The 54,664-nt window shown below is 70.7% G+C and carries 65 protein-coding genes (1 of these 65 only partly in view); 31 read left to right on the forward strand and 34 right to left on the reverse strand.

The features are described from left to right. Positions 1-101: 101 nt before the first annotated feature. Positions 102-662, forward strand: coding sequence for a hypothetical protein (locus tag Actob_RS23520; protein WP_284913956.1), 561 nt, complete (start codon positions 102-104; stop codon positions 660-662). 69 nt (positions 663-731) lie between these two features. On the opposite strand, the gene Actob_RS23525 is transcribed toward Actob_RS23520, so the two are convergent. Genes Actob_RS23525 through Actob_RS23535 form a run of 3 tightly spaced genes read right to left on the reverse strand, consistent with a single transcriptional unit; the run spans position 732 to position 3,309 of the window. After that, entirely contained in the window at positions 732-1,910 is a 1,179-nt protein-coding gene (locus tag Actob_RS23525; RefSeq protein ID WP_284913957.1) for an NAD(P)/FAD-dependent oxidoreductase, read from the reverse strand. Then, positions 1,907-2,110, reverse strand: a complete 204-nt coding sequence (locus tag Actob_RS23530; protein ID WP_284913958.1) for a ferredoxin — start codon at positions 2,108-2,110, stop codon at positions 1,907-1,909. The genes Actob_RS23525 and Actob_RS23530 overlap by 4 nt, the downstream gene beginning before the upstream one ends. Beyond that, positions 2,104-3,309, reverse strand: a complete 1,206-nt coding sequence (locus tag Actob_RS23535) for a cytochrome P450 (RefSeq protein WP_284913959.1) — start codon at positions 3,307-3,309, stop codon at positions 2,104-2,106. The genes Actob_RS23530 and Actob_RS23535 overlap by 7 nt, the downstream gene beginning before the upstream one ends. A 137-nt stretch (positions 3,310-3,446) precedes the next feature. On the opposite strand from Actob_RS23535, the gene Actob_RS23540 reads away from it, so the two are divergent. After that, positions 3,447-3,929 (forward strand): DivIVA domain-containing protein, encoded by a 483-nt coding sequence (locus tag Actob_RS23540; RefSeq protein ID WP_284913960.1) that lies wholly within the window; start codon positions 3,447-3,449, stop codon positions 3,927-3,929. Between the two features lie 28 nt (positions 3,930-3,957). Here Actob_RS23540 and Actob_RS23545 read toward each other — a convergent pair whose 3' ends face one another. Then, positions 3,958-4,341: a DUF6582 domain-containing protein gene (locus tag Actob_RS23545; RefSeq protein WP_284913961.1), complete on the reverse strand. Its 384-nt coding sequence runs from the start codon at positions 4,339-4,341 to the stop codon at positions 3,958-3,960. Between the two features lie 103 nt (positions 4,342-4,444). Here Actob_RS23545 and Actob_RS23550 point away from each other — a divergent pair, with 103 nt between their 5' ends. The 4 genes from Actob_RS23550 (at position 4,445) to Actob_RS23565 (ending at position 7,199) form a co-directional block, all read left to right on the forward strand. After that, complete coding sequence (locus Actob_RS23550) at positions 4,445-5,626, forward strand: putative acyl-CoA thioester hydrolase (RefSeq protein ID WP_284913962.1); 1,182 nt, start codon at positions 4,445-4,447, stop codon at positions 5,624-5,626. A gap of 170 nt (positions 5,627-5,796) precedes the next feature. Next, on the forward strand, positions 5,797-5,976 hold the full coding sequence (locus tag Actob_RS23555) for a CopG family transcriptional regulator (protein ID WP_284913963.1): 180 nt from the start codon (positions 5,797-5,799) through the stop codon (positions 5,974-5,976). A 1-nt stretch (position 5,977) separates the two neighbouring features. Further along, on the forward strand, positions 5,978-6,322 hold the full coding sequence (locus Actob_RS23560; protein ID WP_284913964.1) for a VOC family protein: 345 nt from the start codon (positions 5,978-5,980) through the stop codon (positions 6,320-6,322). Positions 6,323-6,341: 19 nt separating this feature from the next. Next, the gene (locus Actob_RS23565; protein ID WP_284913965.1) at positions 6,342-7,199 is read left to right on the forward strand and encodes a class I SAM-dependent methyltransferase; all 858 of its coding nucleotides are present in this window, start codon (positions 6,342-6,344) and stop codon (positions 7,197-7,199) included. A 278-nt stretch (positions 7,200-7,477) separates the two neighbouring features. Here the strand turns inward: Actob_RS23565 and Actob_RS23570 are convergent, their stop codons facing one another. Next, entirely contained in the window at positions 7,478-7,960 is a 483-nt protein-coding gene (locus Actob_RS23570) for a hypothetical protein (protein ID WP_284913966.1), read from the reverse strand. 398 nt (positions 7,961-8,358) lie between these two features. On the opposite strand from Actob_RS23570, the gene Actob_RS23575 reads away from it, so the two are divergent. Then, positions 8,359-8,871, forward strand: coding sequence for a YcxB family protein (locus Actob_RS23575; RefSeq protein ID WP_284913967.1), 513 nt, complete (start codon positions 8,359-8,361; stop codon positions 8,869-8,871). Between the two features lie 98 nt (positions 8,872-8,969). On the opposite strand, the gene Actob_RS23580 is transcribed toward Actob_RS23575, so the two are convergent. The 8 genes from Actob_RS23580 to Actob_RS23615 form a co-directional block, all read right to left on the reverse strand. Continuing rightward, positions 8,970-9,413, reverse strand: a complete 444-nt coding sequence (locus Actob_RS23580; RefSeq protein WP_284913968.1) for a hypothetical protein — start codon at positions 9,411-9,413, stop codon at positions 8,970-8,972. Positions 9,414-9,507: 94 nt separating this feature from the next. Further along, entirely contained in the window at positions 9,508-9,918 is a 411-nt protein-coding gene (locus tag Actob_RS23585; RefSeq protein ID WP_284913969.1) for an HflX-like GTP-binding protein, read from the reverse strand. A 209-nt stretch (positions 9,919-10,127) separates the two neighbouring features. Beyond that, positions 10,128-10,754 carry a hypothetical protein gene (locus Actob_RS23590; protein ID WP_284913970.1) on the reverse strand — a complete coding sequence of 209 codons (627 nt, stop codon included), beginning with the start codon at positions 10,752-10,754 and terminating at the stop codon, positions 10,128-10,130. Positions 10,755-11,242: 488 nt separating this feature from the next. Beyond that, positions 11,243-12,388, reverse strand: a complete 1,146-nt coding sequence (chrA, locus tag Actob_RS23595; RefSeq protein WP_284913971.1) for a chromate efflux transporter — start codon at positions 12,386-12,388, stop codon at positions 11,243-11,245. Continuing rightward, positions 12,389-12,772, reverse strand: a complete 384-nt coding sequence (locus tag Actob_RS23600) for a VOC family protein (RefSeq protein WP_284913972.1) — start codon at positions 12,770-12,772, stop codon at positions 12,389-12,391. It lies immediately after the preceding gene. After that, positions 12,769-13,488 carry an arsenate reductase/protein-tyrosine-phosphatase family protein gene (locus Actob_RS23605; RefSeq protein ID WP_284913973.1) on the reverse strand — a complete coding sequence of 240 codons (720 nt, stop codon included), beginning with the start codon at positions 13,486-13,488 and terminating at the stop codon, positions 12,769-12,771. Before Actob_RS23605 ends, Actob_RS23600 begins: the two co-directional genes overlap by 4 nt. Before the next feature lie 51 nt (positions 13,489-13,539). Next, positions 13,540-13,878 (reverse strand): YnfA family protein, encoded by a 339-nt coding sequence (locus Actob_RS23610; RefSeq protein ID WP_284913974.1) that lies wholly within the window; start codon positions 13,876-13,878, stop codon positions 13,540-13,542. 53 nt (positions 13,879-13,931) lie between these two features. Beyond that, complete coding sequence (locus Actob_RS23615) at positions 13,932-14,123, reverse strand: hypothetical protein (RefSeq protein WP_284913975.1); 192 nt, start codon at positions 14,121-14,123, stop codon at positions 13,932-13,934. A gap of 515 nt (positions 14,124-14,638) precedes the next feature. On the opposite strand from Actob_RS23615, the gene Actob_RS23620 reads away from it, so the two are divergent. Beyond that, on the forward strand, positions 14,639-14,938 hold the full coding sequence (locus Actob_RS23620) for a hypothetical protein (RefSeq protein WP_284913976.1): 300 nt from the start codon (positions 14,639-14,641) through the stop codon (positions 14,936-14,938). On the opposite strand, the gene Actob_RS23625 is transcribed toward Actob_RS23620, so the two are convergent. The 3 genes from Actob_RS23625 to Actob_RS23635 all read right to left on the reverse strand — a co-directional run bounded on the left by Actob_RS23625 (position 14,895) and on the right by Actob_RS23635 (position 18,146). Further along, positions 14,895-15,554 carry an alpha/beta fold hydrolase gene (locus tag Actob_RS23625; RefSeq protein WP_284913977.1) on the reverse strand — a complete coding sequence of 220 codons (660 nt, stop codon included), beginning with the start codon at positions 15,552-15,554 and terminating at the stop codon, positions 14,895-14,897. The two genes, Actob_RS23620 and Actob_RS23625, sit on opposite strands and share 44 nt — an antisense overlap. Positions 15,555-15,606: 52 nt before the next feature. Next, a complete protein-coding gene (locus Actob_RS23630) occupies positions 15,607-16,929 on the reverse strand; it encodes a lipase family protein (RefSeq protein ID WP_284913978.1) in 1,323 nt (440 codons plus the stop codon). Between the two features lie 167 nt (positions 16,930-17,096). Beyond that, a complete protein-coding gene (locus Actob_RS23635; RefSeq protein ID WP_284913979.1) occupies positions 17,097-18,146 on the reverse strand; it encodes an ROK family transcriptional regulator in 1,050 nt (349 codons plus the stop codon). A gap of 46 nt (positions 18,147-18,192) precedes the next feature. On the opposite strand from Actob_RS23635, the gene Actob_RS23640 reads away from it, so the two are divergent. Together Actob_RS23640 and Actob_RS23645 are read left to right on the forward strand one after the other, a co-directional pair. Next, positions 18,193-19,398 (forward strand): MFS transporter, encoded by a 1,206-nt coding sequence (locus Actob_RS23640; RefSeq protein WP_284913980.1) that lies wholly within the window; start codon positions 18,193-18,195, stop codon positions 19,396-19,398. Positions 19,399-19,609: 211 nt separating this feature from the next. Beyond that, positions 19,610-20,128: a DUF4396 domain-containing protein gene (locus Actob_RS23645; RefSeq protein WP_284913981.1), complete on the forward strand. Its 519-nt coding sequence runs from the start codon at positions 19,610-19,612 to the stop codon at positions 20,126-20,128. A 200-nt stretch (positions 20,129-20,328) separates the two neighbouring features. On the opposite strand, the gene Actob_RS23650 is transcribed toward Actob_RS23645, so the two are convergent. Next, entirely contained in the window at positions 20,329-20,862 is a 534-nt protein-coding gene (locus tag Actob_RS23650; RefSeq protein ID WP_284913982.1) for a GNAT family N-acetyltransferase, read from the reverse strand. A gap of 151 nt (positions 20,863-21,013) precedes the next feature. Then, complete coding sequence (locus Actob_RS23655) at positions 21,014-21,265, reverse strand: hypothetical protein (protein ID WP_284913983.1); 252 nt, start codon at positions 21,263-21,265, stop codon at positions 21,014-21,016. Positions 21,266-21,343: 78 nt separating this feature from the next. Here Actob_RS23655 and Actob_RS23660 point away from each other — a divergent pair, with 78 nt between their 5' ends. Next, positions 21,344-21,715, forward strand: coding sequence for an MmyB family transcriptional regulator (locus tag Actob_RS23660; protein ID WP_284913984.1), 372 nt, complete (start codon positions 21,344-21,346; stop codon positions 21,713-21,715). Positions 21,716-21,722: 7 nt separating this feature from the next. On the opposite strand, the gene Actob_RS23665 is transcribed toward Actob_RS23660, so the two are convergent. Next, complete coding sequence (locus tag Actob_RS23665) at positions 21,723-22,493, reverse strand: IclR family transcriptional regulator (RefSeq protein ID WP_284913985.1); 771 nt, start codon at positions 22,491-22,493, stop codon at positions 21,723-21,725. Between the two features lie 77 nt (positions 22,494-22,570). Between Actob_RS23665 and hutH the strand changes: the two genes are divergently transcribed. From hutH to hutI, 5 genes are read left to right on the forward strand one after another with little or no spacing between them, the layout of a single operon-like run. Further along, on the forward strand, positions 22,571-24,127 hold the full coding sequence (hutH, locus tag Actob_RS23670; protein WP_284913986.1) for a histidine ammonia-lyase: 1,557 nt from the start codon (positions 22,571-22,573) through the stop codon (positions 24,125-24,127). A gap of 12 nt (positions 24,128-24,139) precedes the next feature. Then, on the forward strand, positions 24,140-25,810 hold the full coding sequence (hutU, locus tag Actob_RS23675; protein ID WP_284913987.1) for a urocanate hydratase: 1,671 nt from the start codon (positions 24,140-24,142) through the stop codon (positions 25,808-25,810). Then, positions 25,807-27,021: an allantoate amidohydrolase gene (locus Actob_RS23680; RefSeq protein WP_284913988.1), complete on the forward strand. Its 1,215-nt coding sequence runs from the start codon at positions 25,807-25,809 to the stop codon at positions 27,019-27,021. The genes hutU and Actob_RS23680 overlap by 4 nt, the downstream gene beginning before the upstream one ends. Beyond that, positions 27,018-28,244 carry a formimidoylglutamate deiminase gene (locus tag Actob_RS23685; protein ID WP_284913989.1) on the forward strand — a complete coding sequence of 409 codons (1,227 nt, stop codon included), beginning with the start codon at positions 27,018-27,020 and terminating at the stop codon, positions 28,242-28,244. The genes Actob_RS23680 and Actob_RS23685 overlap by 4 nt, the downstream gene beginning before the upstream one ends. After that, positions 28,241-29,392: an imidazolonepropionase gene (gene hutI / locus Actob_RS23690; protein ID WP_284913990.1), complete on the forward strand. Its 1,152-nt coding sequence runs from the start codon at positions 28,241-28,243 to the stop codon at positions 29,390-29,392. Before Actob_RS23685 ends, hutI begins: the two co-directional genes overlap by 4 nt. A gap of 10 nt (positions 29,393-29,402) precedes the next feature. Here the strand turns inward: hutI and Actob_RS23695 are convergent, their stop codons facing one another. Next, the gene (locus tag Actob_RS23695) at positions 29,403-29,945 is read right to left on the reverse strand and encodes a GNAT family N-acetyltransferase (protein ID WP_284913991.1); all 543 of its coding nucleotides are present in this window, start codon (positions 29,943-29,945) and stop codon (positions 29,403-29,405) included. Between the two features lie 165 nt (positions 29,946-30,110). Continuing rightward, complete coding sequence (locus Actob_RS23700) at positions 30,111-31,538, reverse strand: amidase (RefSeq protein ID WP_284913992.1); 1,428 nt, start codon at positions 31,536-31,538, stop codon at positions 30,111-30,113. Between the two features lie 85 nt (positions 31,539-31,623). Here Actob_RS23700 and Actob_RS23705 point away from each other — a divergent pair, with 85 nt between their 5' ends. After that, a complete protein-coding gene (locus Actob_RS23705) occupies positions 31,624-32,184 on the forward strand; it encodes a TetR/AcrR family transcriptional regulator (protein ID WP_284913993.1) in 561 nt (186 codons plus the stop codon). Here the strand turns inward: Actob_RS23705 and Actob_RS23710 are convergent. The 3 genes from Actob_RS23710 to Actob_RS23720 all read right to left on the reverse strand — a co-directional run bounded on the left by Actob_RS23710 (position 32,174) and on the right by Actob_RS23720 (position 34,142). Then, positions 32,174-32,941 carry an alpha/beta hydrolase family protein gene (locus tag Actob_RS23710; RefSeq protein WP_284913994.1) on the reverse strand — a complete coding sequence of 256 codons (768 nt, stop codon included), beginning with the start codon at positions 32,939-32,941 and terminating at the stop codon, positions 32,174-32,176. The genes Actob_RS23705 and Actob_RS23710 overlap by 11 nt on opposite strands. Before the next feature lie 83 nt (positions 32,942-33,024). Further along, a complete protein-coding gene (locus Actob_RS23715; protein WP_284913995.1) occupies positions 33,025-33,456 on the reverse strand; it encodes an iron chaperone in 432 nt (143 codons plus the stop codon). Between the two features lie 185 nt (positions 33,457-33,641). Beyond that, a complete protein-coding gene (locus Actob_RS23720; RefSeq protein ID WP_284913996.1) occupies positions 33,642-34,142 on the reverse strand; it encodes a hypothetical protein in 501 nt (166 codons plus the stop codon). A gap of 193 nt (positions 34,143-34,335) precedes the next feature. On the opposite strand from Actob_RS23720, the gene Actob_RS23725 reads away from it, so the two are divergent. Continuing rightward, the gene (locus Actob_RS23725; RefSeq protein WP_284913997.1) at positions 34,336-35,079 is read left to right on the forward strand and encodes a cutinase family protein; all 744 of its coding nucleotides are present in this window, start codon (positions 34,336-34,338) and stop codon (positions 35,077-35,079) included. Positions 35,080-35,085: 6 nt separating this feature from the next. Here the strand turns inward: Actob_RS23725 and Actob_RS23730 are convergent, their stop codons facing one another. Next, on the reverse strand, positions 35,086-35,835 hold the full coding sequence (locus Actob_RS23730; RefSeq protein ID WP_284913998.1) for a helix-turn-helix domain-containing protein: 750 nt from the start codon (positions 35,833-35,835) through the stop codon (positions 35,086-35,088). Between the two features lie 58 nt (positions 35,836-35,893). On the opposite strand from Actob_RS23730, the gene Actob_RS23735 reads away from it, so the two are divergent. The 8 genes from Actob_RS23735 to Actob_RS23770 all read left to right on the forward strand — a co-directional run bounded on the left by Actob_RS23735 (position 35,894) and on the right by Actob_RS23770 (position 41,096). Beyond that, positions 35,894-36,286, forward strand: a complete 393-nt coding sequence (locus tag Actob_RS23735; protein ID WP_284913999.1) for a nuclear transport factor 2 family protein — start codon at positions 35,894-35,896, stop codon at positions 36,284-36,286. A gap of 450 nt (positions 36,287-36,736) precedes the next feature. Further along, complete coding sequence (locus tag Actob_RS23740) at positions 36,737-37,120, forward strand: hypothetical protein (protein WP_284914000.1); 384 nt, start codon at positions 36,737-36,739, stop codon at positions 37,118-37,120. Further along, positions 37,117-37,566 carry a MerR family transcriptional regulator gene (locus tag Actob_RS23745; protein WP_284914001.1) on the forward strand — a complete coding sequence of 150 codons (450 nt, stop codon included), beginning with the start codon at positions 37,117-37,119 and terminating at the stop codon, positions 37,564-37,566. The genes Actob_RS23740 and Actob_RS23745 overlap by 4 nt, the downstream gene beginning before the upstream one ends. A gap of 564 nt (positions 37,567-38,130) precedes the next feature. Beyond that, positions 38,131-38,778 carry a hypothetical protein gene (locus tag Actob_RS23750; RefSeq protein ID WP_284914002.1) on the forward strand — a complete coding sequence of 216 codons (648 nt, stop codon included), beginning with the start codon at positions 38,131-38,133 and terminating at the stop codon, positions 38,776-38,778. A gap of 265 nt (positions 38,779-39,043) precedes the next feature. Beyond that, positions 39,044-39,355, forward strand: a complete 312-nt coding sequence (locus Actob_RS44095; RefSeq protein WP_407653715.1) for a transposase family protein — start codon at positions 39,044-39,046, stop codon at positions 39,353-39,355. After that, the gene (locus Actob_RS23760; RefSeq protein WP_407653386.1) at positions 39,352-39,600 is read left to right on the forward strand and encodes a transposase; all 249 of its coding nucleotides are present in this window, start codon (positions 39,352-39,354) and stop codon (positions 39,598-39,600) included. Before Actob_RS44095 ends, Actob_RS23760 begins: the two co-directional genes overlap by 4 nt. A 64-nt stretch (positions 39,601-39,664) precedes the next feature. Continuing rightward, entirely contained in the window at positions 39,665-40,138 is a 474-nt protein-coding gene (locus Actob_RS23765) for a hypothetical protein (protein WP_284914003.1), read from the forward strand. A gap of 364 nt (positions 40,139-40,502) precedes the next feature. Further along, positions 40,503-41,096: a hypothetical protein gene (locus tag Actob_RS23770; protein WP_284914004.1), complete on the forward strand. Its 594-nt coding sequence runs from the start codon at positions 40,503-40,505 to the stop codon at positions 41,094-41,096. Positions 41,097-41,289: 193 nt separating this feature from the next. On the opposite strand, the gene Actob_RS23775 is transcribed toward Actob_RS23770, so the two are convergent. Then, complete coding sequence (locus tag Actob_RS23775) at positions 41,290-41,796, reverse strand: VOC family protein (RefSeq protein ID WP_284914005.1); 507 nt, start codon at positions 41,794-41,796, stop codon at positions 41,290-41,292. 575 nt (positions 41,797-42,371) lie between these two features. Here Actob_RS23775 and Actob_RS23780 point away from each other — a divergent pair. Beyond that, positions 42,372-42,722 (forward strand): hypothetical protein, encoded by a 351-nt coding sequence (locus Actob_RS23780; protein ID WP_284914006.1) that lies wholly within the window; start codon positions 42,372-42,374, stop codon positions 42,720-42,722. Positions 42,723-42,921: 199 nt separating this feature from the next. Here the strand turns inward: Actob_RS23780 and Actob_RS23785 are convergent, their stop codons facing one another. Further along, positions 42,922-44,127: an MFS transporter gene (locus tag Actob_RS23785; protein ID WP_284914007.1), complete on the reverse strand. Its 1,206-nt coding sequence runs from the start codon at positions 44,125-44,127 to the stop codon at positions 42,922-42,924. A 362-nt stretch (positions 44,128-44,489) separates the two neighbouring features. Between Actob_RS23785 and Actob_RS23790 the strand changes: the two genes are divergently transcribed. After that, positions 44,490-45,011: an AAA family ATPase gene (locus tag Actob_RS23790; protein WP_284914008.1), complete on the forward strand. Its 522-nt coding sequence runs from the start codon at positions 44,490-44,492 to the stop codon at positions 45,009-45,011. A 156-nt stretch (positions 45,012-45,167) separates the two neighbouring features. Here Actob_RS23790 and Actob_RS23795 read toward each other — a convergent pair whose 3' ends face one another. The 3 genes from Actob_RS23795 to Actob_RS23805 are packed head-to-tail and all read right to left on the reverse strand — an operon-like array spanning position 45,168 to position 48,072. Next, positions 45,168-46,457: an ABC transporter permease gene (locus tag Actob_RS23795; protein ID WP_284914009.1), complete on the reverse strand. Its 1,290-nt coding sequence runs from the start codon at positions 46,455-46,457 to the stop codon at positions 45,168-45,170. Continuing rightward, positions 46,454-47,143 (reverse strand): ABC transporter ATP-binding protein, encoded by a 690-nt coding sequence (locus Actob_RS23800; RefSeq protein ID WP_284914010.1) that lies wholly within the window; start codon positions 47,141-47,143, stop codon positions 46,454-46,456. The genes Actob_RS23795 and Actob_RS23800 overlap by 4 nt, the downstream gene beginning before the upstream one ends. Continuing rightward, positions 47,140-48,072 carry an efflux RND transporter periplasmic adaptor subunit gene (locus Actob_RS23805; protein ID WP_284914011.1) on the reverse strand — a complete coding sequence of 311 codons (933 nt, stop codon included), beginning with the start codon at positions 48,070-48,072 and terminating at the stop codon, positions 47,140-47,142. Before Actob_RS23805 ends, Actob_RS23800 begins: the two co-directional genes overlap by 4 nt. A 187-nt stretch (positions 48,073-48,259) precedes the next feature. On the opposite strand from Actob_RS23805, the gene Actob_RS23810 reads away from it, so the two are divergent. Together Actob_RS23810 and Actob_RS23815 are read left to right on the forward strand one after the other, a co-directional pair. Beyond that, positions 48,260-49,114 (forward strand): ATP-grasp domain-containing protein, encoded by an 855-nt coding sequence (locus tag Actob_RS23810; RefSeq protein WP_284922377.1) that lies wholly within the window; start codon positions 48,260-48,262, stop codon positions 49,112-49,114. After that, positions 49,111-49,812 carry a hypothetical protein gene (locus Actob_RS23815; RefSeq protein ID WP_284914012.1) on the forward strand — a complete coding sequence of 234 codons (702 nt, stop codon included), beginning with the start codon at positions 49,111-49,113 and terminating at the stop codon, positions 49,810-49,812. The genes Actob_RS23810 and Actob_RS23815 overlap by 4 nt, the downstream gene beginning before the upstream one ends. Before the next feature lie 321 nt (positions 49,813-50,133). On the opposite strand, the gene Actob_RS23820 is transcribed toward Actob_RS23815, so the two are convergent. Next, positions 50,134-50,472, reverse strand: a complete 339-nt coding sequence (locus tag Actob_RS23820) for a hypothetical protein (protein WP_284914013.1) — start codon at positions 50,470-50,472, stop codon at positions 50,134-50,136. A 973-nt stretch (positions 50,473-51,445) separates the two neighbouring features. On the opposite strand from Actob_RS23820, the gene Actob_RS23825 reads away from it, so the two are divergent. After that, positions 51,446-52,342: a permease-like cell division protein FtsX gene (locus Actob_RS23825; RefSeq protein ID WP_284914014.1), complete on the forward strand. Its 897-nt coding sequence runs from the start codon at positions 51,446-51,448 to the stop codon at positions 52,340-52,342. 187 nt (positions 52,343-52,529) lie between these two features. On the opposite strand, the gene Actob_RS23830 is transcribed toward Actob_RS23825, so the two are convergent. The 3 genes from Actob_RS23830 to Actob_RS23840 all read right to left on the reverse strand — a co-directional run. Continuing rightward, entirely contained in the window at positions 52,530-53,039 is a 510-nt protein-coding gene (locus Actob_RS23830; protein ID WP_284914015.1) for a nuclear transport factor 2 family protein, read from the reverse strand. A 221-nt stretch (positions 53,040-53,260) separates the two neighbouring features. After that, positions 53,261-54,070 (reverse strand): SDR family NAD(P)-dependent oxidoreductase, encoded by an 810-nt coding sequence (locus Actob_RS23835; protein ID WP_284914016.1) that lies wholly within the window; start codon positions 54,068-54,070, stop codon positions 53,261-53,263. Positions 54,071-54,089: 19 nt separating this feature from the next. Beyond that, positions 54,090-54,664, reverse strand: partial view of a hypothetical protein gene (locus Actob_RS23840; protein WP_284914017.1) — the 3' portion only. The gene runs 433 nt beyond the window's last position; 575 of the gene's 1,008 nt are visible here — the last part of the coding sequence; its start codon lies off the right edge, out of view; the stop codon is at positions 54,090-54,092.

The raw sequence follows: 54,664 nt of genomic DNA on the forward strand, positions 1-54,664 counted from the left end.
GGAGGCGCTGCGGGGACGCCGTGAAGCGGCAGATGCGCTGCTGCGGGTACCGCCAGAAGGGGTGGGGGCGATGTTTGCCGGCTGCTGCGACAGTGGCAGCGATGAACAGCTATGCCATGGTCACCGCGGACGCCGGCGAAACCTACATGTACTCGATGCTCGCGATCTGGGTCTTTCTCATGCCGTTCGTGATGATCGGACTCGGCGCGCTGAGCGGAGGCGGCCGGTCGGTGCGGACGCGGGTCCTCGGCGTCGTCGTCTCGCTCCTGGTGACGACCTGGTTCGTTGTCTCCTGGGTGGTCTCCACGTGGCACGGCCTCGACGACGCGTACTTCCGGTCGGACGTGGTCGGGGGTTCGCTCTGCGGGCTGACCTGGCTGCTGGTCCCGTGGCTGGTCACCCTGCTGATCACCGGTTGGCGCCGGCGGCGGGCGCGTCGTCCGGCCCGCGTGCCGGACGACGAGATCATGACCGTGCCGGACGACGGACCTGCCGTGCCCGACGACACGACAGGCGTGCCCGACGACGGACCTGCCGTGCCGGACGACGCGACAGGCGTGCCGGGCGAGCCGGGCGAGCCGGACGACGGGCCAGAGGCGCCGGACCACGGACCGAGCGACCCGGCTCACCGGCCGAACGAGCCCGGCCGCGAGCTGCTCTGAGCGATCCGGACCGACCGGGAGTGCCGCCTGCGCGATCGTCCAGAAGAGCCGGAACACCACCGCGGAGCTTCACGTCGTGGCCAGCAACTCCTGGCGGTAGGGCCGGATCGCTTTCGGTGGCATGTTCACCGCGAGGGCGCCGACCAGCCGCTCACCCCGGCGGAACGTGGCCAGGAACCGGCGCTCGGCAAGCGACCCCTCGGCCATCTCCACCGAGTCGTGCAGGCGCAGGTGACCGTACGCGTGGATCTTCAAGTCGTACTGGTCGGACCAGAAGTACGGGATCGGGGCGAACGGCGTGCCCGGCCCGGGGCCGAGCAGGTTGCGGGCGGCGGCCACACCCTGCTCCCCCGCGTTGGTACGGTGCTCGACGCGCAGGTCGACGCCGAACAGCGGATGGTGCCACCGGGCCACGTCACCGGCCGCGTAGATGTCCGGTGCCGCCGCGCAGTACTCGTCACAGACCACGCCGTCGGACACGGTCAGCCCGCTGCCGGCCAGCCAGTCGGTGTTCGGCAGGGAGCCGATCGCGACCAGCACCTCGTCGCCCTCGACCAGGGTGCCGTCGGCCAGCAGCACGCCGCCGTCCGACACGGAACTGACGGCCACCCCGGTGCGCAGGTCGACCCCGTTGTCGAGGTGCGCCTGGGCGAGGAACCCGCCGACGACCGGACCGACCGCGTGCGCCAGCGGCACCGGCGCGGGCTCCAGCAGCACCACCTCGCAGCCGAGCCGGCGAGCCACGGCGGCGCACTCGGCCCCGAGGAAGCCCGCGCCGACCACGATCAGGCGCAGGCCGGGACGCAGCCGTTTGCGCAGCGCGAGGGCGTCATCGACGGTACGCATGACGTGCCCGCCCACCCCGGGCAGCGAGCGCGGCCGAACCCCGGTGGCGATGATCAGGGCGTCGAACGGCACCTCGCCGCCGTCCTCCAGCACCACCCGGTGATCACCGAGCGCTGTCGCCCGCACCCCCAGGCGCAGGTCCAGGCCGAGCGACTGCACGTGCTCGGCCGACCGCAGGAACAGGCGGGACGGCTCCCACTCCGCGGCGAGGATCTGCTTGGAGAGCGGCGGACGATCGTACGGGAGATGGGCCTCCTCGCCGATCACCGTGAGCGTGCCGGCGAACCCGGACCGGCGCAGGGTCTCGGCGGCCGACAGCCCGGCGGCCGAGAAGCCGACGATGGCGATCCGGGTGCGGTCCCGGTCGGCCGAAGCGCCGCCGGACGGAGCGGTCCGGCTCACTTCTCGATCAGCTGCAGGGCCGCCGCCGGGCAGATCGCCACGGCGTCGCGGACCGCGTCCAGGTGCTCCGGCGCGGGAACGGGCGCCAAGATGATCGCTACTCCGTCCTCGTCGCGCTGGTCGAAGACCTCGGGCGCGGTCATCACGCACTGACCCGCGGCGATGCACTTCGGCTCATCGAGTTCGATCTCAATTACCATGTCACCGGAACTTTCTCGAGGCCGCCGACGATCAGGCCGGCTCGGCGCCGCAGCTCGTCGGCGGGGACGGCCAGGTCGAGGGTGGGCAGGCGGTCGAGCAGGACCGCGAGGGTGACCTGGAGTTCGGTGCGGGCCAGGGCCTGGCCGAGGCAGGAGTGCGGGCCGGCGCCGAAGGCGAGGTGCGGGTTCGGGTGGCGGTCGAGGCGCATCCGGTCGGCGTCCGGGTAGGCGCTCTCGTCCCGGTTGCCGGCGGCCATGCTGACCACCACAGTGGTCCCGGCCTTGATCGGGCAGCCGGCCACCTCGATGTCCTCGGAGATGTAGCGCGGCAGGCCGAAGCCCGGGTTGGCGTCGAAACGCAGCGACTCCTCGACCGCGGAGTTGATCAGGCTGCGGTCGTCGACCAGGCGCTGCCAGCGGTTCGGCCGGTCGGCGAGCAGCATCGCGACCATCTTGCCGATCATGTTGGCGGTGGTCTCGTGCCCGGCCACCAGCAGCCCCTGGGCCGTGATGATCAGCTCGGCCTCGGTCATCCGGCCGTCCTGGCTGTCGACCACCGCGGCCAGCTCGCTGAGCAGGTCGTCGCCGGGGTGGGCCCGTTTCTCCGCGACGTGCTGGGCCATGAACTCCTGGAACTCCCGCGCGGCGGTGGCCAGCTGGGCCTGATCGAATCTGGTCAGGTTGAGCATGGCGTCGGACCAGTGCGAGAACCGGTCCCGGTGGCTCGGGTCGACGCCGAGCAGCTCGCAGATCACCTGGACCGGGAGCGGGAAGCCGAGCGTGGACTGGAGGTCGCCGGGCTGCCCACCGGCGATCAGCTCGTCGATCTGCCGGTTCGCGATCTCCTCGATGCGTGGCCGCATGGCGGTGACCCGCTTCACGGTGAACGATTTGTTCATCATCCGGCGCCAGCGTGGGTGGTCCGGGCTGGAGGTCATCGCCGAGTTCTCCCCGCCGAACACGCCGCCGTCGTCGGCAGCCGAGATCTTGGCGGCGTCCGGTTTGTTCAGGGCGTGGTTGAAACGCGGGTCGGCGAGCATGTCGCGCACGTCGGAATAGCGGGTGAGCAGCAGCGCTTCGTCGCCGCTGACCATCGTGACCCGGGCGACGGGGCAGTCCCGGCGCAATCGCGCCCACTCGGGAGCGGGTTCGAGGGCGGCGGGCTGCGCGAACGGGTAGGTGGGAACCGTTTCCGTCATGGGTCCTCCGTGGTGTCCGGCCACGGCCGACCGTAGGTCAAGCGGGTGATTCAAACAAGGCCGGAAAACCGGTCCACCACATTCACCAGGGACAATTGTCTTCCACTCGCGGGCGGCCTGCCCTACAGTTTTCGATCATGAAACCGGACTTCACCGTGGTGCTCCGCGGGTACGACCGCGCCGAGGTCGACGAGGCGATCGCGCGGGCGGAGCAGGCGATCGACTCGGGCAGCGAGTTCGCCCGGGCGGCGGCGCGCGACGCCCTCGCCGCGGCCCGGTTCACCGTCGTGCTGCGCGGCTACGACCGCGTCCAGGTCGACCAGCACGTGGGCCGGCTCCAGCAGATCCTGGACGCCGGCCCCGGCCCGGAGCCGGCCCGCCCGGCGGACCTGGCCGACACCTCGTTCGCGGTGGCGCTGCGCGGGTACGACCGCGGCCAGGTCGACAGGGTGCTCGCGCAGGCGCGGCACGCCCTCGACTCCGGCGACGGGTCCGCCCGCGCCGCGGCCCGGGACGCCCTGGCCGGCACCTCCTTCACGGTGGTGCTCCGCGGTTACGACCGGGCCGAGGTCGACCAGGCGATCGACCGGGCGCGGCGGGCGCTCAGCCAGCCCTCCTGAGCGTCCGCGCGGCACCGCGTGACAGGCGTCAGCCGTCCAGCGCGCGGATCAGCTCCGCCTTGGTCATCGTCGAGCGACCGGCGACGCCACGGTCGCGGGCCTCGGCGTACAGCTGAGCCTTCGACTTGTCCGTCCCGGACGACTTCCGGCCGGCCGACGGTTTGCCCAGCTCCCGCCAGCTCCGCTCGGTCATCTCCACGCCGAACTCGCGGGCGGCCTTCTGGATCCGCCGGAACGCCTCGTCGCGCTCCTTGTCGGTGACGTCGCGCACCTGGTCGAATCGGGCGATCGCGTTGCGTACGTGCCTGGCGTCGTTGAGCGGTTCCTTGCGCAGCCGGGGAAAGGCGAACGCGCTGTCCGGCATCGCCTCGCGGTCGGCCGCGTCCAACGGGGAGTTCTTCTTGGCAGCCATGGACTCCACGTACCCCGAACCGGGAGGGTCACACGAGACATCGACCCGCTTCGACAGTATGGTGCTTCAGGAAAGCGCATTCCCGCTGAGGAGGCCGCCACCGATGAAGACCGTGCTGTTGCTGCTGGCGACACTGCTGGCCGCTCCGGGCAGCCCCGCCCGGCCGATCCTGTCCGATGCCGAGGCCGCTCCGTTCACCGAGGCCGGCTATTTCCGGTACGCCGGGGCGTACGAGAATCCGGTCGTCGATCCGTGGCAACCGCAACCGATCCGCACACCGCGGCATCCGGATTTCCGGGTCGGCGGCAGCCACGGCTTCGCCGACGTGCAACAGGCGGTGAACGCGGCCTATCGCCGGGGCGGCACCCGGCGGCTGACCATCGCGGTCCGGCCCGGCACCTACACCGGGACGGTTTTCATTCCGGCCGGCACACCACCGCTGACCATCGCCGGTGAGGGCCGGGCGGACCGGGTGCGACTCGCGTTCACGCTGGACGCCACCAGCACCCCGGCGCAATGGGCGCGGCAGGTCAACGCGACGGGCCGTTACGCGGCGGGCGACCCGGCCTGGCCGATGTTCCAGTCCTGCGCCACCAAGACCACCGCGACCGCCGCGCTCTGCGCCACAGTGGTCTGGGCGCAGAGCACCGACCTGCAGTTCAAGGGCCTGACCATCACCAACACGCTGCTGGACACGGTGGACCGCGGCACCCATCAGGCGCTCGCGTTGCGCACCGACGCCGACCGTACCCAGCTGGAGGACATGCGGCTGATCGGCCGGCAGGACACGTTCCTGGCGAATGCCGACGACACCGCCGCGATAGCCCGCGTCTCGGTCCGGCACAGCTATGTCGAGGGCGACACCGACTTCGTCTTCGGCCGGGCCGCCGCGGTCTTCGACAGCAGCGAATTCCGCCTGGTGTCCTCGCGCAAGGAGTCCGGCGGCGTCATCTTCGCCCCTAACACCCAACCCCATTTCCGATACGGCTTCCTGGTCACGAATTCCCGCATCGTCGCCGACGCCGGTTACCGGGCGGCGCCCACCGGCCACCTCGGCCGGGCCTGGGACCAGGGCGCGAGCGCCACCGGTTACCTGCCCGGCGTCACCCCGAACGGCCAGCTCGTGATCCGCGACAGCTATCTGGGCCCCGGCTTCGACACCGCCGCGCCGTGGGCCCCGGCCGCCACCACCGCCCGCCCGTTCACCGCCCGGGTCGACCCGGGCCGCGACCTGAACGACGTCAACTACAACCGGCTCTGGGAGTACCGCAACCACGGCTGGTGATCCGAAACGGCCAGTGGCTGTCTCGCCACCTGCCTCCGCGTCCACGATCGCGCGGCGCGGGTGCCCGCCGGTCGGGGTCGTACTGACCTGACGGGTTCCACCGGCGGGCAAAGCCGTGATCATGGCGCTCATCTAGCTTGCTAGCAAGCTAGCGTGCTAGCTTCGTTGCTGTGGGCGACGAGGAAGTCAAGCAGTTCAACGTGTACCTGCCGATCGGTTTGATCAAGCAGGTCAAGTACCGCGCCGTCGAATCGGGTATGTCGTTGTCGGCGCTGGTCGCCGCGGCGCTGCACGCGTACCTCGACGCCCCACGTCAGCAGCGACAGCCAACGACCGAGGAGGGCACCTGACATGGCGACCGAAGGAATCGAGGCCGTGTTCCTGGAGACCCACAACTGGGGTAAGGCGGCCAAGTTCTTCCAAGCGCTGGGCTACGAGTTGGAGTTCTCCACCGACCACAACTCCGGCCAGCTCCGTAACGGCGACGGGCCGTACGTGTTCCTTGCCGAGGTTCCCGAAACCCAGGTGCCGCGGACGCAGATCGTGCTGAAGGTGCCGGACGCGGACACGTTCCGCGCCGACGCCGCGGTCGAGGTGGTCACACCGTTCGAGGACACCCATTACGGGACTCGGGAGATGACGGTCCGCGACCCCGACGGGCGCCTGTGGAGCCTGCAGGCCCCGGCGAAAAGCTGACGGCGAGAGGCGGAACGCCATGGCAGACGATCGAGTCGAGGCGCCGGACAGCACGGCGGTGCGGACCGCCCTGTGGCGGGCGATGCACGTCCAGGTCGACCCACCACCGCACGTCCTGACGGACGAGATCGGCCTGCGACTGGCCGCGCCCGGCGACGACTGGCGTCGCCGTCCCGACATGGACGCGCAGGTCACCAGCGCCTTCCGGGCCGCCATGGTCGCTCGTAGCCGGTTCGTCGAGGACCTGGTCGTCGAGCAGGCCGGCCGCGGTGTCACCCAGTACGTCATTCTCGGAGCCGGTCTGGACACGTTCGCCCAGCGCAGGCCCGATATCGCCGGCCGGCTGCGAATCTTCGAGGTCGATCGACCCGGCCCGCAAGCCTGGAAACGACGACGCCTGACCGAGCTCGGTTACGGCATACCCGACTGGCTGCGGATGGTCCCGGTCGACTTCGAGCAGGACACCGACTGGAGGAAACACCTGTCGGCCGCCGGGCTGGACCACACCCAGCCGGCAGTCTTCGCGTCCACCGGCGTCACCATGTACCTCACCAGGGACGCCACCGCGGACACCCTCGGCACGATCGCCGGGTTCGCGCCGGGCTCGACGCTCGCCATGACGTTCCTGCTGCCGTCCGAACTCGTCGACGAGGCCGACCGGCCTGGACTTCGGGCAAGCAGAGACGGCGCGCGGGCTTCCGGGACACCGTTCGTCAGCTTCTACACCCCAGCCGACATGGTGAACCTGGCCCGCGAAGCGCACTTCTCCGACGTCCGGCACATCGCGAGCCGTACGCTCGCCGACCGCTACTTCGTCAACCGCACCGACAACCTTCGCCCGTCAAGCGGAGAGGACTTCCTGCTGGCCACCACGTGAACCCCCCACCCAGGACCGCCAGACACCAACGAGAACGCCCGCGACCGATCGCAGCACAGACCATCCAGTCTCCGGCGGATGCTTCCTGCCAGGCGACGGCGACCTTGATGCGGAGGCCGAGCGTGCGGGCGAGGATGGCGGCGGGGGTCTCGAGGGCGAGGCCGAACAAGGCCTTGGAGCGATCTCGGCCAGCGTGGACGCCGCCGCATCGTGTGATCATCACGCCAGCTCGGGGCACTGAGGTGAGGGCTAGCTAGATATGTGCCATGTAATAGACGTCATGTCGTCCAGGTGGAAGGGATGTTCTTCTGCTTCGCCGCGACCCGAATCTCCGCGTATCCTGGCCGATCTTCTTCCGGGGAGCCGGGCTTCATTGCCGGCCCGACCTCTGCCAGCGGGAATTCACTCATAAATGTAGATGTGCCAGTGCGCGGCCAATGCCAGTCGCCTAACGAGACCGGCTCCATCGGTGCCAGGACTACGGGGAGCGGGCTGATTTCCAGCTGAGTGCACTCGCGCCAGTGAGGTGCCGTATATACGACTTCGTTCAGTGCGTGGTGAACAAGAAAATCCGACAGATTCTCGGTGGACACCTGCCACGGCTCATGAAGTTCAGCTTCGCACGCCGTTGTTTTGTCGTCGGAGTCGAATGCCCAGCGGTAGTCGCCGGTGGGGTCTGTCATGAAGACGGTTTTCCCCTCCGACTGTATCATCTGGCTCGCGTCAGGATGGTTTTGAGGGTGGTGGTGTGCGAGTTCCATCGGGATGACATTCTTAGCCAGTCCTGGAGGGGGCCGGGAAGGAACCCATATTCGGAAGGCAACTCTTTCGGTGGGGTGGATGGTTCACCGCACCATTCAGCCAAAAGCCTAAACGTGTCAATTCTGCGTGGATCGATCACCGCTGCAGTATGCCACATGCGTCATTCGCTTGAGTGGGGGTAAGACCGGCACGCTTCTCGTTATGTTCTCTGCGCCTGTCAACAATGTGTTGCGCGAGACGCAAAAGCCGTTCGCGTGAGTGACCACGATCCATCAACCAGCTCTAGTACCACAGCAGGAGATCCGTACTACGTCTTGGTGCGAACTCGCCGCCGATACCCCGGTGCACCTCCCGACCTCCTGGATAGTGCAACGGAGATCGTCACTATGATGTCCGCATGGAAGACGCGGGGGAACTGACCTTTCAGGCCCGAGCGGAGCCGAATCTGACGGCGGCGCTGATACGGCGGGGCATGCTTCCAACCGTCACAGTGGTCGGGGGTGCCATGCTGGCTCTCGCCGCGCTGCTGTACCAGGCCGGTGACCCCGGTGACTGGGCGACACCGCTCCTCGTCGGCAGCATCGTCGCGCCCCTGTTCGTTCTGTTCACCGTGCCGCAGCAGGCTGTGAAGCGGAACGCCCACAAGATCGGCGGGCCGGTCGCTTACCGAATCGACGCGGTCGGTGTGCACATCATTCACGGCTTCTCCACGAGCACACTACCGTGGTCGGCGATCAGGGCCGTGCGCCGAGCGCGCGGCCAGATAATGCTCTCGCACGGCGGGCTCTCCGGCGGCAAGCGCCGAACAGCCGGCATCCCGACCGCCGATCTAACCGCGGCCGAACAGGCCCGGCTACTGGCAGTCCTACGTTCGCGCGGTGAGGCGCTCGCGAACGCACCCGCCGCTTGAGCTATCCACTGCTACCGCCCGCCCCCAAAGCCAGCTGTCACGCCCGGCAGACTCTCGTCGGCTGGAGCGGATCTCCTGCTGGAGTGTGGCCAGCCTTATCAAGATGTCAGCTTCTTGTAGTAGAGGTACTCCGCAAGTGGCTCTGAAAAGACGAACAAGGTAATCGTGCCAGCGATAGTGAGCAGGCGGCCCCATAGGTTCATCGAGGACCAGAAGAAGGTCACGTAGAAGGTGCCGCCAAAGGCGATCACGAAAAGCGAAAGTATGTGGTTCGGCTTGAAGGACAAGAAGTAGAGGGCAGCGAACACGAAAATGACGAAGGCGCAGGCCACCACAACGACAGAATGTGGTGCAGTGTCCACCGCGGCTGCTTGCGTCGCTGCCGTAGTCGCTGCTTGGGTTGGTTGGCTGACCGTTGTTGCCGGTGCCGGCTCATCTGACGAGGGTCCGGGCGGAAAGAAGTAGACGAACACCGCGAACGCAAGGGCCAGGAAGCCGAGGACGGTCCCAATGATCGTTGGCCAGTCGCCCCTCGGTCGCATGAGCACATGCTATCGACCCGGAGCGTAGCCGCGTCATCACCGTCGATGCGGTGGACGACCTCCAAGTCTCCGTGCCACTGGGTTGCCGGCTGGGCTACCCGGTCTCGCCGTGGACAGCCAGGTCGTCGCCGCTCAAGACGAGGCAGCCGAGGATCTCTGTCAGGACACTCCGCTGGCGGCGTGTCAAGGTGTTGACGAAGACCGCGACGTCGATGTCCGCCTCTCGGCACGCCAGGGCGATCTCGCGGAGCTTGCCATGTGTCAGCAGTGTGCGGCGGGAAAAGGGCTGCGACATTCGCAGCGACCCGCCGGGGCGCTGCTTCCACCGGTCAGACGCGCCCCGGCGCTGGACAAAACGGGCCACCACCCGGCCACCACGGGCCTCGACCAGACCGGCGAACTCGTCGAGCCTGGCCTCGTACTGCTTCTCCTTGGCCGAAAACAGACCGATGAGTACTACGTCGACACCATCGAATGGGTCACCAAGGTTCCGGTACTGCTTCACGCCGCCATGATCGCTTCGGGCGCGCCGACGAGCCACGCGAGGCTCGCTCACACTCCGGGGCGCTCGGCTTCCTCTGCCGCTGCAAAAGCGCGCTTTGCCGGTATTTCCACTCTCACCGCATAGGCCGGCACTCGCTGTAGTCGCCGTTGACCACGCAGCGGGCTGCTCCGCTGTGGCGCCGGATGCGGATCGGGGGTTGAACGACAAGCTCAGCCGTCGAACGACGCCCAGTCGAAGCCGGGCTCCCGCAGCTCGTGCAGCGCCGACCGCCAGCGGCTGCCGACGGTGGGCCCGATCCGGTCGCCGGTCGGGAACACGATGGCCACCAGCCCCGGTGCCACGTAGATCCGGGTCGGGTCGGCCGGGAGCCTCGCCGGGGCGAGCGGCACCGGGATCAGTCGCTCGACGAACCGGTCGCACTCGGCCTCGGTGAGTTCGGCCTGGCCGGCGTAGGGTGCCGAGATGGCCGCGTCGATCAGGGCGAACTGGAGCAGGAAGCCGCACAAGGGCTCGGCGTCGTCGTAGACCAGCGGGTCGTCGGCGCCCAAGGTGATCACCCGGGTCCAGACGCCCTGGCTCTCCTCGGCGATCGGGACGCCGCCGAAGTCCTCGTCGTACGCCAGCTCGTCCGGCCGGCGGATCTCGTCCTGCGAGCCGTAGACGATCGGCCGGCGGGCGGCCAGCTCGTAGAAGACCCGGAGCGGCTCGGGCAGCTCGATTGACGGTTCGCCGTCCGGTTCCCGCTCCGGGACGTCGGCGTACCAGCCGGTCAGGAAGCCGCGCAGGGCGGCGACCCGGTCGTGCGGCACGTCCAGCAGCCAGCCGACGCCGGGCACCGGCTCGTCCCGGACCGGCCGCGCCAGGTCCAGGTCGCGGAAGGACAGCCGCTTCTCCAGCCGCAGGTCGAACCCGTACGGCCCGGGGTTCGGCGCGGCGCCGTCGTCCGGGATGTCCGGCCGGCTTCCATGCCGGCGGACCTGCCGGAGCCCGCCCGGCGCAGCGCTTCCTCTTCCACCACCAGCACAGCCCGATCATAAAGATCGTCGATCAAGACCATTTTCGGTACGACCGGCCGCCCGGTTCCGCATGCACCCGCGAGGAGCCCGTCCCGCGGCGCACGCAGAGCCCGGACAGCACCGCGCGCAGAGCAGCCCGGGGGTGGGTGCAGCCGTGCGCACACAGCGCAGCCGGGCAACCGGACCTCGCAGCACGTCCGGCCGCGCCCGCACCGCCGGGCGAACCGGGCGGCGCGAGGCGGTCCTGAGCACCAGCCGCCTCGCGGCTGCTCGGCGGCACCGCGCCGACGACGTACCGAAAAAGGGGGTCAGTGCGGAAGCGGAGCGCCTACCAGGACCAGCAGGACGCCGGCGACCGCCGCGGCGGACAGGGTGAGGACCGGGCCACGCCGGAGGACCAGGGTCAGCACGACGGCACCGGCCAGGACGGCGAACTGCCAGAGCGCGGTCAGGGACATGGCCAGCGGGACGGCCGAGCCCAGGATGGCGCCGATCGCGGCGGGCGCGGTGCCGTCGAGGAAGGCGCGGACGTGACGGTTCGCGCGGAGCCGGTCGAAGCGGTCGGCGCCCAGCAGGATGAACGCGAACGACGGGCTGAAGGCGACGAGGGCCGCGAGCAGGCCACCGGCGACACCGGCGGCGGCGTAACCGACCACGGCGACGGTGTGGACGACCGGGCCGGGGGTGATCTGGCCGAGGGCGACGGCGTTCAGGAACTCGGCGGCGGTCATCCAGTGATGGCGGTCGACAGCGTCGGCCCGCATGAGCGGGATGATCACGAAACCGCCGCCGTAGGAGAGCGCGCCGACCTTGAGGGCCGTCCAGACGAGCGGGGCGAGCACACCGCCGCCGAGACCGGCGACCGCCAGGGTCCGGCCGGGGCGGGGTGCGGGCAGCCGCTGCGCCACCAGCTCGGCGAGGCCGCAGCCGATCAGCAGCAGCACCAGCCAGGGGCCGAGCGTGGCGGCGGCGGCCGCGCCGAGCAGCAGGTAGGCGAGCCAGCGGCGGCGGCTGCTCTGCTGGGGCGCGCGCTGCCAGCCGGGCGGGACGAGACTGGTGCCGGCTTGCAGGGCGACGGCGGCGACCGCCGCGCCGGCCCCGGCGCCGGCGGCCCGGACCCAGGTGGGCGGGTCGCCGAGGAAGAGCGCCGCCAGCGCCAGGATGGCGACCAGGCCGGGCAGGATGAACGCGGCGCCGCCGACCAGGGCGCCGGCCCGGCCGCGGACCCGCCAGGCGCAGAAGATCGCCAGCTGGGTGGAGGCCGGGCCGGGCAGCAGGTTGCAGGCGGCGATGGCGTCCTCGAACTCCCGCGCGTCCAGCCACTCGCGCTCGTCGACGCAGAGTTTGCGCAGCAGGGCGATGTGCGCGGGCGGCCCGCCGAAGCCGACGCAGCCGATCCGGCCCCACTGCCGCAGGACGGTGCCGAGGCCGGCGCGCGCCCGGATGTCCGGCATTCAGGCCTCCGCGGGCTGGAACAGCTCGACCGGGTTGCCGGCCGGGTCGTCCAGGACGATCTGGCGGCCGCCCGGGCCGGTCACCACCTCGCTGCGGAACACCACGCCGCCGGACCGCAGCCGGGTCACCTCGGCATCGATGTCGTCGACGAGCAGGTGAATACGGTTCCAGCCGCCGGGCTGCGGGCGCCGGCCGTCCGGCATGGGGCGGGCGGCCGAACTGTCCGGGCCGGACAGCAGCAGCCGCAGGTTGCCCCGGCGGACGTCGGCGAACGCGGGCGGGAACACCCGGTCCGGGGTGAACCCCAGGTGAGTGGTGTAGAAGTCGAGGGCGGACTGCACGTCGTCGACCAGGTAGCGGACGTGCACGGTGCCGTCGGTCATGACGCCTCCTTCGCGGATGCGATGAGCTGGGACAGGTGACCGATCCGGTCGTCCAGCCGGTCGGCGACCTGCTCGAACGTGGCGAGGTCGGCCGGCTCCGGCAGGCTCCAGTGGGTGGGGCGGCGATGGCCGGGGAACTCCGGGCAGATCTCCTTGACCCGGTCGCACAGGGTGATCACGTGGTCGAACCGCTGGCCGGCGAACTCGTCGAGGTGCCGGGGACGGGCGCCGGTCAGGTCGATGCCGCGGGCGGCCAGCACGGTGACCGCGTGCGGGTGGATCGGCTTGGGACGGCTGCCGGCGCTGTGTGCCTCGACCCGCCCGGCGGTCCGCGCGCGCAGCAGCGCCTCGGCCATCGGCGACCGGGCGCTGTTGCCGGTGCACAGGAAGAGCACCCGGGCGCCGGCCCGGTGGATGGTCGCGGGTGGCCGCAGGCGCAGGGCCGGGTGTAGCGCCCCGCCGGCCCCGGACAGCAGGCCGGCGCACCGGGTCAGGTCGAGCGAGTAATACGTGTCGCGGCCGTCGGCGGTGCTGCGCCGGGCGGTGACCAGCTCGCTGCGGCGCAGTTTGCCCAGGTGGTAGGAGATCAGGCTCTGCGGCTGGCCGAGCAGCTCGATCAGCTCGCGGACGGCCAGGTCGGTGCGGGCCAGCTCGGTGAGCAGCCGCCAGCGCACCGGATGCCCGGCGGCGGTCAGGACGGCCGGTGGCGCGTTCACCCCCCGCAGGTTACATCAAACTGATTTGATGCAATAGCGGCCGACGCGGGTTCACTGGCCGGTGCGCGGCGCGTACATGATGACGGCGACGCCGGCCAGGCAGATCGCGGCGCCGAGCAGGTCCCACCGGTCCGGGCGGAACCCGTCGACGACCATGCCCCAGGCCAGCGAGCCGGCCACGAAGACACCGCCGTAGGCGGCGAGGATCCGGCCGAAGGTGGCGTCCGGCTGCAGGGTGGCGACGAATCCGTAGGCGCCCAGGGCGAGCACGCCGGCCGCGACCCACCACGGGCCGCGCTGCTCCCGCCAGCCCTGCCAGATCAGCCACGCCCCGCCGATCTCGGCGAGCGCGGCCAGCACGAACAACAGCAGCGAGCGGGCGACGGTCATGCCGCAGAACCTACCGGCTGTTGATCATCGGGCCCGGCGCAGGCCGATGCCGGTCATCGGCACGGGGCCGGCCGCGGTGGCGGCCCGGTGACGAACGGGCGCGGCGGCTGCGGCGGGACGGCACCGGTGTCGCGGACCAGGGTCAGCAGCTCGCGCTGGCCCCGGGTGGCGCGGACGGTGAGCCCGGGAAGCCGGCTCTCGGCGAGGGCTATCGCGGTCAGGGCGCGGACGTCGAGGAAGGTCATGTCGGCGACGTCCAGGGTGTCGCCCGGGCGCAGGTCCTGGATCAGGGCGAGGAAGGCGATGGTGTTGGCGAGGTCGGTCTCGCCGGTCAGGCGCAGCGTCCGGCCGTCGTGCAGGCGCTGGTGGCGCAGCGGGGCCCGGCTGCTGGTCCGGCGCCGCGAACGGGGCGCTGATGTGGTCTCCGGGTTGAACGGTAAGCGACATGGTCACCTCCCCACGGCCGCGGTGACAGCCTGACGCACCGGAGGAGGCTCGGGAATCGTCGATCGGGTCAGCCGTGGCCACCGCCGGGCCGGGTTCACCCTATCGCCGTCGTCCGATCACCGGAGTTCCCGCCGGCGCCGGGATCAACTCGGGCGCGGCGGGGCCGCCCGCCGTACCGGAAAGGGGTGATCGCTTATTCGACGGCGCCTGATACAAACCGCGAGGTGGTATCAACTGCCATTCGGCTCGTTCCCCGCGCCGACCGGGGCGAGTTCATTGACGGCCGCGAGCGGGCGGACCGAGACTCCGAAGTATGGCAGCTCTATTCTTCAACACCCGGGAATTCGATCTCAGTGATGCTCTCGGCAGCATCGGCGAACTCAAGAATGTGATCGCCAACGAACTGCGGCAGGCCGGCTTCAGCGACGTGGTGACCAACCAATTCGAGGTCGCCGGAAATCATTCCGGTGGCATCCGGCTCAGCGTCGCGCACCTGCCGGTCGGCGGCCGCCGGTTCTGGCAGGTGGTGATGGCGGGCGGCGATGGCGGCGACCTCACCCTGCGGACGGTCAACGACATCGCCAACCGGATCCAGCACCTGCACTTCCTGTGAGGTACGCGGCCAGCTCGCCCGGGCGGCTCAGCGCCGGGGTGTGCCCGCCGTCGATCTCGTCGGGCGTGACGCCCAGCCGCTCGCGGGCCACCCGGCGCAGGTGATCGGGCGGGAGCAGGCGGTCGTCGCGGCAGAGCAGCACCCGGGTCGGCACGTCCGGCCAGGCCCGCAGCGGGGACGGCTCGCCCAGCCGGGCCTCGGACTGGCGGCGGGCGTGCCGGGCCGCCTCCGCCACCAGGCCGGCCGGAACGTCCTGGTAGAACACGTCGTCGAAGGCACCGGCCGGCTCGTACCGGGTGTTCGCCCAATAGTCGGCGGGCGCCTCCCCGGGCGCCGGGATCATCGGCGCGACCAGGTCGACGCGGTCCACCGGGAGCCGGTCGGCGACCAGCGGGGCGACGAACCCGCCGAGCGACTGACCGACCACGATCAGGCCGGTCCGGTCGCCGGCGGCGGTGACCACCGTGTCCGCGTACTCGGTGAGGCCGGCCGCGTCGTCGTCGCAGGGCAGGTCGGGGGCGACGGTGTGGTGGCCGTGGGCGCGCAGCTCCGCCTCGACCAGGTGCCAGTACCAGCCGGCGTCGCCGGCACCGTGGATCAGCACGAAGGTGGCCACCCGGACAGGCTAGCCCGGGAGGCCGGCCCGGGCCGGGCCATCCGGGCGCTCGTCAGGGCTGGAGCGGCAGGATCGCGCAGGTGGAGACGGCGGGCAGGCCGGCCAGCCGGTGACCGAGCCAGTCCACCGCCGGGCCCTGGTCGGTCAGCAGCGGTCCGAAGTGGTTCACCAGCGGGCTGCCGGTGGCGGGCAGGCTGACCGGCTCGTAGACCACGCTGCCGCCGAGCTTGCACCAGTCGGCGGCCATCGTGCGGGCCTGCCCGTGCGACACCAGGTTGTCGTTCACCCCGGTGGCGACCCGGACGATGCCGGCCGGCTTGCGGGCGCCGATGCGCTGCTCGTCGAGGAAGGCGCGCAGAGCCGGTTCGGCCTGGACGATGTCGGCGAGGGACTGGCCGGTGGTGGTCCAGGAGGTGCTGTGCCGGCCGGCGTACCCGAAGATCGCGTCGCCGACGCACATGGTGGACAGGTCGGCGAGCGCCGCGCGGCCGGAGTCGCTCAGGTACCTGTCGGCGACTGCCCGCAGCTCCGGATCGCTCTGGATGAAGCCGTTCACCGACCAGCCGAGCGCGCCCGCCAGTTCGGTGCCGTCGATCGCCGCCGTGACCTCGGCCAGATTCGCCGGCGGCGCGCCCGCGTAGGTGGCCTTCAGCCGCACCTCCGGGGCGTACGTGGCCTGCAGTTCCGCCGCCGAGGCGACCGCTCCCCCGCCCTGGCTGTATCCGTAGAGGCCGACCCCGGATCGGGTGGTGATCGAGGTGTTCGGCAGCGCGGTGGCGGCGCGGGCGGCGTCCAGCACCGCGTGCCCCTCGTCCACCCGGTTGACATAGGTGTGCAGCCGGTCCGTGGTGCCCAGCCCCGGATAGTCGGTCTGCACCACCGCGATCCCCTTGGCGAGCAGCCGGTAGATGGCCAGGATCTCGTAGCCGATGGAGATCGTGGTCTGTCCGTCGTCGGCCCCGACGACCAGGCCGCGCTGCAGGGCGAGCGAGGTGGAGCACTGGTCACCCTGGCCCATCGTGCCGGGCGCGAGCACCACCAGCGGTCGCGGGCCCAGCCCCAGCCACGGTGCCGCCGGCTCCAGATAGGACCCGGTCACCGCGACCGGCCGCCCGGTCGAGTCGGTGGACCGGTACATGATCCGGGTCGCCCGGCCGGGCAGCGGGGAATCGATTCCGGGCAGCGACAGGGCGAGCGGCAGCGGCTCGGTGCGAATGAGCGCGCCATTGTCCGCGGGCAGGGTCGCCGGCGGCGTGTAGAAATCGGGAATCGTCACCCCGCGCGACTCGGCGGCCTGTGCCGCCGGCGCGGCGGAACCGGCACCGGCAATGGTTGCGGCAAGCAGCGCGGCAGCAATTCTTTTGCGTACGGACATAGCTGTCCTCCATCGGCTCAGCGCGCGTTTCCACTCACCAACGTCGATGAGTAGCCGCGGTTACCGGACGGTAACCATCCGAACCGAGACATTCCAGAGCACCGAATTCTCATTCCGCCGGGAGCAGCCGGGACGATCGCCGCGGCCGGCGTACCGGAGGGGCCGGATCAGCGGGCGGGCAATCCGTAGCGGGCGTTGAGCACCTGCATGGCCGCCCCCGCCGCGATCGCGTCGGTCCCCAGCCCGGTCAGGCTCACCTCGACGGTCAACCAGTCGGCCCGCGGCACCTGGGTCCGCACCGCCTCCGCCACCGCGGCCCGATAGATCTCGCCGTGCCGCAGCAGATCCGCCCCGGCCAGCACCACATGCCCCAGGTCGAGGGTCTGCAGCAGATTCACCACGCCGGTGCCCAGCACCGCGGCGGCCACCGCCGGGTCGCCGGCCCGGTCGTGCACCGCCTCCAGGCAGCCGCGCCGCCCGCACACGCACGGCGGCCCGTCGAGCTGCACCACGCTGTGCCCGAACTCCCCCGCGTTGGTGTGCGCCCCCCGGTGCACCGCCCCGCCGAGCCACAGTCCCGCCCCGAGCCCGCTCTCCACCATCACCAGCGCCGCGTCCCCGAACGAGGCACCCCGCCGCCACGCCTCCGCCGTCACCCCGGCCGTCACGTCCTTGTCCAGCACCACCGGCAGCCCGAGCGCCTCGGTGGCCAGCGCGGCGAGCGGCACGTCGTCCCAGTGCCGCAACCGGTGCGCACCCCGGACCGTCCCCCGCGCCTGGTCCAGTGGCCCGATCATCCCGATCCCCACGCCGATCGGCGCATGGTCCCCGGCCAGCGCCGCGACACCGGCGGTCAGCTCGCCGAGCAGCTGCGCCGGCGTGAAGTCGGCCGGCAGCGGGCTCACCGCCGAGGCGCGCACCTGCCCGGCCAGGTCGACCAGCACCAGCCGCAACGTCCGCCGGCTCACGTGCGCCCCGACCGCCCATCGGCTCTCCGGAACCAGCCGGTACACCGCCGCCGGCTTGCCCAGCGCCGGCCGCCGCACCCCGGCCGTCGCGATCACCCCGTCCTCGACGAGCCGGGCCAGCACCTTGGAGACCGCCTGCGGGGTCAATCCGGTGGCCTCGGCGACCGTGCCACGCTCGATCGTCGGCGCGGTCCGGGCCAGCTCGATGACCAGGGCCTCGTGGTAGTCCCGCAGGTAAGCCAGGTGCACGGGCTCACACTACTACTAATGCAACAGCGTTGCTAAAGTCCGCCCCATGAACCAGAAACGCTGGCCGGCGCTGCTCGCGCTGGCCCTCGGCGCGGTCGCCATCGGCCTCACCGAGTTCGTGCCGTCCGGCCTGCTCCCCGAGATCGCCGCGAACCTGCTCGGCGACGAATACGCCGGCGCCCGGTCCGACGCGCTCGCCCACGCCGGCTGGATGGTCACCAGCTACGCGCTCGGCGTCGTCGCCGGCGCCCCGCTGATCGCCGCGCTGACCGCCCGGATGCCCCGCAAGCGCCTGGTTCTCGGCCTGCTCGTGCTCTTCGTGGCCGGCACCGTGGCCTCCGCCCTCGCCCCGAGCTTCGGCCTGGTCCTGGCCGCCCGATTCGTGGCCGGTCTGCCGCACGGCGCCTACTTCGGCGCTGCCGGGCTGCTCGCCGCCTCGCTGATGGGCCCGGGCAGCGCGGGCCGCGGGTTCGCCGCCGTACTCAGCGGCCTGACCCTCGCCAACGTGGTCGGCGTCCCGGCGATCACCCGGCTCGGGCAGGCGGCCGGCTGGCGGGTGGCGTACCTGGTGATCGCCGCCGTCTTCGCCCTCGCCCTGCTCGCCGTCGCGGCCACCGTCCCGGACGCGCCCGCCGCCGGCGGCTCCCCCGCCGCCGAACTGCACTCCCTCCGGCGCGGGCAGGTGTGGCTGGTCGCCGCCACCGGCGCGATCGGGTTCGCCGGCTTCTTCGCGGTGAACAGCTACATCGCCCCGGTCACCACCGAGGTGACCGGCCTGTCCGCCGGCACGGTGCCGTGGGTGCTGGTCGCCGTCGGTCTCGGCATGACCGCCGGCAACGCTCTCGGCGGCTGGTATGCCGACCGCGACCTGCGCCGCGCGACCCTGCTCGGCTTCACCGCGCTGATCGCCGCGGTGGCGTTCTTCGGTGTCGCCGCCCCGACCACGATCGGCCTGTTCACCGGGGCGTTCCTGATCGGCGCCACCAGCCTGTTCCTCGGCCCGGCCCTGCAGTCCCGGCTGATCGCGGTGGCACCCGGCGCCCAGCTGATGGGCGCCGCCGTCAACCAGTCCGCGATGAACATCGCCAACAGCCTGGGAGCCGCCCTCGGCGGCGCGGTCATCGCCGCCGGTCTCGGCTATCGCGCCCCCGCCTGGGTGGGCGTCGCCCTCGGGCTCGCCGGTCTGGGACTGGCGGTGACCAGTTTCGCCCTGGACCGCTCGGCGCCGGCACCAGAACCCGCCGTCCACTGATCAGCACCCCCGGATGCGCGGGTCCGCCGGGGTGCGGATCACCGGCTCCCGCGCGGCCCGGGTGCGGCGATCCGGCCACCGCGCGTCCCGAGCGATCGTCGCACCCCGCACGACCCGTGGGTGGTCAGCGGAGCCTTGGGCACCGCCGCCTGGCGACCACTGGCCGTTCATACCCCCAGGGGGTATATTGGTCGGCGTGAAGGAGGCGGACATGACTTCAGAGGCGCACCACTCCCATGACGGACCGCACGCCGCGACGCACGAGCACGCCGGCCACCAGCCACCGGCGGCGACGTGGGCGGCCGCGGCGGCGGCAACCCTGCACTGCCTGACCGGCTGCGCCATCGGCGAGGTGCTGGGCATGGTGATCGGCACCGCGGCCGGGCTGTCCAACGCGGCCACCGTCGTGCTGTCGATCGCGTTGGCGTTCGTGTTCGGCTACGGCCTGACCATGCGCGGCGTGCTGCGCGCCGGCGTCGGCTTCCGCACCGCGCTCAAGGTCGCTCTCGCTGCCGACACCGTGTCGATCGCGGTGATGGAGCTGCTGGACAACGCGTTCGTGCTCGCGGTGCCCGGTGCGATGGACGCGGGCCTGACCAGTGCCCTGTTCTGGATCTCGCTGGCCAGTTCACTCATCGTGGCCTTCCTGCTGACCACCCCGGTCAACCGGTGGATGATCGGCCGCGGCAAGGGTCACGCCGTGGTGCACCAGTACCACCACGGCCACTGAGCCCGGCGGCGGCGACCGGGCAAGGTGGACAAGGACGTGCCTTCCGACCGACGCGGCTTGCCACCGCGCCCGCCCGGCGCAGAATCGACGCAGCAATCGACGCAACTGCGAGATGGGAGGCCTTCCCGGCACGGCCGTCGTCCGACTGGCGAGCGCACAGCCGATCATTAAGGGGGTGCGCCCGGCCGGCGAGGGCCGGTTCAGAGCCGGTCGAAGGGTTCGGCGTACCGGAAGCGGCCGGCCTGGCCGTCGTACTGGCTGAGGGTTCGGACCTGGAAGTTGTCACCCCAGGCGGGGACCGGCGCGGCGATCCCGGCCGGCTGCGCCGCGACGAAGCCGAACCGGCGGTAGAAGGCGGGGTTGCCGAGCAGCGCCACCAGGGGCTCGCCGAGCGCGTCGGCCGCGCCGAGAACGGCGTGCATCAGGGCGGAACCCAGGCCGGCTCGCTGGCGGCGCGGGAGAACACTCAGCGGCCCCAGGCCCAGGACCGGGCGGTCCTCGACATGAGCCCGCGTCGCGACGACGTGGCCGACGACCTGGTCGTCCTCGATCGCGACCAGTGACAGCTCCGGGATCCACCCAGCATCGGCGCGCAACCACGAGACGAGCGCCGCCTCGCCGGGATCACCACCCGGCTCCACCGGGGGTGCGCTGTACGGGAGGCCGCGGAACGCGGCCGCCGTGATCGCGTGGATCGCGTCACCATCGTCGGGGCGTTCCCGTCGAATCATCATCACCGAACCATCGGGCCTGCTCGCCCCGCCGTCAACGGATTTGCCGGGACGGCGCCCGCACCCGGCCGGCGGGGCGCTGCCCGGATGCGGCCGGCGACACGTCGTCGGACCCGGACCGCGGGGTGCCCGGGCCCGACGACGATCGTGCCGGCTAGAAGCTGATGAGGACCTTGAGCGCCGCCCGGTCGTCCATGGCCCGGTAGGCGGCGGGCACCTCGTCGATGGTGACGGTGCGGTCGAAGACCTTGCCCGGGTTGACGGTGCCGTCGAGGACGGCCGGCAGCAGCTCCCCGACGTACGCGCGGACCGGCGCCGGGCCGCCGTTGAGGTGTCCGGCGTCTCGGACAGCGTCCTGGACGCGATCGCCCGCGCCCTGCAGCTCGACGACGCCGAACGCTCGCACCTCTACGACCTGGCCCGGGCCGCCAACAGCAGCCCGCGCACCCGGCGCCGGCCGGCCCGGCAGCAGATCCGGCCCAGCGTGCAGAGCCTGCTGGACGCCATGACCGACGCGCCGGCGTTCGTCCGCAACGGCCGGCTCGACATCCTCGCCGTCAACGCCCTCGGGCAGGCGCTCTACTCGCCCGCCTACGCCGCTGCCGCGCGACCGGTCAACCTGGCCCGGTTCTGCTTCCTCGACCCGGCGGCCGAGGGGCTCTACGCGGACTGGGCCGAGGCCGCCGACACGACAGCGAACCTGCTGCGCACCGAGGCCAGGCGCGACCCGGCCGACCCCGGGCTGACCCTCACCGCGTACAGCGCCGAGGCCGGCACCCCGGCCCACGACACGCTGCGCCTGCTGGCCAGCTGGGCCGCCACGGCGGCGGGGGCGGGTGCTCAGGGCGTACCGTAAATCGGTTTTACAGGATCTTCTGGCCTCGGATGCGGCGGGCCAGCTCGTTGGCGTGGTGGCGGACCTCGGCCACCAGGTGGGGACGGTCCGGGGCCGGGACCTGCGGATAGGTGACGGCGATGCCGGCGATCGGCCAGCCGGAGCGGTCCCGGATCGCCACCGCGACCGACACCAGGCCCTCGGTGACCTCGCCGTCCTCCAGGGCATAGCCCTGGCGGCGCTCGCGGATGAGGATGGCGCGCAGCTCGGACAGCCGGGTCGGACTGCCCTCGGCGCGGCCGGCGAAGGCCGCGCGGTTCGGGAACAGGGCGCGCAGCTGGACGTCCGGCAGGGCGGCGAGCTGGGCGCGGCCGCTGGCGGTGATGTGGCTGGGCAGGCGCACGCCGACGTTGGTGACCAGCGGCGGGCGCCCGGGCGCGCGCTCCTCGACCAGGTAGATCACGTCGCGGCCGTGCAGGACGGACAGGTGCGCCGACTGCCGGACCCGGTCGACGAGTGCGGCCAGGATCGGCGCACCGAGCCGGGCCAGCGGCTCCTGGCGGGCGAACCCGGAGCTGAGCTCGAACGCGGCCAGTCCGATGCCGTACCGCTCCACCTCCGGGTAGTGGATCACGAAGCCGTGCTGTTCCATGACGCCGAGCAGCCGGTACACCGTCGATCGCGGCAGCCCGAGCGCTGTCGTGATGGTCGCGGCCGGCACCGGGCCCCGCTGCGCCGACAGGTAGCCGAGGATCCGCAGGGTGTGATGCGCGGCCGGGGATTGTCTCGCCTCGGCCATCCGCACAGTCTCACATGTGGGACACCAGTTGACGCCACGCCCTCCCGGACCCCTGGCGGATGTGTTCGGATCGCCTCATGGCCTTCACGTCTCCTTCCTCTGGCCGGACCGCGTCCGTGCGGCTCGGCGCCGGTGCGCCCGCGCTCGCCGACGTGGTCGCGATCGCCCGCCACGACGCATTCATTGATATCGATAAAGAGGCCCTGGACGGGGTGGCCGAGACCCGGCGGCTGATCGAGGCGCTCGCCGGCGACACCGAGCCGCATTACGGCATCAGCACCGGCTTCGGCGCGCTCGCCACCAAATTCATCAGCGCCGACCGCCGCGCCCAGCTCCAGCAGAGCCTGGTCCGCTCGCACGCGGCCGGCTCCGGGCCGGAGGTGGAGCGCGAGGTCGTCCGGGCGCTGATGACGCTGCGCCTGTCCACCCTGCTGACCGGGCGTACCGGGGTCCGTCCGGTGGTCGCCGAGACCTACGCCGCGGTGCTCAACGCCGGGATCACCCCGGTGGTGCACGAGTACGGCTCGCTCGGCTGCTCCGGTGACCTCGCCCCGCTCGCCCACTGTGCCCTGGTGCTGATGGGCGAGGGCGAGGCGCGTACCCCGGACGGGCGGCTGGTCGACGGCGGCACGGCGCTGGCCGAGGCCGGGATCACCCCGGTCACCCTGGCCGAGAAGGAGGGGCTGGCGCTGATCAACGGCACCGACGGCATGCTCGGCCACCTCGCCCTCGCCCTCGCCGACCTGGACCTGCTGATGTCGACGGCCGACATCGCCGGAGCGATGAGCGTGGAGGCGCTGCTCGGCACCGACGCGGTGTTCGCCGCCGACCTGCAGGCGCTGCGCCCGCAGCTCGGACAGGCCGCCGCGGCCGCGAACTTCCGCACGCTGCTGCACGACTCGCCGCTGATCGCCAGCCACAAGGGCCCGGAGTGCACCCGGGTGCAGGACGCGTACTCGCTGCGCTGCGCCCCGCAGGTGCACGGCGCGGCCCGCGACACCGTCGAGCACGCGCGCCTGATCGCCGGGCGGGAGCTGGCCTCGGCCGTCGACAACCCGGTGGTCACCCCGGACGGGCGGGTCGAGTCGAACGGCAACTTCCACGGCGCCCCGGTCGCGTACGTGCTGGACTTCCTGGCCATCGCGGTCGCCGACGTGGCCAGCATGTCGGAACGGCGTACCGACCGGATGCTCGACCCGAACCGCAGCCACGGCCTGCCGCCGTTCCTGGCCGACGAGGTCGGCGTCGACTCCGGGCTGATGATCGCCCAGTACACCGCGGCCGGCATCACCAGCGAGCTCAAGCGCCTCGCGGTGCCCGCCTCGGTCGACTCGATCCCGTCCTCGGCCATGCAGGAGGACCACGTGTCGATGGGCTGGGCCGCCGCCCGCAAGCTGCGCAAGGCCGTCGACGGGCTGGCCCAGGTGCTGGCCATCGAGATCATGACGGCGGCGCGGGGCATCGACCTGCGCGCGCCACTGCTGCCCGGTAAGGCGACCGGCTCGGTCGTACGCCTGATCCGCGACGAGGTGAGCGGGCCCGGACCGGACCGCTTCCTCGCCCCCGAAATCGCGGCGGTCGCCGCCGCGGTCCGCTCCGGTGCGGTGCTGAACGCCGCCGGACCCCTGCTCTGAGAGGCACTTGTGATGGCTGACTTCTCCGCCGGCGCCCGGCCGGTCCGGGCACCCCGCGGCTCCCAGCTCACCGCCAAGTCGTGGCAGACCGAGGCCCCGATGCGGATGCTGATGAACAACCTCGACCCCGAGGTCGCCGAACGCCCCGACGACCTGGTCGTCTACGGCGGCACCGGCCGCGCGGCCCGCAGCTGGGCGGCCTACGACGCGATCGTCGCGACACTGCGCGAGCTGGAGTCCGACGAGACGCTGCTGGTCCAGTCCGGCAAGCCGGTCGGCGTCTTCCGGACCCACGAGTGGGCACCCCGGGTGCTGATCGCCAACTCGAACCTGGTCGGCGACTGGGCGACCTGGCCCGAGTTCCGCCGCCTGGAGCAGGCCGGGCTCACCATGTACGGGCAGATGACCGCCGGCTCGTGGATCTACATCGGGACCCAGGGCATCCTGCAGGGCACCTACGAGACGTTCGCCGCGGTCGCCGTCAAGCACTTCGGCGGCAGCCTGGCCGGCACCCTCACCCTGACCGCCGGCGCCGGCGGGATGGGCGGCGCCCAGCCGCTCGCCGTCACCCTCAACGGCGGCGCCGTGCTGATCGTCGACGTCGACGCGGCCCGGCTGCGCCGCCGGGTCGAGCACCGCTACCTCGACGAGATGACCGACGACCTCGACGACGCCCTGGCCCGGGTGGTGGCCGCCAAGAACGAGGGGCGGGCGTTGTCGGTCGGCGTGGTCGGCAACGCCGCCACGGTCTTCCCGCTGCTGCTGGACAGGCGGGCGCCGATCGACATCGTCACCGACCAGACCAGCGCGCACGACCCGCTCAGCTACCTGCCCGAGGGCATCGGCGTCGAGGACTGGCACCGGCGGGCCGCCGAGGACCCGGAGGCCTTCACCAAGGCGGCCCGGGCCAGCATGGCCAAGCACGTCGAGGCGATGGTCGGCTTCCAGGACCGGGGCGCCGCGGTGTTCGACTACGGCAACTCGATCCGCGCCGAGGCCGAACTGGGCGGCTACCACCGGGCGTTCGCCTTCCCCGGCTTCGTACCCGCCTACATCCGGCCGCAGTTCGAGGAGGGCCGCGGCCCGTTCCGCTGGGCGGCGCTCTCCGGCGACCCGGCCGACATCGCCAAGACCGACCAGGCCATCCTCGAGCTGTTCCCGGACAACGAGCCGCTGGCCCGGTGGATCACGGCGGCCGGCGAGAAGGTGCACTTCGAGGGCCTGCCCGCGCGGATCTGCTGGCTCGGATACCAGGAACGGCACCTGGCCGGGCTCAAGTTCAACGAGATGGTGGCGTCCGGTGAGCTGAGCGCCCCGATCGTGATCGGCCGCGATCATCTGGATTCCGGATCGGTCGCCTCGCCCTATCGCGAGACCGAGGCAATGCGGGACGGCTCCGACGCGATCGCCGACTGGCCGCTGCTGAACGCGCTGCTCAACACCGCGTCCGGGGCGACCTGGGTGTCGCTGCACCACGGCGGCGGGGTGGGCATCGGCCGGTCCCTGCACGCCGGACAGGTCACCGTCGCCGACGGCACCGAGCTGGCCGCGCGCAAGATCGAGCGGGTGCTGACCAACGACCCGGGCAGCGGCGTCATGCGGCACGTCGACGCGGGCTACGAGCACGCTGCCGAGGTCGCCCGGACCCGCGGCCTGAAGATCCCGATGCTGGAGGAGAAGTGACGGCGCCGGCGATGCTGGCCGAGATCGACGGCATCGGCCGGGACCCGGTCCGCGGCGGCCACTCCCGGCACCTGCTCGACGACGCCGACCGGGAGCTGCGCGACTGGTTCGTCAGCACGGCGAAGAACCTCGGCCTCGAGGTCGAGCGGGACGGCAACGCGAACCTGTGGGCGTGGTGGCACCCGGCCGACGGCCCGCGGTACCCGGCGGTCGTCACCGGCAGCCACCTCGACTCGGTGCCCGGCGGCGGCGCCCTGGACGGCCCGCTCGGCGTGGTCAGCGCCCTGGAGGCGGTGTCCCGGCTGCGCGCCGCCGGCCACGAGCCGGCCCGCTCGGTGGCGGTGGTGGTGTTCGCCGAGGAGGAGGGCGCCCGGTTCGGCGTCGCCTGCCTCGGATCGCGGCTGCTCACCGGCGTCCTGCCGGCCGAGAAGGCGCTCGAGCTGACCGACGCGGCCGGGCACCGGCTGCGCGACGTGCTGGCCGAAAACGGGATCGATCCGGCCGGGGCGGGTGCCGATCCGGCGCGGCTGGCCCGCGTCGGGGTGGTCGTCGAACTCCACGTCGAGCAGGGCAAACAGCTGGCGCCACTGGGCCGGCCGCTGGGCCTGGCGACGACGATCCTGGCGCACGGCCGGTGGTCGCTGCGGATCGTCGGGCGAGGCGATCACGCCGGCTCCACCGAGCTGACCTCGCGGCACGACCCGGTCCTGGTGGCCGCCGACGTGATCAAGGCGGTCCGGCAGGCCGCCGTCGCCGCGCCCGCACCGGCCCACGCCCGGGCCACGGTGGGCCGGCTGACGGTGACGCCGGGCGGCACCAACGCGATCGCCTCCGAGGTGGTGCTCTGGCTGGACGCCCGCGCCGAGCGCGATCAGGAGGTGCGCGACCTGGTCACGGCGGTCACGGCGGCGGCCGAGGCGGCCGCCGCGGCGGAGGGCTGCACGGTCACCGTCCAGGAGGAGTCGTTCTCGTCACGGGTCACCTTCGACGAGCAGCTGACCGACCGGCTCGACCGGGTGCTCGGCGGGATACCGCGGATTCCGACCGGCGCCGGTCACGACGCGGGAGTGCTCGCCGGCTTCGTGCCTTCGGCGATGATTTTCGTACGCAATCCCGAAGGCGTCTCGCACGCACCCGCCGAGACCGCCAGCGACGCGGACATCTCCCGGGGTGTCACGGCGCTGGCCGCCTGCCTGGCCGATCTCACGTGAGGATCTTCGCCCGGCGGCTCGTGCTGCCCGGAGCCGTCCGGGAGAACGTGCTCCTGCAGGACGGCGCGGTCCACGACGCCACCCCCGGCACACGTGCCGACCTGCGGCTGGGCACCGTGGTCCCGGCGTTCGCGAACACCCACTCACACGCCTTCCACCGGCTGCTGCGCGGGCGCACCAACGCCGGCGGCGGCGACTTCTGGGAGTGGCGGCAGCGGATGTACGCCGTCGCCCAGTCCCTCGACCCGGACCTGATGTTCGAGGTGGCGCTGCTGGTCTACGGCGAGATGGTGGCTGCCGGTTACGCCTCGGTCTGCGAGTTCCACTACCTGCACCACACCCCGTCCGGCCGGCCCTACCCGCGGCACGAGATGGAGCTGGCGCTGGCCGCGGCCGCCACCGAGGCCGGCATCCGGCTCACCCTGCTGGACACGCTCTACCTGCACGGCGGGTTCGGGCAGCCGCTGCACGACCACCAGCGCCGCTTCGGTGACGGCAGCGTGCGGGGCTGGCTGGACCGCTGGCACGACCTGCGGTCCGTCCTGCGCGGGGCCACGCTGGGCGCGGCTTTCCATTCGGTACGCGCCGTCGCGCCGGACGAGCTGCGCGACGCGGTGGCCGGCCTGCCCGCCGAGGTGCCACTGCACGTGCACCTCTCCGAGCAGCCGGCCGAGAACGCGGACTGCCTGGCCGCCACCGGCCTGACCCCGGCCGGGCTGCTGGCGTCGGTGGGTGCGCTGTCGCCGCGCACGACGGTGGTGCACGCGACGCACCTGACCGACGCGGACGTGGCCACGCTCGGGGCGGCCCGGGTGACCGTGTCGATGTGCCCGTCCACCGAGGGGGATCTCGGCGACGGGCTGGGCCGGGCCCGGGACCTGGCCGACGCCGGGGCCCGGATCACCATCGGCTCCGATCAGAACGTGACGGTGGACCCGTTCGAGGAGCTGCGCCTGCTGGAACGCGGCGCCCGGCTGGCGTCCGGGCGGCGCGGGGTGTTCAGCCCGGCCGAGCTGTGGGCGATCGGTGCCGCCGGGACCGGCCTCGTCGAGATCGATACCGGTTCGGTCCGGACGCTCGGCACCCACCCGGCGGAGTTGTTCATGAGCGCGACAGCCGCCGACGTCCGCACGGTGATCACCGATGGCGTGGTGCGCGGGCGGCCCGACCTCGATCGGGCGGCCCGGTTGTACTCCCGGATCGAGGCGAAGGTGACGGCGTGAGCGAACTCATCACGAACATCGGCGAGCTGTTCACCGGGTCGTCGGGCATCCTGCGGGACGCCGCCCTGGTGATCGACGACGGGCTGGTCGCCTGGGTGGGACCGCGCACGGCGGCCCCGCCGGCGGACACCGTCTTCGACGCCGAGGGCGCGGCGGTGGTGCCCGGCTTCGTGGACAGCCACTCGCACCTGGTGTTCGCCGGGGACCGGGCCGACGAGTTCGACGCGCGGATGTCCGGGCAGCCGTACACGGCGGGCGGCATCCGGCGGACGGTTGCCGCGACCCGGGCCGCGTCGGACGAGGAACTGGCCGCGCACACCGGGCGGCTGCTCGACGAGGCGTTGCGCTCCGGCACCACGACCATCGAGATCAAGTCGGGGTACGGGCTGACCGTCGAGGACGAGCGCCGCAGCCTGGCGATCGCGTCCCGGTTCACCACGGAGACCACGTTCCTCGGGGCGCACGTCGTCCCGGCCGAACATCAGCCGGCCGCCTACGTGGACCTGGTCACCGGGGAGATGCTGGACCGGGTGGCCGGGCTCGCCCGGTGGATCGACGTGTTCTGCGACCGGGGCGCGTTCGACGTCGACCAGGCCCGGACGATCCTGTCCGCCGGGGCGGCCCGCGGTCTCGGAGTGCGGATGCACGCCAACCAGCTGGGCCCCTCGGGTGCGGCGCGGCTCGGGGTGGAACTGGGAGCGGCCAGCGTCGACCACTGCACGTTCCTGTCCGACGAGGACGTCGACGCCCTCGCCGCATCCGAGACGGTGGCGACGTTCGTGCCCGGCGCGGAGTTCTCCACCCGGCAGCCGTTCCCGGACATCGGGCGGCTGCGCGACGCGGGGGTGCGGTACGCGATCGCCACGGACTGCAACCCAGGGTCGTCGTACACCAGCTCGATGCCCTTCTGCATCGCCCTGGCGGTCCGCGAGATGCGGATGACCCCGACGGAGGCGCTGCTCGCGGCCACCGCCGGGGGCGCCCGGGCGCTGCGCCGCACGGACGTCGGGCACCTGTCCCCCGGCGCCCGCGCCGACGTGGTCCTGCTCGACGCCCCGTCGTTCGTGCACCTCGCCTACCGCCCGGGCGTCCAGCTGGTGAGGCACGTCTGGCAGCACGGCCGCCGCACGACCGCCTGGAGCAGGTGAGCGCGGCCGGTCAGCCGATCGCGAGCGTGGCGGTGACCACCGGCCCCTCGCCCCGGTGCACGACCCGGTTGCCCGTGCCGTCCCGCGGCCCGGCCGGGTCGTGCAGCCGGAACCCGGTGGCCGTCAGGAAGGCGGCGCCGGGCTCCCAGCCGGCCGGAATGCTCGCGGTCACCGTCCGGAGGCCGCGCTCGCGTCCCCTCTCGACGAGCGCCCGAAGGACCGCCGATCCCACCCCTTGCCGCCGGTGCGCCGGCGCCAGCAGGAACAGCCCGGCGGCCGCCGTCCACTGGTCGGGATGACCGGGGACCACGTCGACGACCCCGACGATCTCGCCGTCCCGTTCGACGACCAGGATCTCCTTCGTCTCCGGTGCGACGCCCTCGGGAGCCGCGTAGAACAGGCTCTGGAAGTCACCGGGCAGCGCCCGGTCACCGTTGACCGCCGTGAAATAGTCGCCGGCCTGGTCGAAGACCCGTAGCACGGCAGCCTCGTCCGCCGGCTCGGCCTCCCGGACGCATAGCCCGGCGCCGACCGCGATGGCCTCGAACGTCATACCGGCATCACCTTCGGGTCCATTCTGGCGACTCTAATAGCCCGCATCGGCTTCGTCGCGCCACCCATTCCGGCCCCGGGCCGGTGACGACGCAGCCCGTCGTGGCGGACGAAGATCTCCCGGCGCTCGCAAGCGTTCCCGCACCCGCGACCGCGCCGTCACACTTCAGCGCCCGCGCCCCGCCGCGACCGGGTCGATCGGGGTCAGCACGCCGAGTCGCTCCTCGATGGCCGCCGCCGCGGCGAGGCAGGTGTCCTCGCGGTACGGGCGTCCGATGAGCTGCACCCCGGCCGGCAACCCGTCCTCGACGCCGGTCGGGACGGCCACCGCCGGGAGCCCGGCGAAGCTGCTCGCCGTGCACAGGCGCATCGCCGTGGTGACGAGGTCCCGGCCGGCCGGGTCGCGGGACTCGATGCCCGGTTCGACCGGCGGCTCGGTGAAGACCGGGCCGAGCAGCAGCGGATACCGCTGGAGGAACTCGCCCCACGCCCGCTGGACGCCGAGCCGGACCCCGGTCAGCCGCAGGAACTCGGCGGCGTCCACCGGTGGCGTCCGCGCCATGCCGAGCTCGATGTACCGGTGCGCGTCCGGGCCGAGCAGTGCGCGGATGGCCGGCCAGGCCGGGGCGAACTCGGTCATCACCATGGACTGGTACGCCCGCAGGGCATCGTCCAGCCGGGGCACGTCGGCCACGGCTTCGACGGCGTAGCCGGCGTCCCGCAGCGCCCCGGCCGCGGCGTCGACGGCACGGGCCACGGCCGGGTGGACGCCGAGCCCGCCGGGATCGGCGACGACGGCGACGCGGATCGGAGCGGGCAGCGGCTCGCCGGTCAGCGGTACCGGCACGGCGCGCGGATCGCCCGGGTCGGCGCCGGCCAGCACCTGGAAGACCGCGTGCAGGTCCGCGACCCGGCGCGCGAGGGGGCCGTCGGCGACGAAGGTCTGCGAGCACCAGCCCGGATCGTCCGGGCCGATGCGGTGGTCGGCCGGGAACCTGCCGTACGTCGGTTTGAGCGCCGCCACCCCGCAGAACGCCGCCGGGATGCGCACCGAGCCGCCGGAGTCGTTGCCCAGCCCGAGCGCGGCCATCCCGGTCGCCACCGCGACGCCGTCGCCGCCGCTGCTGCCGCCCGGCGTCCGGGACGGGTCCCACGGGTTCACCGAGTCGCCGAACAGCTCGCTGCGGGTGTGCATGCCGGCCAGGGTGAGCGTCGGCATGTTGCTGTGCCCGATGACCACCGCACCCGCGGCACGCAGCCGGGCCACCGGCGGAGCGTCGGCGCCGGCCACCAGGTGCCGCAGCCGGGACGCGCCGTGCGTGGTCGGCACGCCGGCCACCGCGAGGTTCTCCTTGACCGTGAACGGCACCCCGGCCAGCGGGCCGGGCCGGGTGCCGGCGGCGCGCTGCCGGTCCACCGCCGCGGCGTCCTCGCGAGCCCGGTCGGCGAGCACCTGGGTGACCGCGTTCACCCGGGGATTGACCTCGGCGATCCGGGCCAGGTGCTGCTCGGCCAGGTCGATCGCGGAGATCTCTCCGGTGCGGACCGCGGCCGCCTGGCGTACCGCGTCCATCCGCCACATCTCGTCTCCCACAGCGCCTCCCCAGCCGAACCGATACAACCGCATCGGATCGTAGAATGAATCCGATGCAACCGCATCGGATTACCGGAGGTGGATCGTGAGCCGCGACAGTGACCGGGAGGACCGCCGCCGCCGCATCGCCGAGGCGGTGTGTGCGCTGGCCGACGAGCACGGGATGGACGGTGTCACGCTGCGCGACGTGGCGACTCGCGCCGACGTCTCGATGGGCGCGGTGCAGCGGTGTTTCCGCACCAAGGACGAGATGCTGGTGTTCGTGCTCAGGCACGTCGGCACCCGGGTCACCGAGCGGGTGCAGGACGGGCTGGGCGGCGCGCCGACCGGCGACCTGGCGCACGCGGTCGGCGAGATCGCCCTGCTCGGCGACGAGCATCGGACCGAGGCGCGGGTGTGGCTGGCCTTCGTGGCCAGGGCCGCGGTCAGCCCGCCGCTCGCCGAGGTCCTGCGCGGCAGCTACCGGGAGCTGACGAGCCTGATCGAACGGCTGGTCATCGCCCTGGGCGTGCCCGACGCCCGGGTCGAGGCGCAGGCCCTGCTCGCCCTGGCCGACGGTCTCACCACGCACGTCCTGGTCGGACACCTCGACCAGGACGCCGCCACGAAGATCCTCCGGGCTTACCTGGCGCAGCTCACCGCGTGACGGGCACCTGTTCCCGCAGGAACGCCAGGATCCGGGCGGACGTTTCCGGGTAGTCCGGGTCGCCGGGGTTCAGGTACTGGCCGTGACCGGCACCGTGGATGGTGACGAACCGTTTCGGCCACGGGACGGCGGCGTAGGCGGCTCGACCGGCCTCGATCTCGACCACCGGGTCCCGGTCGCCGTGCAGGAACAGCATCGGTGCGGCCGGCCCGGCGAACCCGGTCGACGGCCGCCGCCCGGCCACCGACACCGCGGCCCGCAGCGCCGGTGAATGCCCCTTCCGGAACAGGCCCAGCGTCGTCGTCCCACCGGCCGAGAAGCCGACCGCCGCCACGTGCGTGCCGTCCAGATGCCCGGCCAGGTCCCCGCCGGCCAGCTTCGTCAGCACGTAGGCCGCGTCCGCCGGCTGCCGCGGGATGTCCCCGGCATCCACCTCGACGTGCCCGTTCGTGTGCGGATAGGCCGGCGCGGCGACCACGTATCCGGCTTGCGCCCACGTGGTGGCCAGCGGCGCGAACTGCTCCGGCAGCCCGCCGAGCCCGTGGCTGAACAGCACTATCGGGTGTTTCCCGGCGGCGATGCCGGTGCCGTCCGGGCCGCTGGCATACCACAGCGTGGTCGGCAACGGCCGGTCCGCGCCGCGGGCGAACCGCACGACCTTGGTCACCACCCGAGGGCCGGCCGCGGCGGGCGGATGGGCCTGGGCCCGGGGCCCGGTGCCGCATCCGCCCACCAGCAGCACGGCCGTCACTGTCATCGCCCCGATACCTCGCACGCCGCGGAACGCTAGCGACGGGCATCGAGGATCAACACCACGGTACGGCCGGAATCCCGGGCCGATCAGCCGACGGCACGCCGGATCAGGGCGGTGATCCGCTCCTCCTCGGCCGCGTTCAGCGTGGTCAGCGCGTAGGCGACCGGCCAGAACGCGCCGTCGTCGAGGTTCGCCGCGTCGTTGAAGCCGAGCGTGGCGTACCGGGTCTTGAACTTCGCGGCCGGCTGGAAGAAGCAGACCAGTTTGCCGTCGCGGGCGTACGCCGGCATGCCGTACCACAGCTTGGGTGTCAGTTCCGGGGCGGCCGCCTTCACCAGCGCGTGGAGTCGCTCGGCGAGGGCCCGGTCCGCGTCGCCCATCTCGGCGATCTTCGCCAGCACCTCGGGCTCGGGATCGGCCTTGGCGCGTGACCCGCGTCGCGCCGCCCTCACCTCGCTGGCGCGCTCCTTCATCGCCGCGCGCTCCTCGTCGGTGAACCGGGTGGTCGTCTCGCTCATGATCGCTCTCCTCGTTCCCTGCGATGTGGTGCGTCCAGCCTCGCCCGCCGACCACCACCGGCACATCCGTGCTCACCACGGAACGCCCCACGTACCGGCGCCCGTGGTGCGGCCAGGAACAGCCCCTGGGGGCAACCGTCCCGGTCCGCGAGCGACGGTGCGGACACCCAGGCGCTCGAGCCGGCCTATCCGGCGACGGCCGCCGACGCCAGGTCGTCGGCTGCCGCGTCGAGGAAGGCGCGGCGCGGTTTCCTGATGTGTTCCCAGACCTTTTCGTCCTGTGGGTGCTCGGGGTCGGACGGACCATTCCGGATGACGTCCTGCAGGGCGAAAGCGAGTTCGCGCGCGGCCGCGTTGACGGCCGGCCGGCAGAGGAGGTGAATGGTTTTCTGGGCGGCCCAGATGCGGTCCTCGATCTCCCGCGCCCGGGCCTGCCACCGCTCGTCGTCGTGGCCGTGGTGGTACCGGTCCACCGCGACCCGTTCCGCCTCCTGCGCGACAGCGATGAAGCCGATCAGGTGGGTGATGCGCTCGGCTCGCCGGGTCTCCATCAGGTCGCAGGACCGGCGGCGCTCCTCGGCGCGCTCGGCGGCGGTCCGCTGCACGGTCTGCCCGACGAACGAGGTGACGCCACCCACGACCACGCCGGCCAACGAGGCGCCCGCGGTCCACACTTCAACGCCCATGTTCCTCCGCTCGATAAGCCGATGGGAACGATTCATGGTAGGTGCCGGGGCGCCATTCGCCCGTCCCTCGCGGGGATGACGCCACGCCGTTCCGGAATCCGCCGCCGACCGGATCTGAACCGTTCCCGGGCCGTCGCCGTATCCCCCGGCACGAATGTGCACCGTGAGTGCAAATGGAGCGAGAGGAGTGTTCATGACCGGCAAGCGGAAGCGGATCGTGCTGGGCGGCGTGGTCGCCGCGGTGACGGCCGGGGCCTTGGTGGTGGTGCAGAACAGCTTCGCCGCGACCATCCCGGGAGCCGGGCCGAGGGCCGGCACCAGGGCCGCCGCCGCCTGCGGTGACGTCCGGATCATCGTGACCCGGGCCTCCACCGAGGCGCCCGGCACCGGCATCATCGGCTCCCTGGCCACCGCTGTCACCCGGGCCAGCAAGCAGACCGTCACCACCGAGGCGACCGACTACCCGGCCCTGCTCAACCCCTACCCACCGAGCGTCGCGGCCGGCACCCGCGCCCTCACCAAGCAGCTCACCGACACCGCCACCGGCTGCCCGGCCACCAAGCTCGTGCTGATGGGCTACTCGCAGGGCGCGCACGTGATCGGCGACGTGCTGGCCGGTACCGGACAGGTCGCCGGCTTCACCCGCGCCGACGCGATCGGGACGGAGATCGCCGACCGGGTCGTGGCGGTCATCCTGATGGGCGACCCCCGGTTCGTACCGGGAAAGGTCTTCAACGCGGGCACCTCACGGACCCGCGGTCTGTTCCCGCGCGGCGCCGACGCGTCCCTGGACGCCTTCGCGGACCGCACCCGGTCGTTCTGTGACACCGGGGACACCTTCTGCGCCGGCGGGCAGAGCGTCGCCGTCCACCTGAGCTACACCCGCAAGTACAACCGGGAGGCCGGCGCCTTCGTGCTGAACCGGATCGGCGGCTGAGAACGGTCAGGCGAAGAAGGCGGCGCTCGCGGCATCGGCCGGGTAGTACGACTCGATCGCCACCTCATCGAGGGTGATGTCCATCGGCGTACCGAAGGTGGTGATCGTCGAGAACAGCCGCAACTCCCGCCCGTCCATCCGGATGATCATCGGGATCACCACGTCGGCAGCCACCCGCTCGCCCTCCTTCTCGGTGCCGCCCGCCAGCAGTTCCTCGAACAGCGCCGCCAGTTCCGGGTCGGGCGCCGCCGCCAGCTGCCGCCCGACCCGACCGCGGAACACCGCTCGCACGTCGGGCAGGTTCACCACCATCGGCGCGAAGCCGCGCGGGTCCAGGCCCAGCCGGATCAGGTTGACCGGCGGCCTCAGCAGCGCCGGGTCGACCCGGTCCAGGAACGGCCGGACCGCCCGGTTGGTCATCAGGATGTTCCACCGGCGATCGAAGAGCAGCGCCGGATAGGGCTCGTGGGCGCGCAGCACCCGGCGGACCGCCTCGCGCGCCCCGGCGAGTTCGGCCAGCGGCCGCTCGGTGTACCGGGGCGCGAACCCCGCGGCGAGCAGCAGCCGATTGCGGTCCCGCAGCGGCACCCGCAGCTGCTCCGCGAGCCGGAGGATCATGTCGGCGCTCGGCCGGGATCTGCCGGTCTCGACCAGGCTGACGTGCCGGGCCGAGACGTCCGCCGCGTTCGCCAGGTCCAGCTGGCTGAGGCCCCGGCGATGGCGCCACTGACGCAGTTGTTCCCCCACGGTTCGCACGCGTCAATGAAATCCCATGTCATCGACAAGCCCTGCGGGGGCCGAAACACTGCTGCTCATGACCGATTCCAACAAGGTCCTTGTCCAGCGGGCGCTGGCTGGGCTCATCCAGACCGGCGACGTCGGCGCGCTCGCCACCTTCCTGACCGGCGACTTCCGGCACCACCGGCCAGGCGGGCTCACCCTGTCCAGAACCGAGTGGCTGGCTGCCGTCGAGGCCGCCCTGGCACCGCTCGCCGGCATGCGGGTCGAGATCGAGCAGCTGCTGGCCGAGGGCGACCATGTCGTGGTCTTCTCCCGGCGTTGGTTGCCGGACGGCGGACCGGAGATCACCGTGGTCGACCGGTGGCGGATCCAGGACGGGCTGATCGCCGAGGGCTGGGAGCTGATCGAGCCGACAGCCGAGGTCACCATGCATCTCGCCTGGTGGACAGTCGCCCCCGTTCGTTGATGTCGACCTCGGGTGCAGTTCTTGCGTCACGAATGCTCGCGGTGCCCTACTTGGCCGCGACGGGTGCCATCTGACTGACGATCGCCGTCCGCCGCCTCTGCCGCACCCCTTTCCGCCTGACTCCCGCCGCACTCCGCCAACCCCGTCCGCACGCGCGAGGTCCGCTTCTGGTCACTCTCACCACGATTTCGGTACGCCCGGGGCGCGCCCGCCGTACCGAAATCGTGGTGACCGCGACCCGGAGCGCGCCCGGACCGAGGTGGCGCCGCGGCTCATCGGGCGTCCGTCGCCCCGGCGTGGTCGGCCTGCCGGCTCCCCGTCACGCCTCAGCGGGGGACCACCTGGCCGCACGCGTCACCAGGTCCACTTCGGGGCTCCGATCCCCAGCCGGCCAGCGGCCCACCACCCGGGCTTGCATCCGGTACCCAGGTACAGGCTTACCGTCGTGTCATGACCGCCACCGAGCCGCTGTGGGTGCCCGACGCGTGCACCCTGCCCACCGCTGAGCAGCCTTTTCGCCTTGCCGAGGTCGACCGGCTCTTCGCCACCGCGGTGCGCGGGATCGACATGACGGGCCCGACAAGGGTACGGCTGCGGCTGGCCGGACCGGACGGGCTGGCCGAGACCGTGCGAGATCTGACCGCGCGGGAGAGCGCCTGCTGCTCCTTCTTCGGCTTCACCGTCACCGCCGAACCCGCCGTCGCCGGTGAATCGGTGACTCTGGAGGTTCAGGTGCCACGCCAGCACACGGCGGTCCTCGACGCCCTCGTGCGGCGGGCCGTCACCGCGGCGGCTGCCGGTAGCCGGGACACGTCGCCGCGGGCCACGGCGTGACGGCGCCGGATCGGGGCGGGTTGCGCACCGGTGAGGTCGCCGAGCGGGCCGGCGTCAACATTCAGACGCTGCGCTACTACGAACGCCGCGGCCTGCTCGCCGAACCGGTTCGCTCGACCGGCGGGCATCGGCTGTACCCGCGGGACACCGTCGCCCTGCTCACCGTGATCAAGGCGGCGCAGCGGCTCGGCTTCACCCTCGACGAGGTCGCCGACCTGCTGGCCGCGGGCCGCCGCCGGCACCCGAGCGTGGATCTGCGGCAGCGCGCCATCAGCAAGATCGCCGAGATCGACGCGAAGATCGCCGACCTGACCGCGATCCGGGCCTCGCTGACCGAGGTCGTCGACGCCCGCTGCGACAGCCTCACCAACTGCACCTGCGCCGACTGCCCGATCCCGTTCCTGACCATCGGCACCGCCGAGCGCCCCGACGGAGACCCCGCATGAACCAGCCCACCCCACCGGTCCCGCACGTCGGCGACGGCCCACCCGCCCGCAGCAAGGTCACCGGCACTCTCGCGGCCCTGGCCTGCGCGGCGTGCTGCGCCCTCCCGCCGCTCATCACCGCCGGCGTGCTCACCGCGGCCGGCGCGGCGCTCCTCCAGCAGACCCTGCTCGCCGTCGCCGCGACCCTGACGGCCGCCGCGCTGGTGATGTGGTGGCTGCACCGGCGCCGCACCGCCCGGCCTGCCGTACCCGCTGAGCATGATCAGGGTTGTGGGGGCCGGTGCGCATCCGGGAAGTCCGCGCCAAACCCAGCGGGAGTGGGGCGCGGTGGGTGTGGCTCACGATGTTCGCCCGTGGCCGGCGGGGTTACCGGCGGCCGGTGAGCCTGTGCGACGACCGCACTGCTCGCTTTCACCGAGGGCGATCTGCAGCAACTGCGGCGGATGGGACCGCCACGCCGCTACCGCATGATGCCCGACGGCGTGATTCCGTCAGCGAGTATCGGTAACAAACCCAAGGTCAGCAGCCCAGAACAAGATCGACAGAGGCGTATGATGCCGCGATGTGGGAACCGACATCTACGGTGCGATCGAGGTCCGTGACCTGATCGGTGCCGCCGCCCTCGACGGTCCGCTCGACGCCGATCCCCACAATGAGGCGCCGTGGGTGCGCTGCATGGATCTTTACCCGCTCTATCCCGGAGGCGATTACCAGCCGTTGGGCTGCCTATTCGGCATCCGTAACTGGAACGGTTGGGAGCCGGTCGCCGAAGGCCGTGGGCTGCCGGCCGACGTGTCAGAGGCCGTTCGGAAGGAATACGAACACGACGCGGAGATCGACCGGGCGATCGGCGGCAGCACCTGGGTTTCCTGGTCAGAACTGCGCGCCCTCGACATGAGCGTCACCCCCTTGGCGCGCGGCGTGCTCGAGATCAATGAGAACGGATCCAGCCTCTACCACTGCTACCGCGTCGAGGACGAATGGCCCGCCGACGTCGTAGCTGAGTACGGGCAACCCATGGTCGGCGAGTCTCCGATCACCGCCGCATACGGCAGCTGGCAGCATGGCGCCACTACCCTCACGTACAAGAGGGTGACCCGCAACGACGTGCTCGGAACCGGCACTGGATGGGATCACGTCTTCGCCATCATGCGATCCCTCGCGAAGCGCTTCGGGGAAGAAGGCGTACGCCTCGTCGTTTGGTTCGACTGACAACGCTCGATCCAAGCCACCTGGTGGCGCTCAAACTCAGCGATACGAAAATGGCTCCGCCGGCTGTGGCGCTCGAAGTGAGCGACAACTGGCTCTCGAACTGGGCTCTGGCGCAAACTGTGTGATTGATCTTGACCGATGAGTCGTTGTTCGGCTGTGTTATACCGTCGAGCAGCTTCTCCCTCATCTGGCCGGCATCGAGATCGAAGAGGTGCACGCCGGCGCTGAACTGGTCCTCGTAGCCGCCGCGCGTCGGGACGAAGGAGTGTGTCCCGTCTGCTCGGCGTCATCGTCGCGAGTCCATTCGCGGTATCAGCGGACGTTGACCGATGCACCGGTGGCGGGGCGGCTGGTACGGATCTTGCTGAGGGTTCGACGGTTCTTCTGCGGCAACCCGGAGTGCCGGAGCAAGACCTTCGCCGAACAGGTTGACGGGTTGACTCGCCGCTGGACACGCACGAGTGAAGGGCTCCGGCGGATGCTCACGGAGATCGGACTCGCGTTCTCCAGAAGATCCTCGACCGCTGCCCGGAGCTGCGATGCGGTGTCGATCTGGTCCGCTCGTTCGCCGACATGATGACTCACCTGCACGGCGAACGTCTCACCGCGTGGATCACCGCCGCCGAACAGGCCGTGCTGCCCGGCGTCAGCCGGTTCGCCACCGGCTTGAACGCCGACCTCGCCGCGGTCACCGCCGGGCTCAGCCTGCCCTTCAGCTCCGGACCGGTCGAAGGCAACGTCAACCGCATCAAGATGATCAAACGGCAGATGTACGGCCGGGCCGGCTTCGACCTGCTCAGGAAACGTGTACTCCTGTCATGACTGTCGATCATGCTGATCGAGCCTTCAGCGCTGATATGGAACCACTCCGGTATAAGTACTGCTCGTGGACGTCACTTCATTCGATATGCGCTGGGAGATCGTCGGATCCGGCTGGGCCAAACTGACCTGGATCGCCGATGACGACGAGCTTCAGGTGATTACGTCCTATACCGGTCACGGGCTCCAGGGCCTCCTTCGGAGCGCGGTCGACCTGCACCTCGGATCCAAATCCTCCCTGGCCTGGCTATCCGACGAACCCCATGCTCACGTCTTCGTCTTCACCGGAGCCGCCGAACACGTCTACGTCCAGATCCTCCGGCTACCTGATGAGTATGCGGAGGATCCATGGATCGGTGCGAAGCGCCGATGGGCGGCCCGGATCCCCACTCGCGCCTTCATCACAGCCGCAGCTCACATGGCCCAAGCAGTACTCGACCAACACGGTGAGGCCGGCTACCGGCAGGCATGGAGGAACATGTCCTTCCCAAGCCGCGAGCTGGCTGTGCTGCGGAGTGGAAGCACCCAACCGCTTCCTTAATCGCACTCCCGCCGCCAGGTTTCACTATTTTCGCGCCAGAGCCGACTTCCGGCGCCACTCCTGCTAGCCCGCCTGCCGCAATGTTCGTGAGAACCGGCGCCACCAGTAGATCTTCACTACTGGTGCCGTCGGCCGTGCCCGCTCACCCTGCGTGCAAACGAGCATCAGGTCTCTCGGAGTGCGGACGCGCGGAACTGCCGATGAGAGCGCATCGATACTGCCGCGGAGCGCGCGATAATGATTCAACCTCATAGTTGAATGAACTATATATAATTACATCATGATACTGTCTCGTCAGAGCCGCAAGAATTCTGCTATAGGCCAAGCGCCCGCAAGTATAATAAAGGACGAGTCAATCCAATTCTTGCTGGTTGAATTCGCTTCGATACGCGAGTTCCGAGCGTTCGCCTACGCGATCGTCGAGAAGCGGATCCAGTTCATCATTGCTCTTCAGGCGGCTGAAACGGCATTTATTGGGGTCCTTGTGACCCAGCACACTGACAAGCGGGTCGTCGCGCTAGTTTCCCTTGTTCTCGGCTTGCCCACACTGCTTCTTACCTATCTGACGTACCTTCGAGCGCTAGATTTTCAAATCCAAGGACGCAGGTACATCAGAGCGATGAATGCAATACGTGGCTACTTTGTCTCGAATGATCCGAAGATTTCCTCAGCCGTTCTTCTTCCAACGGATCCGCGATTTCCAAGGTTCGATCAAATTGGATACGGCGGCTCGACAATGCAGAGCCTTGCGACTAAGGTCCTCGTCCTGGTAATCTTTCTTTTCAGTTTGTTGAGCTTCGCAGCCATGTGGCTGATTATGTCTTTCACGATCGAAGCGACAGGTGCGCCGGTGGTGGCCGCCATGGTATCGGCTTCTTTGTGTCTTATCGTTTCCCTGCTGGAGCGCAATCGCACGAAGCGCCACCTTCGTAGGGCAGAAGAAGAATCAGCAACTTGATCGAATTTCCCGCGTGGTCATGGCATCGTGAGGAGGTCCGCTCATGCCGAAATCCGGTAACTCGAATCCCGGGGATAAGGGACGGCCCGATGTCGAGGCGCCAACAGGACGCCCATACGATGCGGTCGAACTTGTGGAGTCGGCCGGGAGCAGATTCAGACACCGCGTCCCGGCCGAATTTTTCGGCCGAGGCTCAGCCCAGCGACTTCAATGCCTTGTCCAAGGTGGCGAAGACGGTGTCGGAGCCACCCTTCCAGGACGGCACCGGATCCGCCTGACCGGGCGCCAGTTGGTAGAGCCACCAGATGTTCTGCCAGGGGTCGAGCATCCGGGCGAGCGTCGTCTCACCGTAGAACGGGGTCGGTTCGGTCACCGTCGTGGCGCCCTCGACACCGGCCCGCTCGAGCACCGCCGCTGCGTCGGTCACCCACAGCTGCAGCAGGCTGGGCCGCGCCGGCCAGCCGACCAGCCGGTCGGCGACCATCAGGTCGACCGTGCCGAGCCGCAGCTGGGCGTGGATGAGCTTGCCGTCCGGCATCGGCGTCCGCGCCTCGACGGTCTCGGCCGCACCAAACACCTCGGCCACAAAGTCCACGAACCGCGCGGCGTCATCCACAATCACGAACGGATTGAGGACGGCGCCGCCATAGGGGACAGCTTCCGGAGAGAGCAGAACGTCGCTGGTCATGCCGAGGATCATGCCGTCATCTGCGGTCAGTTCCTGACCTAATACCTCAGCGGCGCCGAGGCCGCTGAAATGGCGAGAGCCCCCGGCGCCGGCCGGTCGTTGCCGCCGACAGGCATCCACACCCAAGACTCTCCCATGCGGCTTCATATCCCCTTGTGGCACCGCGCTCGGCATCCGCTCATGCCGCAGATAGGGCGTGCCCTGGCTCCGGCGACCGTCACCGTTCGTATACGGCATGTCCGGCGGTCGACACATGAACGCGCCTCGCTGATGGATGGCGCCGAAAACTCGGTTCTGGCACAGGAAGTGTGATTGATCTTCGCGGATGACTTGTTGTCCGGCTGTGTGACGAGACGATCCGGAAGCTCCTTCCGGCCGCAGACCGTCAGTGGTGCACAACCGGCGGCGCGTCACCACCGTTCACCTGCTCGACGAAGGTCCGCACGGTGCAGGCGGCGTTGCCGCAGATGAGATGTACGGCAGAGCCGGCTTCGACCTGCTCCGCAAGAGGGTCTTGCTCGCGCCCTGATCGCTGAACAGCGTCCCTGCCTCGCATCGATCCGGCAGGCTGTGATGTTCTGCCCACCATGTCTGAGAACGCCGACCGGCTCGTCTCGATCCCGTTGGAGAAGGCCATCGAAACCGCCCGACTCCTGGAGAGCATCGTCGTCTCACTGGACCGGATCGGCTCCCGCCAAGCAGCAGGTAACGCCGACGCTGACACGCTTGACCAGTTCATGACCGAATGGCTCGTCGGACCGCGTCTCTCCCGCGCCCGTTCCGTGCTGTGGGATGCCATCACGGAGGTGATCGGCGAGGAGAAGACTGAGGCAATCGCCGAATCGACCCCTCGCTTCCCGAACCCCGTTCCGGACGAGGTACGCGCGCTACGCCAGGAGTTGCGAAGGCGGAACGAGACGCAGTTTGGCCACTCATGACCACGTGCCGGGTCATCTCCACACTTCCTGTGCCAGAACCTCGAACTGGGGCCCATTCGTCAGCCTTCTCGGGACCCATCCCTTGATCGGTCGTTCGTGTTTTCGTGAGTTCGGCCCCACCCGTTGGTGAGATCAGCTCGGCGACGTGATGTCGTCCGAGGCTTTGTACGGGGTGGACCGAGGCGACATCGGCTGAGCATCATGATGCCGGTTCGGGCCGCGGGGAGCCGGTGTGCTGGACCAGCAGCGCCGCGATCGCGAGCAGGCCGCCGCAGATCAGCAGGGCGAGGGGCATGGTGGCAAGGTGAGCGACCGCGGCGATGGCGAGCCCGCAGGCGATCTCTCCGAGGTATTTGGCTTGGGCGAGTAACGAGTGCACCGTGGCCCGGACGGCGCTGACGGTCTGTTCGTTGATCCAGATGGTGGTGAACGTGCGGGTCAGCGGCAGCGCACCAGCGGCCAGGAGCACGGCGAGGCTTCCGCTGTTTCCCTCGGGGGCGACGGCCAGGCCGGTGACGCCGACCGCGGCGACCGTGCAGGCGGTGACGAAGCCTCGTCGCAGCGTGTGGACACCGTTGATGCGTGGCCGCACCAGGCGGAGTGCGGCGGCGCCGGCGAGGCTCACCAGCACGCCCAGGCCGCCAAGCCACAGCAGGGGATCGACGGAGAGCCCGACATCGACCAGTCTCAACGGGTAGAGGCGGCCGAACGCGTTGACGACTCCATTGACCATGAACGTCGCCGCGAAGATGCCGAGGATGACACGACTGGCGCGCACCAGGGCCGATCCGCGCACCAGGATCGACCAGGAAGCGGACCAGCGCTTCACGCGGACCGGCCGAAACCGGCGCTCAGGGAAGCGCGCCACAACATAGCCACCGAGCAGCAGCATGGCGGCTCCGGCAACCATCATGGCGGAGCGGGGGTCGGTCAGCCAGGCCAGCCCGCTGACGCTCATCAGTCCGGCGACCGTCCCGGTCAGCTGGGCCTGGTCCGCACGCAGCAACACCGCAGCGACGGCTGTTGGCTCGTCCAGTTCGTCGCTGATCCATGCCACGTCTGCGCCGCTGGCGAAGTTCCAGGACAGGCCCCACAGCATCTGCGTCGCCAGCACCGGCACGAACTCGCTGACGAGGCCGGTGGCGAGCATGGCGGTGCCCATGAGGACATGCGAGATGACCAGCGACCACTTGCGGCTCACCGTGTCGGCGAGCATGCCCGCGGGAACCTCGAACACCAGCGCGGCGACTGACTGACCGACACCGATCAATGCCAGCTCGGACGCCGGCAGATGCGCGTCGACAACCAGGTAGACGCTGGTGACCGCCCACCACCCTCGATGCAGGACAGCACGGCACCATGTCCACCTCACGAACACCGTGGCGAGGCTGGAGTCACCACTCATCGTGGACGACCGCGGATCTCAGCTAGCACCACCCACGGGACCTTACGGATCGGTCGCCGTCATGACAGGCACGACGTGTCCTACGCGGTCGTGCGCACCTACGTCGCCGACCGCACAACCGGGCCCCGTTCCCACACGCACGAAGTCACACGCTGGTAGGTTCCGCCGCGTATCAGAGATCGTTACCGGTGGATGTGCAGGCGGCGGTCGCCAGCGGTTCCATTTCGCCCTGACCTGAACGCGCGACCTCGGCCCCCGGCTGGGTCACCGCGCACAGCAGCCGGGGAGAACCAGTTCGCGCCGGCCGGACCGCCCTCGTCCGGCGGGTGTTGGTCCCGCGAAGGATCGGGCATGAGCTGTCCATGAGCGGATACGTACTCGTGGGCGGGTGGCCGGGTTCCGGGAAGACGACGGTGGCCCGAGCTCTGGCCTCCCGGCTCCAGCTCCCCTGCCTGTCCAAGGACGACGTCAAGGAAGCGCTCATGGACTCCTTGGGTACGCCCTCGACCGTCGAACAGTCACGTCGGCTGGGTGTGGCAGCCGTTCACGCGGTACTTCGCGTCGCTCGGGGGTGTCCCGGCGCGGTCATCGACAGCACCTGGTTTCCCTACTCCCTGCCTCTGGTGCGCGCTCTCGCCGGTCCCTTCGTCGAGATCCGCTGCCGGGTCAGCGTCGGGGTGGCGCGGGAACGGTATCGACGCCGTGTCCGGGACGAGCGGCATCTGGACATGCGGCGCACCGAGCAGGAACTCTGGGGAGAAGATATTCCCCCGCTCGGAGTCGGGCCGGTGATCGAGGTGGACACTGTGCGGACGGTCGACACCGCCGCCCTTGCGGCGACTGTCCGGGTCGCCTTGGGCGGGACCGCAGGACAAGTGGTGTAACTCCGATCAAGAAGCTGTCGGCCAGCACGACGGGCCCGGGTCGCGCCGCTGGCGGCCCCGGCCTCGCGGGTGGGCGGGACCGGGGCGACACGGGACCGCTCACCGCGTACCGGAAAGCGGCGGTCCGGAAGGAAAGCGGACCGTGACCGGGAAGGATCAGGCTCGCATCACGGTGGCGATGGGGATGCGGGCGGCTCGCAGGGCCGGGACGAAGCCGCCCAGGATCCCCGCGACCAGGCCGGCGACGATCCCGGAGACGCCGGCTGACCAGGGGAACTCGACGTTCTGCAGGAAGGGTTCGGACGAGCCGAGGACCGCCGAGAGCACCTTGAGCCCGGCCACGCTCAGCCCGATCGCCAGGGCGGCGGTCAGCAGGCCGGTGAGCAGGGTCTCCGCGAGGACGATGCCGGCCAGGACCGCCCGTGGGGTGCCGACCGCGCGGCGCAGCGCGAACTCCTCGATGCGCTCGCCGACCGTGGCCAGGCCGACGTTCAGGACGCCGGCCGCGCCGATCACCAGGACCAGGCCGGCCATCGCCAGGAAGATCAGGCGGAGCAGGTTGAGCTGGTCCTTCATCTGTTTGCGGGTGTTGATGGTCTCGGCGGCGAGGCCCTGCGCGCCCAGGCCGGTGAGTTTGGCGATCAGGACCGGTTCGACGGGGGTGCCGGCGGCCATCGCGACCTGGATGTCGCCCATCGTGTTCGGGTCGCCGAGCCGGGCCAGCGGAAGCCAGCTGGTGAGCTCGTCGAGACGCAGGTACGCGTGCGGCGACGCGTCGCCGTCCTTGATCACGCCGACGAACCGCGGCGTCAGGTTGGCGGTCGCGCCCGGTACCCGCATCTCGGCCGGCACCTGGTAGCGGGTGAAGCCCTTGGCCGCCTCCTCGTTGAGCACCAGCCGTGGTGCCATCATCGGCGCGGTGCCGAAGTCCAGCCACTGCCCGGACTTCACCTGGTACGGCCGGAACGGCCGGACGTCCCCGGTCAGCGCGGTGAGCCGCAGCTCGATCGCCTGCCCCCGCGGTGCGCCCTCGTTCGGGTCGTAGCAGCCGTTCTGGTTGCAGATCTGCGAGTTGCCGCCGCCCCAGTCCTGGTCGAACGGCGACCCGCCCTCGTTGACCGGGCGCACCCCGGGCTCGCCGATGATCGCGCTGAGGTTGAACAGGCCGACCGCGTCGGTACGGCTGCGCACGGTGTCCGCGACGGCCTGGCTCGCGCCGGTCATCGACGGTACGTAGAGCGCCTTGCTGCCGTCGACGCCGGAGTTCAGTTCGACGTCGGCGAGCTGGAGGCGTTCGGCGATGCCGGCGCCGGCCTGGACCACGACGACGGCGAGGACGCCGAGGAACAGGCTGACCATGGACAGGAAGGTGCGCAGTTTGCGGGCCCGGATGCCCTGTATCCCGATGATCGTGGCGGTGCGCAGCCGGCCGGAGAGACGGATCATGCGAGCACCCGCTCACTGAGCACGCCGGCCTCCAGGTCGACCGTGCGGCCCATCCGAGCGGCGTGGTCCCGGTCGTGGGTGACCAGGATCAGTGCGCAGCCCCGGGTGGTCGCCTCGAGCAGCGCGTCGATCACGACGGTGCCGGTCTCGATGTCGAGCGCGCCGGTCGGCTCGTCGGCGAGCAGGATCTGCGGCTCGCGCACCAGGGCGCGGGCGATCGCCACCCGCTGCTGCTCACCGCCGGACATCTTGGCCGGCCGGTTTTTCGCCAGGTGGGCGATGCCGACCTGGTCGAGGGCGTGCATGACCCGGGCGCGGCGTTCCCGGCGGGGCAGCCAGCCCTGGCCGTTGATCAGGGCCATCGCCACGTTCTGTGCGGCGGTCAGGTGCTTGAGCAGGAAGAACCGCTGGAAGACGAAGCCGAAGTGCGAGCTGCGCAGCTTGGCGGCGTGCCGCTCGGGCAGCCGGCTGATGTCCCGGCCGTTGAGCAGGTAGCTGCCGGAGTCCGGCCGGTCGAACAGGCCGAGGACGCTGAGCAGGGTGCTCTTGCCGGAACCGGAGCGGCCGACGATGGCGACGCTCTCCCCGGCCCGGACGGTCAGGTCGACGCCGTCGAGGATGGTGCGCGGCTGCTCCTGACCCTTGAGCACCTTGGTGATGCCGGTGAGTTCGATCAGCTCGCTCATCCGACCGGGTTCCCGCCGGTCGGGGCGACGGTGGGCAGGTTCGGGCCGGGGATCGCTATCGTCTCGTCGCCGCGCAGGCCCTTCGTGATCTGGACGACCTTGCCGTCGGAGAGGCCGAGCACCACGTCGACGGTCTTGCGGGTGTGCTCCTCCCCGGTGACCACGTCGACCTTGCCCCGGCCCTGCGCGCCGGCGACCGCCTCGACCGGCAGGACCAGCGCGTTCGTGGCGCGGCCGGTGATCACTTCGAGGGTGACGTCGGCACCGTTGATCAGTTTGACGCTGGCCGGCGGAACACAGACCAAGCGCATGCCCGTCGGTTCCGACCCGCCGGTGCTGCCGCTGTCCCCCGCCGCCGGGTCGGCGGCCGGCGCCGACGCGTCCGGAGCCGGCGACGCGGTGGTGGCGGCCGGCTCGGGCACGGTGCCGGCCGGCAGCGCGGCGATGGTGCCGAGCGTCTTGCACCTGAACGGCCCGGGACCGTTCTTGATCTGCGCCTGGACGGTCTTGACCGCGCCGGAGATCCGGTACGCCTGGTCACTGCCGATCTCCGCGACGATGCCGTACCCGGCGTGCTGCGCGGACACCACCGGCATGCCCTTGGTGACCTCGGCGTGGTCCTCCATCAGCCGGCCGGCGAAGGTGGCCCCCTTGGGGATCTCCACCCGGCGCGGGAAGTCGTCGTGCCAGACGCTGGCCACCCACTCCGGGCTGCTCACCGGCGTCTTGGACGGCACTCGGACGACCCAGCGCAGCTCGCCGTCGGCCGGTGCGACGATCCCGAAGACCGGGTTGATGGTGACCTTGCCGGTGAGGCTGACCTGGTTGGTCAGGTCCTGGCGGGTGGGCTGGACCGTGGTCAGCACGGTGCCCCGATCGGCCAGCCCGGGCGTCGAGGTCTCGTCACCGCCGGAGGTGCAGCCGGCCATCACGAAACCCAGTAACACCACGCTCAGCCGGACAGGCCTGCTCGCCTTCACCCGGATCCCCCGTCGTCGATGCGATCAACAGCGGGGCGAAGGGTACCGGATCGGCGCAAGTGCCGGTTACGACCGCTTCCACTCACGACATTTCCGGTACGGCCTCGGCTGCCCGGCCCGCTACCCTCGGCGGGTGATGTTGCTGGTACCCGGGGACGTTCTGCGGCCGCGCCGCCCCGACGAGCACTTCGCCGGTGAGGCGGCGGCTGCCCGGGCGGCCGGGATCGAGGTCGCCGTGATCGACCACGATGCCCTCGTCCGGGGCGATCCGGGGGACGCGGCGGTGGCCCGGGTGCCGGCCGGCGCGGACGCGGTCTATCGCGGCTGGATGCTGCCCGCCCCGCGGTATCGGGCGCTGGCCGATGCCCTGGTCCGGCGCGGGACATCCCTGCGCACCACCCCGCGGCAGTATCGGCGGGCGCACGAACTGCCCGGCTGGTACCCGGCGGCGGCCGGGCACACGCCGGAGTCGGTGTGGACGACCGGCGACGCCCGGGCGGACTTCGTGGCGGCGTGCGCGGGGCTGGGCTCCGGGGCGGCGGTGCTGCGGGACTACACCAAGTCGATGAAGCACTACTGGTCGGAGGCGGCGTACCTGCCGGACGTCACGGACACCGAGGCGGCATGGCGGGTGGCGAGCCGGTTCCGGGAGTTACGGGAGAGCGAGTTCACCGGCGGGTTCGTGCTGCGCCGCTTCGAGGACTTCACCGGGGCCGAGGTGCGCACGTGGTGGATCGGCGGCGAGTGCCGGCTGGCGACCGCGCACCCGGACACGCCGGACGAGCACCCGCCGGCGGATCTGGACGTGTCGGCGTTCGCGGGGCTCATGCGTACGGTCGATCTGCCCTTTGTCACAGCGGACCTGGCCCGCCGCGGCGACGGTGAGTGGCGCGTGGTGGAGATCGGCGACGGGCAGGTCAGCGACCTTCCGCGGTCCACCCCACCGGGCGAGTTGATCGCCGCACTGGACCGCGACGGTACGGCGTCGTGAGCGCCGCCGTGCCGAAGCGCCGGTGGTGGATCCGGATCGCGATCGGGGTGACGGTGGCGCTGGGCGTCGCCTGCGGCGCGGTGGCGGTGGCCGCGCCGTCGGTGGCGGCGGTCGCCTGTCCGCGGTGCTATGGGTTGACCGGCCTGGGTGGCGGCGTCTACGCGGAACGCGACGACGATTCCTACCGTCGGCTGGTCGACGCCGCCGAGCAGCGGGTGGCCGCCTTCTACGGCGGGCGGGAGGCGCACGCCCGGGTGCTGATCTGCGCCACCGACGCCTGCTATCGGCGCATCGGCGGAGGTGCCGAGAAGGGCCGGGCCTTGCGTACGAAAGCCCTGCTCCTGTCGCCCGCCGGGGCGAACGAGGTGATCGCGGCGCACGAACTGGCCCACCTGGAACTGCGGCAGCGGCTCGGGGCGGCGCAGTCGGCGGTTCCGCCCTGGTTCAACGAGGGCCTCGCGGTGGTGGTGTCGGCGGATCCGCGGTACCTGGGACCCGGTCCGGATCGCTGCCGCGTCCCCTATGGCGAGGCGCTCGGCGTGACCCGGGCCGACTGGTCGGCGGTCACCAAGGACGGCGGTGACCAGGGTTATCTGCGGGCGGCGTGCGTGGTCAGCCACTGGGTCGCGGACCGCGGCGGCCCGTCCGCCGTGCTGAATCTGATCAGCGATCTCCGCGCCGGCAAGCCGGTCTTCTGATCCGGTCATGGGGCCCACTCGGGGCACGAGCGCGCGCATCCGCCGACGATCGGATGCTCGATCCTCGAAACCTTGACGGCATGCGTACGGTCGCCTCTGCTCTGCTGGCCGTCACTGCCGGCGTGGTCGCGGCTCGGGTGAGGGTCGGATGGTTTCCGGCGTTGTGTACGGCCGCCGTCGCTGCCACTGTCGCGTGGTCGGGGATAGCGCTGATGCTGACGTGGGCCGGCCTGGGTTCTGAACGAGCTGCCCGTCGCAAGCTTCGGAAAGCTCAGCGCGGCAGGGGGCTCGCGCGGGGCGATTCCACCCGCGGTCAACCTTTCACGTGCTGTGCCAGTAGGCCGCAGCGAAGCCGAGCAGCACGGCAATCCCGACGTAGACCGCACTGGTCTTCGTCCGCCCGCCCACGAAGGCGACGCAAGCGATCACCAACGGCCCGCCGAAGGCGACCGCCTCCAGCAGGTGCGTTGCCAGGTGCACATCATGTTCGAACCCGACCTGGTGCGCTCCGTTGTTGTCTTGATCGTCGGCCCAGCTCTGCAGACCGAGTCCGAAGATCCACGCCACACTTGCCGTGATGCCCACCAGCCAAGCGACAGTGAGTCCCGCGACCGCGAGCGAGGGCCACGACGGTTCCTTCGTCGCCGACAGATCCTTCACCCCGGAGACGATAGCGAGCACTGGTAGCACCCACAGCCGCCTGAGGGACCGGAAAGAACAGACCAAGTGGCAGAGCCGCATCCACCCTGCGGGCCCGTCCGTTCATCGGCACCGGCGTGTACGCGATCATAAACATCTGGACACGGAACGTCACGACGGTCCGGCTGCCAACGCGTGTGCCAAGCGGCCAATCAGTACTCGGCGAGTCCAGGGGCCTACACCACACAGAGCCTTCATCCTGCGAACGTGCCGGGCGATAGCGACTCCTGACGCCCGGCGTCTACGCCCCACGACAGCCCACTCGCAGGCCCACTGTCGGCGGGCAGGTACTGGTTGCCGGCTTTCTCGTCGTGGGATTGCGCCGTTCAGGACAGGCGGGCCTGCAAACGGTGGACGACGCGCAGCAGGTCATCGCGGTGCTTGGCTACTTTCATCCAGGCCGGAAGTTTTTCGAGCAGACTCATATCGCAGCACGAGAAGGCTGAACCGCGCTCGCGGAGGCCGGCAGTCAGGTATTGCTCCAGCAGCGTGAGATGACTGGCGTTGTAGGCCCAGAAAACGTGCCCTCGGAAGTCGGCAACCTCTTGCAGTAGCTCGCTTCGTAGCCGGACGACTTCGGCACCACACGGTCAAGCTGGTGCTCGCAAGTCGCGACGGCATCCCACCACCGGTCCTCAGTCGCGCCGACGTCCGAATCAGGCATGACCATGTCAGCACCTGCCATGCCGGTGTCCCTCAACCGGCCAGGAAGGCCGCCTCACGGTGCGCCTTTCACAATTCCGCTACGGCCGTCAACCGGCCCCGATCCATGCGAGTACTCAACGTGGAAAGCGCCGTCACGGCGAGTGACAAGTTGCCAAATGGCCCACGCGAAAGAAGCTCGTAGCGAGGATTGTGCGCCACTATGCCGTCCTTGCGAAAGTCGGAGAAATTTGTCAGGATGGCCTTCGCCAGGGGCAGAAAGGAATTCTTGATGCGCTGGAGATACCTGCTTGCCGAAACGGTTATCGTCCTACGGCGCAACGTCCTGATGACCCTTGCAGCGCTGGTAACGGTTACCGTGGCTCTGACCCTGCTGGCCGGCAGTCTTCTGCTGTACCTCGAAGTCGGTTCGATGCAACGCGCGCACCATCACGTTGATGTCACGGTGCAGCTGCGTCCGGATGTTCGGGAGGGGCAGCGCGCCACCATCGCCGCCGCGTTGCGGTCGAGCCCTTCGGTTGTCGCCATCCGGTTCGAGAGTGGCCGGGAGGCGTTGAAACGCTTTCAGGACCAGTGGGGCAGTGCGCATGACGCACTCGAGGAAGCGCGGCGGCAGCTCACGGATTCGTTCCAGGTTCAGCTCGCGGATTCCGGGCAATACGACACCCTCGTCGCGCGGCTGGGCAGTCAGCCGGGCATCCAGCGCGTCATCGATCAACGTCATGACGTGGACAGTGCCTCGGCCCATCTCTCCAGTATTCGGACGGGCGCCGTCGTGGTGTCATTGCTCATGACGCTTGCGGCGGCGGTCCTGGTGGGCAACATGAGCCGGGTCGCTGCGCATGTCAGGCGGAGTGAATTCTCTGTAATGCGGCTTGTCGGCGCATCGAACTGGTATATACAGGCACCCTTCGTGCTCGGGTCGGCCCTCATAGGCATCTCTGCCTCACTGCTCGGACTTGCCGCTTTGAAGATCGGGAAGTCGCTTTTTGTGGATGTTTATTCTCAAGAGTTCTTGCTGTTGTTCACCCCGCTGCCGAAGAACACCGTTTTGCTCATGGTGCCGTTGATGGCGGCCATCGGCGCAACCATGACGGGCGCCATGGCCCTGATTGCCAGTCGCTCACTTCTTCGATCGCAGCGACGCGAACCTTGGGCAATGGTTTGACGCGGCCGACGCCTCACGTGCCGATCGGCCGGCAGGTTCCGCCATACGACTTCTCGCGGCAGGTACGGGCCAAGACAACTTCAATGAAGACCCCGTGGGTCACGGCACGGTCCGCTTGTGCGACCGCACCCGGCCGCGCGACCAGAAGTGGCGCTCCGACCGCTCGCCGGGTGCGGTCCGGGCCGGTTCAGGCCGCGTCCGGCAGCCACCCCGCCGGCTTGTCCGGGTACGCCTGGCGCTGCTCGGCGGAGAGCGCGAACCATTCGCGCACCGCGGCGTCCGGCACGAACTCGGCGTCCAGGTACATCTGGTCGATGGTCCGGCGGGTCATCCGCCAGATCCCGTCGGACCCCCGGCGGAACCGATCGGTCACCAGCCCGTGCCCGGCCGGCCGCTCGAAGACCGGCCCCTCGCCGGCGGACCCGCCGGTGATCGGGCCACGCATGGTGACGCCGTACAGGAAGCTCATGGCTCCCGCGGTGCCGTCCGGCTCGCCCCAGACGACCAGGTTGATCCCCTGGTGGCGCAGGCCGGCGTTGGCGTACTCCCACTCGCGCAGCATGGTGAGCACGGCGGACCGGCCCTCCCGGTAGCCCCAGACGTGGTCCATCACCGCGTCCTCGGTGAGCATGTCCTCCAGCGCCTGGTAATTGCGTGTGTCGTAACACCACTCGAATCGCAGAACCAGGTCGGCCACCGCCGCGCGATCCTCCGCGGACAGCCGGTTCTGCACTTCCGAAAGCGGAGCGAAATAGCCGGGGGCGGGTGTCAGGCTCGGCGGGGCACCGGCCTTCTTGGTGGTTTCGAGTGCAGTTTCCGTTGCCACTTCTCGGCCCTCCTCGAACGATTTGTACAGCCTCAAATCTAGGCCGGTCGACACTTTTTCGCGCGGTGGAACATAACGCAGTGGAGTCGGATTCACTCCGGGGAAATGCCGGTCAGCTCCCCCGAGAGCCGGCGCAGCCGGGTCCGGGCCGCCACGTCGTACGCCTGCTCGTGGGCCCGCTCCTCGCGGGTCCCGTTGAAGTACCGGCCGGTCACGTTCGCCAGGGCCGGGTCGGTGACCAGCCGGCCGGTCGCGTGCACACCGTCGGCCAGTTCGCTCACCGGATTTGCCACGATCTTCGTCGGCATGTACGTCGCCGGATGCAACGCATTGGCCGTCACACCGGTCCCGGACAATTGCTCGGCGAGATCGAAGGTGAACATGATCTGCGCCAATTTGCTCTGGCAGTACGCCTGCACGCCGCTGTAATCACGAGTGAGCATGACATCGTCGAAATCGATGGGCGCCTGTCCCGCCGACGACACCTGCACGATCCGGCTCGGCGCCGACGCGACCAGCAGTGGCCGCAGCAGATGGGTCAGCAGGAAACCGGACAGGTAATTGACGGTGAATCGCAGCTCGTATCCGTCGGCGTTCTCCTGGCGCACCCCGCCGCCGGGCACGGTGGTGCCGATGCCGGCGTTGCTCACCAGCGCCGTGAGATGGTCGTGTTCCCGGGAGACGGTGTCCGCGAGCCGCCGGACCTGGTCGAAGTCGGACAGGTCGGCGCGATACCAGAACAGCTTCTCGTTCCCGGTCTTCGCCGCGATCTCCGCCAGCGTGTCCTTGCCCCGGGCGTCGTCACGGCCGTGCACCAGGATGGTCGCGCCGGTAGCGGCCAGGTGTGCCGCCAGAGCGCGGCCGAGACCGTCGGTGGCGCCGGTGATGAGTACTGTCTGCATGGTCCTCTCCTTCGATCGATCACTGACTGTCGTCGGCGGCACCCGGCGGATCGAGCAGCAACAGATCCGCCAGGGCGCTCACCGCGGGTGCGTACCGGCTGCGATATTCACGCAGCCGACGGGCGCACGCCGACGGATCGGCCGGCACCGGGCAGCCGGCGTCCCGCAGTTCCCGCAGCACCGCGTCGAGGTCGATGTCGGCGATCCCGCTATCCGGGACGTCGCGGGGTGCCACCGACTGCAGGGTCGCTATCCCGATCCGTAACGTCGCGCGCGCCTGCGGCGCACGCTCGCCGGGCGTGAGCAGTAGCTGCAGGGCTGCCGCGTCGAGGACGGCGAGTAGGGCGAACGGCCAGGACGCCGCCGGATCACTGGCCCGGAAACTGATCAGGATCGGATAGTTGGTGTGCGTCTCGCGGACGTCGGCCGCCCACAGCTCCCAGGCGGCGAACAGGGCGGTGAGACCGTCCGCCCAGTCCTGTCGCAGATGCGTCAGCAGCAGGTGCACGCCGTTCACCGAGCCGGTGCAGCGCGCGGCGAGCTGCGTGACCGCCGCCTCCCGCCGGTTGTACGCGGCGTAGAGCGACGGCAGGT

The sequence above is a fragment of the Actinoplanes oblitus genome (assembly GCF_030252345.1).
GTDB classification, from domain to species: Bacteria; Actinomycetota; Actinomycetes; order Mycobacteriales; family Micromonosporaceae; genus Actinoplanes; species Actinoplanes oblitus.

Coding starts and splice junctions, on each gene's coding strand:
- Actob_RS23520 (WP_284913956.1), top strand. CDS start 102: ATGAACAGCTATGCCATGGTCACCGCGGACGCCGGCGAAACCTACATG.
- Actob_RS23720 (WP_284913996.1), bottom strand. CDS start 34,142: ATGGGCGTTGAAGTGTGGACCGCGGGCGCCTCGTTGGCCGGCGTGGTC.
- Actob_RS23825 (WP_284914014.1), top strand. CDS start 51,446: ATGCGCTGGAGATACCTGCTTGCCGAAACGGTTATCGTCCTACGGCGC.
- Actob_RS23740 (WP_284914000.1), top strand. CDS start 36,737: ATGACCGCCACCGAGCCGCTGTGGGTGCCCGACGCGTGCACCCTGCCC.
- Actob_RS23620 (WP_284913976.1), top strand. CDS start 14,639: ATGGCAGCTCTATTCTTCAACACCCGGGAATTCGATCTCAGTGATGCT.
- Actob_RS23835 (WP_284914016.1), bottom strand. CDS start 54,070: ATGCAGACAGTACTCATCACCGGCGCCACCGACGGTCTCGGCCGCGCT.
- Actob_RS23615 (WP_284913975.1), bottom strand. CDS start 14,123: ATGACCTTCCTCGACGTCCGCGCCCTGACCGCGATAGCCCTCGCCGAG.
- Actob_RS23640 (WP_284913980.1), top strand. CDS start 18,193: ATGAACCAGAAACGCTGGCCGGCGCTGCTCGCGCTGGCCCTCGGCGCG.
- Actob_RS23600 (WP_284913972.1), bottom strand. CDS start 12,772: ATGACCGACGGCACCGTGCACGTCCGCTACCTGGTCGACGACGTGCAG.
- Actob_RS23810 (WP_284922377.1), top strand. CDS start 48,260: ATGTTGCTGGTACCCGGGGACGTTCTGCGGCCGCGCCGCCCCGACGAG.
- Actob_RS23785 (WP_284914007.1), bottom strand. CDS start 44,127: ATGAGTGGTGACTCCAGCCTCGCCACGGTGTTCGTGAGGTGGACATGG.
- Actob_RS23665 (WP_284913985.1), bottom strand. CDS start 22,493: ATGGCCGAGGCGAGACAATCCCCGGCCGCGCATCACACCCTGCGGATC.
- Actob_RS23570 (WP_284913966.1), bottom strand. CDS start 7,960: ATGGAACTCGCACACCACCACCCTCAAAACCATCCTGACGCGAGCCAG.
- Actob_RS23565 (WP_284913965.1), top strand. CDS start 6,342: ATGGCAGACGATCGAGTCGAGGCGCCGGACAGCACGGCGGTGCGGACC.
- Actob_RS23650 (WP_284913982.1), bottom strand. CDS start 20,862: ATGATGATTCGACGGGAACGCCCCGACGATGGTGACGCGATCCACGCG.
- hutH (WP_284913986.1), top strand. CDS start 22,571: ATGGCCTTCACGTCTCCTTCCTCTGGCCGGACCGCGTCCGTGCGGCTC.
- Actob_RS23610 (WP_284913974.1), bottom strand. CDS start 13,878: ATGACCGTCGCCCGCTCGCTGCTGTTGTTCGTGCTGGCCGCGCTCGCC.
- Actob_RS23550 (WP_284913962.1), top strand. CDS start 4,445: ATGAAGACCGTGCTGTTGCTGCTGGCGACACTGCTGGCCGCTCCGGGC.
- Actob_RS23695 (WP_284913991.1), bottom strand. CDS start 29,945: ATGACGTTCGAGGCCATCGCGGTCGGCGCCGGGCTATGCGTCCGGGAG.
- chrA (WP_284913971.1), bottom strand. CDS start 12,388: ATGCCGGACATCCGGGCGCGCGCCGGCCTCGGCACCGTCCTGCGGCAG.
- Actob_RS23780 (WP_284914006.1), top strand. CDS start 42,372: ATGTCTGAGAACGCCGACCGGCTCGTCTCGATCCCGTTGGAGAAGGCC.
- Actob_RS23735 (WP_284913999.1), top strand. CDS start 35,894: ATGACCGATTCCAACAAGGTCCTTGTCCAGCGGGCGCTGGCTGGGCTC.
- Actob_RS23630 (WP_284913978.1), bottom strand. CDS start 16,929: ATGTCCGTACGCAAAAGAATTGCTGCCGCGCTGCTTGCCGCAACCATT.
- Actob_RS23790 (WP_284914008.1), top strand. CDS start 44,490: ATGAGCGGATACGTACTCGTGGGCGGGTGGCCGGGTTCCGGGAAGACG.
- Actob_RS23800 (WP_284914010.1), bottom strand. CDS start 47,143: ATGAGCGAGCTGATCGAACTCACCGGCATCACCAAGGTGCTCAAGGGT.
- Actob_RS23580 (WP_284913968.1), bottom strand. CDS start 9,413: ATGCGACCGAGGGGCGACTGGCCAACGATCATTGGGACCGTCCTCGGC.
- Actob_RS23540 (WP_284913960.1), top strand. CDS start 3,447: ATGAAACCGGACTTCACCGTGGTGCTCCGCGGGTACGACCGCGCCGAG.
- Actob_RS23760 (WP_407653386.1), top strand. CDS start 39,352: ATGATGACTCACCTGCACGGCGAACGTCTCACCGCGTGGATCACCGCC.
- Actob_RS23805 (WP_284914011.1), bottom strand. CDS start 48,072: ATGGCCGGCTGCACCTCCGGCGGTGACGAGACCTCGACGCCCGGGCTG.
- Actob_RS23530 (WP_284913958.1), bottom strand. CDS start 2,110: ATGGTAATTGAGATCGAACTCGATGAGCCGAAGTGCATCGCCGCGGGT.
- Actob_RS23775 (WP_284914005.1), bottom strand. CDS start 41,796: ATGATCCTCGGCATGACCAGCGACGTTCTGCTCTCTCCGGAAGCTGTC.
- hutU (WP_284913987.1), top strand. CDS start 24,140: ATGGCTGACTTCTCCGCCGGCGCCCGGCCGGTCCGGGCACCCCGCGGC.
- Actob_RS23645 (WP_284913981.1), top strand. CDS start 19,610: ATGACTTCAGAGGCGCACCACTCCCATGACGGACCGCACGCCGCGACG.
- Actob_RS23560 (WP_284913964.1), top strand. CDS start 5,978: ATGGCGACCGAAGGAATCGAGGCCGTGTTCCTGGAGACCCACAACTGG.
- Actob_RS23575 (WP_284913967.1), top strand. CDS start 8,359: ATGGAAGACGCGGGGGAACTGACCTTTCAGGCCCGAGCGGAGCCGAAT.
- Actob_RS23795 (WP_284914009.1), bottom strand. CDS start 46,457: ATGATCCGTCTCTCCGGCCGGCTGCGCACCGCCACGATCATCGGGATA.
- Actob_RS23710 (WP_284913994.1), bottom strand. CDS start 32,941: ATGACAGTGACGGCCGTGCTGCTGGTGGGCGGATGCGGCACCGGGCCC.
- Actob_RS23715 (WP_284913995.1), bottom strand. CDS start 33,456: ATGAGCGAGACGACCACCCGGTTCACCGACGAGGAGCGCGCGGCGATG.
- Actob_RS23725 (WP_284913997.1), top strand. CDS start 34,336: ATGACCGGCAAGCGGAAGCGGATCGTGCTGGGCGGCGTGGTCGCCGCG.
- Actob_RS23545 (WP_284913961.1), bottom strand. CDS start 4,341: ATGGCTGCCAAGAAGAACTCCCCGTTGGACGCGGCCGACCGCGAGGCG.
- Actob_RS23535 (WP_284913959.1), bottom strand. CDS start 3,309: ATGACGGAAACGGTTCCCACCTACCCGTTCGCGCAGCCCGCCGCCCTC.